General features: G+C 47.7%; 60 protein-coding genes (1 of these 60 cut by a window edge). 33 read left to right on the forward strand and 27 right to left on the reverse strand.

What is annotated here, in order from left to right:
* Nucleotides 1-254 precede the first annotated feature (254 nt).
* Both FTU50_RS00680 and FTU50_RS00685 read left to right on the forward strand, forming a co-directional pair.
* Nucleotides 255-626 (forward strand): hypothetical protein, encoded by a 372-nt coding sequence (locus FTU50_RS00680; RefSeq protein WP_180048356.1) that lies wholly within the window; start codon nt 255-257, stop codon nt 624-626.
* 232 nt (nt 627-858) lie between these two features.
* Nucleotides 859-2,088, forward strand: a complete 1,230-nt coding sequence (locus tag FTU50_RS00685; RefSeq protein WP_104500020.1) for an MFS transporter — start codon at nt 859-861, stop codon at nt 2,086-2,088.
* Nucleotides 2,089-2,200: 112 nt separating this feature from the next.
* Here FTU50_RS00685 and FTU50_RS00690 read toward each other — a convergent pair whose 3' ends face one another.
* The 4 genes from FTU50_RS00690 to FTU50_RS00705 all read right to left on the reverse strand — a co-directional run bounded on the left by FTU50_RS00690 (nt 2,201) and on the right by FTU50_RS00705 (nt 5,347).
* Complete coding sequence (locus FTU50_RS00690) at nt 2,201-2,500, reverse strand: DUF3817 domain-containing protein (protein ID WP_045795347.1); 300 nt, start codon at nt 2,498-2,500, stop codon at nt 2,201-2,203.
* A 287-nt stretch (nt 2,501-2,787) separates the two neighbouring features.
* Complete coding sequence (gene sodC, locus FTU50_RS00695) at nt 2,788-3,333, reverse strand: superoxide dismutase family protein (protein ID WP_075168261.1); 546 nt, start codon at nt 3,331-3,333, stop codon at nt 2,788-2,790.
* Nucleotides 3,334-3,438: 105 nt separating this feature from the next.
* A complete protein-coding gene (locus tag FTU50_RS00700; protein ID WP_162182848.1) occupies nt 3,439-4,566 on the reverse strand; it encodes an AI-2E family transporter in 1,128 nt (375 codons plus the stop codon).
* Between the two features lie 136 nt (nt 4,567-4,702).
* A complete protein-coding gene (locus tag FTU50_RS00705) occupies nt 4,703-5,347 on the reverse strand; it encodes a ParA family protein (RefSeq protein WP_005180385.1) in 645 nt (214 codons plus the stop codon).
* Nucleotides 5,348-5,466: 119 nt separating this feature from the next.
* Here FTU50_RS00705 and FTU50_RS00710 point away from each other — a divergent pair, with 119 nt between their 5' ends.
* Both FTU50_RS00710 and FTU50_RS00715 read left to right on the forward strand, forming a co-directional pair.
* The gene (locus FTU50_RS00710) at nt 5,467-5,934 is read left to right on the forward strand and encodes a Holliday junction resolvase-like protein (RefSeq protein ID WP_180069266.1); all 468 of its coding nucleotides are present in this window, start codon (nt 5,467-5,469) and stop codon (nt 5,932-5,934) included.
* A 25-nt stretch (nt 5,935-5,959) separates the two neighbouring features.
* Complete coding sequence (locus FTU50_RS00715) at nt 5,960-6,550, forward strand: hypothetical protein (RefSeq protein ID WP_286422212.1); 591 nt, start codon at nt 5,960-5,962, stop codon at nt 6,548-6,550.
* A gap of 6 nt (nt 6,551-6,556) precedes the next feature.
* Here FTU50_RS00715 and FTU50_RS00720 read toward each other — a convergent pair whose 3' ends face one another.
* Nucleotides 6,557-7,183: a class I SAM-dependent methyltransferase gene (locus tag FTU50_RS00720; protein ID WP_168384184.1), complete on the reverse strand. Its 627-nt coding sequence runs from the start codon at nt 7,181-7,183 to the stop codon at nt 6,557-6,559.
* Nucleotides 7,184-7,383: 200 nt separating this feature from the next.
* On the opposite strand from FTU50_RS00720, the gene FTU50_RS00725 reads away from it, so the two are divergent.
* The gene (locus FTU50_RS00725; RefSeq protein ID WP_373366849.1) at nt 7,384-7,917 is read left to right on the forward strand and encodes a hypothetical protein; all 534 of its coding nucleotides are present in this window, start codon (nt 7,384-7,386) and stop codon (nt 7,915-7,917) included.
* 40 nt (nt 7,918-7,957) lie between these two features.
* Nucleotides 7,958-8,392: a protease inhibitor I42 family protein gene (locus FTU50_RS00730; protein WP_160232296.1), complete on the forward strand. Its 435-nt coding sequence runs from the start codon at nt 7,958-7,960 to the stop codon at nt 8,390-8,392.
* A 58-nt stretch (nt 8,393-8,450) separates the two neighbouring features.
* Here FTU50_RS00730 and FTU50_RS00735 read toward each other — a convergent pair whose 3' ends face one another.
* Nucleotides 8,451-8,783, reverse strand: coding sequence for a HopJ type III effector protein (locus tag FTU50_RS00735; protein ID WP_180069291.1), 333 nt, complete (start codon nt 8,781-8,783; stop codon nt 8,451-8,453).
* A gap of 173 nt (nt 8,784-8,956) precedes the next feature.
* Between FTU50_RS00735 and crcB the strand changes: the two genes are divergently transcribed.
* Nucleotides 8,957-9,337 carry a fluoride efflux transporter CrcB gene (crcB, locus tag FTU50_RS00740; RefSeq protein WP_160240928.1) on the forward strand — a complete coding sequence of 127 codons (381 nt, stop codon included), beginning with the start codon at nt 8,957-8,959 and terminating at the stop codon, nt 9,335-9,337.
* Between the two features lie 105 nt (nt 9,338-9,442).
* On the opposite strand, the gene FTU50_RS00745 is transcribed toward crcB, so the two are convergent.
* The 4 genes from FTU50_RS00745 to FTU50_RS00760 form a co-directional block, all read right to left on the reverse strand.
* Nucleotides 9,443-9,700 (reverse strand): type B 50S ribosomal protein L31, encoded by a 258-nt coding sequence (locus FTU50_RS00745; protein ID WP_005180368.1) that lies wholly within the window; start codon nt 9,698-9,700, stop codon nt 9,443-9,445.
* Between the two features lie 108 nt (nt 9,701-9,808).
* The gene (locus FTU50_RS00750) at nt 9,809-11,107 is read right to left on the reverse strand and encodes an AarF/ABC1/UbiB kinase family protein (protein WP_016658508.1); all 1,299 of its coding nucleotides are present in this window, start codon (nt 11,105-11,107) and stop codon (nt 9,809-9,811) included.
* A gap of 156 nt (nt 11,108-11,263) precedes the next feature.
* Nucleotides 11,264-12,562: an MATE family efflux transporter gene (locus FTU50_RS00755; protein ID WP_160232597.1), complete on the reverse strand. Its 1,299-nt coding sequence runs from the start codon at nt 12,560-12,562 to the stop codon at nt 11,264-11,266.
* A 91-nt stretch (nt 12,563-12,653) separates the two neighbouring features.
* Complete coding sequence (locus FTU50_RS00760) at nt 12,654-13,112, reverse strand: DMT family transporter (RefSeq protein ID WP_016658510.1); 459 nt, start codon at nt 13,110-13,112, stop codon at nt 12,654-12,656.
* 127 nt (nt 13,113-13,239) lie between these two features.
* Here FTU50_RS00760 and hemW point away from each other — a divergent pair, with 127 nt between their 5' ends.
* On the forward strand, nt 13,240-14,394 hold the full coding sequence (gene hemW / locus FTU50_RS00765; protein ID WP_180069281.1) for a radical SAM family heme chaperone HemW: 1,155 nt from the start codon (nt 13,240-13,242) through the stop codon (nt 14,392-14,394).
* A 90-nt stretch (nt 14,395-14,484) separates the two neighbouring features.
* Here the strand turns inward: hemW and FTU50_RS00770 are convergent, their stop codons facing one another.
* The 4 genes from FTU50_RS00770 to hemF form a co-directional block, all read right to left on the reverse strand.
* Entirely contained in the window at nt 14,485-16,308 is a 1,824-nt protein-coding gene (locus FTU50_RS00770; RefSeq protein WP_016658512.1) for an acyl-CoA dehydrogenase C-terminal domain-containing protein, read from the reverse strand.
* A gap of 409 nt (nt 16,309-16,717) precedes the next feature.
* Complete coding sequence (gene aroE / locus FTU50_RS00775) at nt 16,718-17,506, reverse strand: shikimate dehydrogenase (protein WP_075168246.1); 789 nt, start codon at nt 17,504-17,506, stop codon at nt 16,718-16,720.
* 216 nt (nt 17,507-17,722) lie between these two features.
* Complete coding sequence (locus FTU50_RS00780) at nt 17,723-17,932, reverse strand: hypothetical protein (protein ID WP_016658513.1); 210 nt, start codon at nt 17,930-17,932, stop codon at nt 17,723-17,725.
* Between the two features lie 204 nt (nt 17,933-18,136).
* The gene (gene hemF, locus FTU50_RS00785; protein ID WP_005180340.1) at nt 18,137-19,078 is read right to left on the reverse strand and encodes an oxygen-dependent coproporphyrinogen oxidase; all 942 of its coding nucleotides are present in this window, start codon (nt 19,076-19,078) and stop codon (nt 18,137-18,139) included.
* Between the two features lie 235 nt (nt 19,079-19,313).
* Here hemF and hemN point away from each other — a divergent pair, with 235 nt between their 5' ends.
* On the forward strand, nt 19,314-20,687 hold the full coding sequence (gene hemN / locus FTU50_RS00790; RefSeq protein WP_180054361.1) for an oxygen-independent coproporphyrinogen III oxidase: 1,374 nt from the start codon (nt 19,314-19,316) through the stop codon (nt 20,685-20,687).
* A gap of 315 nt (nt 20,688-21,002) precedes the next feature.
* Here hemN and ribA read toward each other — a convergent pair whose 3' ends face one another.
* Nucleotides 21,003-21,605 (reverse strand): GTP cyclohydrolase II, encoded by a 603-nt coding sequence (ribA, locus tag FTU50_RS00795; RefSeq protein WP_034598236.1) that lies wholly within the window; start codon nt 21,603-21,605, stop codon nt 21,003-21,005.
* A 310-nt stretch (nt 21,606-21,915) separates the two neighbouring features.
* Between ribA and dxs the strand changes: the two genes are divergently transcribed.
* The 8 genes from dxs (at nt 21,916) to FTU50_RS00835 (ending at nt 30,620) form a co-directional block, all read left to right on the forward strand.
* On the forward strand, nt 21,916-23,826 hold the full coding sequence (dxs, locus tag FTU50_RS00800) for a 1-deoxy-D-xylulose-5-phosphate synthase (RefSeq protein ID WP_005180334.1): 1,911 nt from the start codon (nt 21,916-21,918) through the stop codon (nt 23,824-23,826).
* Nucleotides 23,827-23,938: 112 nt separating this feature from the next.
* The gene (locus FTU50_RS00805) at nt 23,939-24,769 is read left to right on the forward strand and encodes an inositol monophosphatase family protein (RefSeq protein WP_034597976.1); all 831 of its coding nucleotides are present in this window, start codon (nt 23,939-23,941) and stop codon (nt 24,767-24,769) included.
* Nucleotides 24,770-25,226: 457 nt separating this feature from the next.
* Nucleotides 25,227-27,011 carry a DEAD/DEAH box helicase gene (locus tag FTU50_RS00810; protein ID WP_005180331.1) on the forward strand — a complete coding sequence of 595 codons (1,785 nt, stop codon included), beginning with the start codon at nt 25,227-25,229 and terminating at the stop codon, nt 27,009-27,011.
* A gap of 390 nt (nt 27,012-27,401) precedes the next feature.
* Nucleotides 27,402-28,223 (forward strand): ABC transporter ATP-binding protein, encoded by an 822-nt coding sequence (locus FTU50_RS00815; RefSeq protein WP_005180329.1) that lies wholly within the window; start codon nt 27,402-27,404, stop codon nt 28,221-28,223.
* Entirely contained in the window at nt 28,220-28,999 is a 780-nt protein-coding gene (gene mlaE, locus FTU50_RS00820; protein WP_005180328.1) for a lipid asymmetry maintenance ABC transporter permease subunit MlaE, read from the forward strand. Before FTU50_RS00815 ends, mlaE begins: the two co-directional genes overlap by 4 nt.
* A complete protein-coding gene (locus FTU50_RS00825; RefSeq protein WP_005180325.1) occupies nt 28,999-29,670 on the forward strand; it encodes an outer membrane lipid asymmetry maintenance protein MlaD in 672 nt (223 codons plus the stop codon). The genes mlaE and FTU50_RS00825 overlap by 1 nt, the downstream gene beginning before the upstream one ends.
* 18 nt (nt 29,671-29,688) lie before the next feature.
* Nucleotides 29,689-30,321 carry a phospholipid-binding protein MlaC gene (locus FTU50_RS00830; RefSeq protein ID WP_005180322.1) on the forward strand — a complete coding sequence of 211 codons (633 nt, stop codon included), beginning with the start codon at nt 29,689-29,691 and terminating at the stop codon, nt 30,319-30,321.
* An 11-nt stretch (nt 30,322-30,332) separates the two neighbouring features.
* Nucleotides 30,333-30,620 carry an STAS domain-containing protein gene (locus FTU50_RS00835; RefSeq protein ID WP_045795311.1) on the forward strand — a complete coding sequence of 96 codons (288 nt, stop codon included), beginning with the start codon at nt 30,333-30,335 and terminating at the stop codon, nt 30,618-30,620.
* Between the two features lie 139 nt (nt 30,621-30,759).
* Here FTU50_RS00835 and FTU50_RS00840 read toward each other — a convergent pair whose 3' ends face one another.
* Complete coding sequence (locus tag FTU50_RS00840; RefSeq protein ID WP_005180320.1) at nt 30,760-31,773, reverse strand: CorA family divalent cation transporter; 1,014 nt, start codon at nt 31,771-31,773, stop codon at nt 30,760-30,762.
* A gap of 152 nt (nt 31,774-31,925) precedes the next feature.
* Here FTU50_RS00840 and FTU50_RS00845 point away from each other — a divergent pair, with 152 nt between their 5' ends.
* Nucleotides 31,926-32,519 carry a TIGR00730 family Rossman fold protein gene (locus FTU50_RS00845; RefSeq protein WP_005180318.1) on the forward strand — a complete coding sequence of 198 codons (594 nt, stop codon included), beginning with the start codon at nt 31,926-31,928 and terminating at the stop codon, nt 32,517-32,519.
* 2 nt (nt 32,520-32,521) lie between these two features.
* Nucleotides 32,522-32,923, forward strand: a complete 402-nt coding sequence (locus FTU50_RS00850) for an NUDIX domain-containing protein (RefSeq protein ID WP_168399737.1) — start codon at nt 32,522-32,524, stop codon at nt 32,921-32,923.
* Between the two features lie 22 nt (nt 32,924-32,945).
* Here FTU50_RS00850 and FTU50_RS00855 read toward each other — a convergent pair whose 3' ends face one another.
* Together FTU50_RS00855 and recG are read right to left on the reverse strand one after the other, a co-directional pair.
* A complete protein-coding gene (locus tag FTU50_RS00855) occupies nt 32,946-33,581 on the reverse strand; it encodes a ComF family protein (protein ID WP_180054364.1) in 636 nt (211 codons plus the stop codon).
* Nucleotides 33,568-35,613, reverse strand: coding sequence for an ATP-dependent DNA helicase RecG (gene recG, locus FTU50_RS00860; RefSeq protein ID WP_168383357.1), 2,046 nt, complete (start codon nt 35,611-35,613; stop codon nt 33,568-33,570). Before recG ends, FTU50_RS00855 begins: the two co-directional genes overlap by 14 nt.
* 33 nt (nt 35,614-35,646) lie before the next feature.
* Between recG and FTU50_RS00865 the strand changes: the two genes are divergently transcribed.
* Nucleotides 35,647-36,462, forward strand: coding sequence for an NAD(P)H-binding protein (locus FTU50_RS00865; RefSeq protein ID WP_168383356.1), 816 nt, complete (start codon nt 35,647-35,649; stop codon nt 36,460-36,462).
* Nucleotides 36,463-36,543: 81 nt separating this feature from the next.
* Here FTU50_RS00865 and plsB read toward each other — a convergent pair whose 3' ends face one another.
* Nucleotides 36,544-39,108, reverse strand: a complete 2,565-nt coding sequence (gene plsB, locus FTU50_RS00870; protein ID WP_180054368.1) for a glycerol-3-phosphate 1-O-acyltransferase PlsB — start codon at nt 39,106-39,108, stop codon at nt 36,544-36,546.
* Nucleotides 39,109-39,395: 287 nt separating this feature from the next.
* On the opposite strand from plsB, the gene FTU50_RS00875 reads away from it, so the two are divergent.
* Complete coding sequence (locus tag FTU50_RS00875; protein WP_005180310.1) at nt 39,396-40,268, forward strand: acyl-CoA thioesterase II; 873 nt, start codon at nt 39,396-39,398, stop codon at nt 40,266-40,268.
* A gap of 54 nt (nt 40,269-40,322) precedes the next feature.
* On the opposite strand, the gene FTU50_RS15460 is transcribed toward FTU50_RS00875, so the two are convergent.
* The gene (locus FTU50_RS15460) at nt 40,323-40,451 is read right to left on the reverse strand and encodes a YHYH domain-containing protein (protein ID WP_194087061.1); all 129 of its coding nucleotides are present in this window, start codon (nt 40,449-40,451) and stop codon (nt 40,323-40,325) included.
* Nucleotides 40,452-40,630: 179 nt separating this feature from the next.
* Between FTU50_RS15460 and FTU50_RS00880 the strand changes: the two genes are divergently transcribed.
* Entirely contained in the window at nt 40,631-41,875 is a 1,245-nt protein-coding gene (locus FTU50_RS00880) for a dicarboxylate/amino acid:cation symporter (RefSeq protein ID WP_218949197.1), read from the forward strand.
* Here the strand turns inward: FTU50_RS00880 and FTU50_RS00885 are convergent.
* The 6 genes from FTU50_RS00885 to FTU50_RS00910 all read right to left on the reverse strand — a co-directional run bounded on the left by FTU50_RS00885 (nt 41,866) and on the right by FTU50_RS00910 (nt 47,918).
* Entirely contained in the window at nt 41,866-42,291 is a 426-nt protein-coding gene (locus FTU50_RS00885) for a VOC family protein (RefSeq protein ID WP_180047016.1), read from the reverse strand. The genes FTU50_RS00880 and FTU50_RS00885 overlap by 10 nt on opposite strands.
* A gap of 113 nt (nt 42,292-42,404) precedes the next feature.
* Nucleotides 42,405-43,352: a metal-dependent hydrolase gene (locus FTU50_RS00890; RefSeq protein ID WP_127801050.1), complete on the reverse strand. Its 948-nt coding sequence runs from the start codon at nt 43,350-43,352 to the stop codon at nt 42,405-42,407.
* A 149-nt stretch (nt 43,353-43,501) separates the two neighbouring features.
* Entirely contained in the window at nt 43,502-44,341 is an 840-nt protein-coding gene (gene yihA, locus FTU50_RS00895) for a ribosome biogenesis GTP-binding protein YihA/YsxC (protein ID WP_005180304.1), read from the reverse strand.
* 96 nt (nt 44,342-44,437) lie between these two features.
* Nucleotides 44,438-44,881 carry an Rrf2 family transcriptional regulator gene (locus tag FTU50_RS00900; protein WP_180047014.1) on the reverse strand — a complete coding sequence of 148 codons (444 nt, stop codon included), beginning with the start codon at nt 44,879-44,881 and terminating at the stop codon, nt 44,438-44,440.
* Nucleotides 44,882-44,973: 92 nt separating this feature from the next.
* Nucleotides 44,974-46,185, reverse strand: coding sequence for an NO-inducible flavohemoprotein (hmpA, locus tag FTU50_RS00905; protein WP_005180299.1), 1,212 nt, complete (start codon nt 46,183-46,185; stop codon nt 44,974-44,976).
* Nucleotides 46,186-46,334: 149 nt separating this feature from the next.
* Nucleotides 46,335-47,918 (reverse strand): helicase HerA-like domain-containing protein, encoded by a 1,584-nt coding sequence (locus FTU50_RS00910; RefSeq protein ID WP_180062600.1) that lies wholly within the window; start codon nt 47,916-47,918, stop codon nt 46,335-46,337.
* A 238-nt stretch (nt 47,919-48,156) separates the two neighbouring features.
* On the opposite strand from FTU50_RS00910, the gene FTU50_RS15465 reads away from it, so the two are divergent.
* On the forward strand, nt 48,157-49,863 hold the full coding sequence (locus tag FTU50_RS15465) for a vWA domain-containing protein (RefSeq protein WP_257222765.1): 1,707 nt from the start codon (nt 48,157-48,159) through the stop codon (nt 49,861-49,863).
* Between the two features lie 55 nt (nt 49,864-49,918).
* Here FTU50_RS15465 and FTU50_RS00920 read toward each other — a convergent pair whose 3' ends face one another.
* Nucleotides 49,919-51,106 carry a PLP-dependent transferase gene (locus FTU50_RS00920; protein WP_180047010.1) on the reverse strand — a complete coding sequence of 396 codons (1,188 nt, stop codon included), beginning with the start codon at nt 51,104-51,106 and terminating at the stop codon, nt 49,919-49,921.
* 161 nt (nt 51,107-51,267) lie between these two features.
* On the opposite strand from FTU50_RS00920, the gene FTU50_RS00925 reads away from it, so the two are divergent.
* The 10 genes from FTU50_RS00925 to rplP all read left to right on the forward strand — a co-directional run.
* Nucleotides 51,268-52,020, forward strand: a complete 753-nt coding sequence (locus tag FTU50_RS00925; protein WP_168397467.1) for a type 1 glutamine amidotransferase — start codon at nt 51,268-51,270, stop codon at nt 52,018-52,020.
* Nucleotides 52,021-52,286: 266 nt separating this feature from the next.
* Entirely contained in the window at nt 52,287-52,598 is a 312-nt protein-coding gene (gene rpsJ / locus FTU50_RS00930; protein WP_005180291.1) for a 30S ribosomal protein S10, read from the forward strand.
* A gap of 59 nt (nt 52,599-52,657) precedes the next feature.
* Nucleotides 52,658-53,296 (forward strand): 50S ribosomal protein L3, encoded by a 639-nt coding sequence (rplC, locus tag FTU50_RS00935; RefSeq protein ID WP_005180289.1) that lies wholly within the window; start codon nt 52,658-52,660, stop codon nt 53,294-53,296.
* Between the two features lie 11 nt (nt 53,297-53,307).
* Entirely contained in the window at nt 53,308-53,910 is a 603-nt protein-coding gene (gene rplD / locus FTU50_RS00940) for a 50S ribosomal protein L4 (RefSeq protein WP_005180287.1), read from the forward strand.
* Nucleotides 53,907-54,227, forward strand: a complete 321-nt coding sequence (gene rplW / locus FTU50_RS00945; RefSeq protein WP_005180285.1) for a 50S ribosomal protein L23 — start codon at nt 53,907-53,909, stop codon at nt 54,225-54,227. Before rplD ends, rplW begins: the two co-directional genes overlap by 4 nt.
* Nucleotides 54,228-54,238: 11 nt before the next feature.
* On the forward strand, nt 54,239-55,063 hold the full coding sequence (gene rplB / locus FTU50_RS00950; RefSeq protein WP_180047007.1) for a 50S ribosomal protein L2: 825 nt from the start codon (nt 54,239-54,241) through the stop codon (nt 55,061-55,063).
* Between the two features lie 20 nt (nt 55,064-55,083).
* On the forward strand, nt 55,084-55,359 hold the full coding sequence (gene rpsS / locus FTU50_RS00955) for a 30S ribosomal protein S19 (protein ID WP_001138119.1): 276 nt from the start codon (nt 55,084-55,086) through the stop codon (nt 55,357-55,359).
* Nucleotides 55,360-55,370: 11 nt separating this feature from the next.
* Nucleotides 55,371-55,700, forward strand: coding sequence for a 50S ribosomal protein L22 (rplV, locus tag FTU50_RS00960; protein ID WP_180047005.1), 330 nt, complete (start codon nt 55,371-55,373; stop codon nt 55,698-55,700).
* A gap of 1 nt (nt 55,701) precedes the next feature.
* The gene (gene rpsC / locus FTU50_RS00965) at nt 55,702-56,454 is read left to right on the forward strand and encodes a 30S ribosomal protein S3 (RefSeq protein ID WP_005180281.1); all 753 of its coding nucleotides are present in this window, start codon (nt 55,702-55,704) and stop codon (nt 56,452-56,454) included.
* 3 nt (nt 56,455-56,457) lie between these two features.
* A protein-coding gene (rplP, locus tag FTU50_RS00970; RefSeq protein WP_005180280.1) for a 50S ribosomal protein L16 crosses the window boundary here: on the forward strand, nt 56,458-56,596 show its 5' portion. Its footprint extends 275 nt past the window's final position; only the first 139 of its 414 coding nucleotides appear in the window; it begins with the start codon at nt 56,458-56,460; its stop codon lies beyond the right edge, outside the window.

Consider the following 56,596-nt stretch of genomic DNA (forward strand, 5'->3'; position numbering starts at 1 on the left):
GAATAATTCAAGTGAATTTGTTTGAAAGAAGAACTTTAAAAGCTTTATTTTCACCCGATAAAATACCCATAAAACAAGAGGAAGCTCAAATGAGCTTCCTCTTGTGAAAAATTGTGGGACAGCAATGATCTCCGGATGCGCTTTTTTTATGGCACTTATCATGTGCACTCTCGCTCAAATTACATTCTGTGCATAGTGTTAAGCGCAAAAAGCCGGCATCATTTTTACAGTGTTGAATCAGTTTGGATAGAGTTATGTTTCGTTTCGCTGCAATGGCAGGACTGGCGATTGCTGTTACAGGATGTACCACCACCCAGAATATTGTGTCTAAAGTGACACCATCTGCCGAAACACCGTTGGCACAGGTGTTAAAAGAGCGTCCGGATTTACGTAAACAGCTGGCGACAGTCGAGCTGCGTCAATTCTTTAATAATGTCGAATCACCGACTGCGGCCCAGGTTAAAGTGACTGAAACCGGTTTAATGGATGATTCGGTACGCTCGATTCGCACCATTTACAGTTTTAAACTGGTCGATGGCGACTGGGAAAAAGTGAAAACTGAAAAGAGCTATCAATGTCTGCGCGGCAAAAATACCAAGACTTTCCAGAAGGCTGTATGTCCTTAATTCGCTTGAATCTTTTAATGATTTTGATTGAAAAGCGTAGCTAAACCCTACGCTTTTCTGTTTTTAAAACCGGGGATTTATACTGGTTTCGTTCAGCTGCTTTAGCTAAGTGTTGCTGCCGGAAGTTCAGCATTTCCCCATCAGAAAAGTCACAGATTTTAAAAATAAACTCTGCTACACTGCGCCCATTGTTATGATTGCAGCCTGCTAATCTTGCAGGCTTTTGAGCGCTATGCAAACCACTCCAACTACAACGCTCTCCCGCGCCACCTTAATGTTTCCGCTGGCTTTGGTGCTGTTCGAATTTTCCGTCTATATCGGCAATGATCTGGTACAGCCGGCCATGCTCGCCATTACCCAGGATTTTGGCGTCAGCAGTTCCTGGGCAGCCTCCTCGATGTCGTTTTATCTGCTCGGCGGTGCCTGTGTCGCGGCCATTTTAGGCCCTTTGTCAGACCGTTTAGGCCGTAAAAAAGTCCTGCTGGGTGGGGTACTGTTTTTTGTGGTGACCTGCCTGCTGATTTTATTGACCCAGAATATCGAAAGCTTTTTATTGCTGCGCTTTTTGCAGGGCTTTGGCCTGTCGGTGATTACCGCAGTGGGTTATGCCGCCATTCAGGAAAGTTTTGCCGAACGCGATGCAATTAAAGTCATGGCACTCATGGCCAATGTATCGCTGCTGGCGCCGCTACTGGGGCCGGTGTTGGGTGCGTTTATGATCGAGCATGTGTCCTGGCATTGGGGTTTTATCGGGATTGCGGCCTTGGCGGCTGTAAGCTGGCTCGGACTGAAAGCCAAAATGCCGGAGCAGCAGCTCAGTATTCCGAAACAGCCAATTGGCTATATCTGGGATGACTTTAAACAGGTACTGAAAAACCGCCGTTTTCTGACCATGACCTTTGCCTTGCCGCTCTTAAGCATGCCGCTGATGTTATGGATTGCCTTGTCGCCGGTGATGCTGGTGGAACAGCTCGGTCTGAGCAGTCTGCAATATGGTCTGGCCCAATTTCCGGTCTTGGGCGGTCTGATTGCCGGGAATTTATTGTTGCTGAAAATCATTGACCGTTTTGCTTTGGGACAGACTGTGCTGATGGGCTTGCCACTCATGTTGGTCGGTACCTTGCTGTTAATTCTTGGTCTGCTCATACCGGATTATTTGATCTGGTGTCTGATTCTGGGTATGACTTTAATCAGCTTTGGCGAGGGTATCAGTTTTTCAATTATTTACCGTTTTGCCCTGATGTCGTCCGAAGTGTCTAAAGGGACGGTGGCCGCAACTGCTTCTGTGCTAATGATGCTGAGCTTTTTTGTGGTGATTGAACTGGTGCGCATGCTCTACAGTCATTTTGAACTGTGGGCTTATAGCCTGTCCTGTTTTGCCCTAATTGCCTTGTGGTTTGCTTATCCGCGGCTGAGTCTGAAACAGATTATGCGTGAACGTGCCGAAAGCGGTCAGTTTTAAGTGGGCTGATCATCTGGCATCTTAAATAAGATAACGTGGCTAAAAGGCCAAAATAAAAGGCATCCAGCAGACAGTGGTCTGGTGGATGCCTGATTCACAGATCCGTCAGAAGTTACACTTCGACCTGCGGTTGTGCCATTTTCTTCAGTTTGGCATCAAAAATAAACGGGCCAAACGGTAAAATCGAGGCAATCACACCCATTAAAAATACCTGAATTGACCATTTCTGTTTTTCACAGACCACGAACAGCACCACCAGAAAGGCAATAAACAGCACACCGTGGCCCATGCCGACGTATTTCACCAGAATTGGGTTACCCCATATATATTTCAGTGGCATGGCAATAAACAGCAAGGCCAGAAAAGATAAACCTTCTAAAAAACCCACCACGCGCAAGCTTTGGATGTTCATACTCTGCAATTTCCCCATAAATCTAGCTGCAGTGTAGCGAATATTGGCGCAGAGGACCATGCTTTTTAGTACCCAGCCTGGTTTTAAGTTTTTGTTTTTTAATATAAATCAGACTATCGTGCTTGGTTTTAGCTAAGCTGTTGATGTTCAAATAAAAGCCTGATAATCAACCGTGTAGCCTCAGATTGCTATTTAATCTAGGCATAGAAAAAGGCACTCATCGCTATGGATAAGTGCCTTAAAAATCAGAAAACTGTGGATAAGTCGGGATTTATCCGCATCAAGGTTTAGATCACGCCACAGGCAATCCGGTCACCACCACCGCCTAACGGTTTTGGCGTATCGGCATAGTTATCGCCACCGGCATGAATCATGAGCGCCAGACCTTGTACATCCTGTAATTTCAGACGCGGCGCCAGTAGGGTGACACGTGCCGTGCCATCGGCTGCCACATTCAGAACCGGTAAATCACCAAGATGGCCGCTTAATGGATTGCCATGGTTGGGGGCCTGATTCGGGTTAAAGTGGCCACCTGCGGCCAGTGCAGCCTGCATTTTGCCATCTTTCTCTGCTGGTGCGCAGGAACCATTTTCATGAATATGGAAACCATGTGGACCCGGCGGTAACTGGGTCAGATTGGTACGGATGACCAGACCCGCAGCACTATCGGTCAGTTGGACTTCACCGAGCTGGGCGCCAATGCCTTGGGCAGAGACAGCATTAACGGCAACGTTTTTACTGGCGCCAATCACGGTATCGGGCGTGGTGGTACAGCCGACTCCGACCAGCGCGGTAAATGCACATAAAGCACCGAGTTTAAAAAGTGGGGTCATGGTTTGCATCCTGTCTTATTCGAATATGTGGCTTCATTCAAACAAGGCTCAGGAGGCAACACAATGCAGTTTGCGTACAGGCGTGTATAAGTTTCTTAATGAAATTTAGCCTTTTGGTGCAGCCGGTCCCTGATCATCGGGCAGGTCATAGGCCATGGTGGTTTTTGGCATCATCATAGCTTCGGCTTCATTGGTTTCATGCAGCCATTCACGCCAGATTGCCAGCAAGACCGCCAGAATCACCGGACCAATAAACAGGCCAATCAGACCAAAGCTGGCAATACCGCCCAGAACCCCGAACATGATCAGCAGGAATGGAATCTGGGTGGCGCCGGAAATCACCAGCGGACGAATCACGTTATCTGCGGTACTAACCACACACACGCCCCAGGCCATCACCCCAATTGCTTCAATGGTTTGCCCCTGCGAGAACAGCCACAGTGCCACCGAGCCATAGGCCAGCGGTGGGCCAAACGGAATCAGGGCAAACAGGAAAGTGACAATGGTCAATACCATCGGGTTTGGCACCCCGGCCACAAAGTAGCTGACCCCGGCCAAAAGTGCCTGGGCAATTGCAGTCAAGCCAACCCCGTAAACCACCGCACGGGTGGTTTCAGAAATGGTATCTAAATAATGGTGTACACGTGGTCCGATCACCATTTCCAGCGCTTTACTGACCTGATTTAAAATGGTCTGGCCATCACGATAGAAGAAGAACAGCGACAGCATGGCAAAGCCGAGTTTAATTAAATTGCGGCTAATTTCACTGAGCAGGAAACGGCCATAATTCAGATGGCCCTGAATCCAGACTGAAATCGAATTAATGATGCTGTTCGGATCTTCATTAATTTCACGTAAGGAACGGCTAATTTCTTTACCAACAAAGGGCAGATCGCGGATAAAATCCGGCACATTCAAATGCCCGGAAAAGACCTGCTTCTGTAATTCGTAATACAGGTTGCGCCCTTCGTGCTGCAAGATAAAAATCGCAAAGGTCAACGGAATACCGACCACCAGTGTCACCAGAATCATCATAATTGTGGCACTTAAGGTCGGCCGTGGACCGCACATACGTTGTACCGACTGATACAGCGGCCAGGTCATATAGGCAATAATGGTGGCCCAAACTACAGGAACAATAAAGTATTTGAGGACATGAAAGCTCAAAAAAATCAGGACAAAAAATAGTCCAAATAGCAAGACTTTTTGTAAAGTGGGCGCGTATTGTTGCACTGAGTTCACTGGCTCATTCCTAAGGTCTTGAAGCATATTAACTGAAAACCCAGCGCTCGCAAATGAACGCTGCGTAAGTTCTGTTAAATATTGAAGCGGGAGTGGAAAGGCAAAAGCCGTTTAATCGCTTAGGCGCTTAGAACCATTGGGCCGGATCATCAATAATCGCATTCAGGACAGGTTGCCACTGATTTTGAATGGTCAGGTAATTTTTCTGGGTTTTATCAAATACGCTTAAACCCTGCATCGCCAGTTGACCATAGGCAGCACGTTCAGAAATCCAGGCCACCGGTTCCTGTTCAATTTTTTCAAAGAAATCACGAATTTCTTTGGAGCTGGCACTGTTGGCCTTGACCCGGTTGGCTAGCAGTAAAATCTGAACCTTGCCTTTACGAATCCGTTTAATTTCCTGCAAATGCTTTAAAAAGCGGCGGGTCGAATCAATATCGAAGAAAGAGGGCTGTAGCGGGGTAATAATCGCATGCGCTTCACTAATCAGCTGCTCGGCCTGATCACCAGATAATGCCCCCGGTGCATCAATAATCAGGTATTCGATATTTTTAGGCGCGTCACCGACCGATTTTTCATGACGCCAGTCCAGACTTTGAATGGGAGCGGCGCTTTCTGGACGCTGTTTTAACCATTGTCGTGCAGATTTCTGGTTATCGGCATCGGCCAGGGCGACTTTATATCCTTTTTGGGCTAAGGCGGAAGCTAAACTGATGGCGGTAATGGTTTTTCCACATCCACCTTTTTGATTGGCGACTAAGATTGTTTTCATGACCCTACTAAAGATTTTATTCTGCTCATCCCTAGCATATCATTGTTTGATGTGCTGGAGATGACCGTTGACAAAAGTCGTAGCGCTGCTTGCAAATTTTAAAAAATCAGGAAAACCCCATGTCGATATGGATGGCAATGCTTATAGGCGCTGCAATAGGAGTGGTGCTGACCACCATCATTTTAAGTCATAGCCGCAATGGCCGGATTAAGGCCGAATATGCACAGTATATTGCCGAGCTGGAGCTGGAACATCAGCAGGCACTGGCGCAGGCCCAAAAGCGCAGCGTCAATACCAGCCGCGCGGTGCTCAAAGGGAAAATGGCCGAGCAGATGGCACCGATTATGCCGCAATTTGAATACTTGCCCAGCGATGCCAAATTTCTGGGCGATCCGGTCGATTATATCGTATTTGATGGCTATACCGACTTTCGGGATGGCGATGGTCGGGCTGAGGATATTCAGGTGGTGTTAATTGATATTAAAAGTGGCGGCGCACGTCTGACCAAAGGCCAGCAGGCCATTGCCGAAGCCATTCAGCAGGGGCGACTGCGCTTTGAAACCATCCGTATTGATTTCGAGGATTAACCTTTTTTGATGACTGAACTTTCTCGTGAATAAAATACTGCTCAGCCTGACGGGACTGGCTCTGATGATCTGGCTGTGGTCGGAATATTTTCGTGCCATCCCGCATCTACAGCAGTCGGGGGTGTTAAAGAACTTTGCGCTGGAAACTGAAGGGGATTTTTCCGGGCAGTATCAGGTCGTGGCAAAACGCTACTACAGTCCGGACCGGCGGGTGATTCATCCGGCTGCACCGGTGGTGGGACATTTTAATGATCTGGCCTATGTCAGCAATATTGATCTGCTGCTGGCCAAAGACGTGTTTAGTTCATCAGAACAGGCCAAAACAGTTGATTTTGAACAGACCCAGCGCTGCTATCAGTTTCAGTTGGCGTCCACTAGCCCGCTTGCAGCACAACAGGTGATTGCCAACACGCTCAATATTAGCGCCATTGCTGCCAGTGAACAGATTGCCCAGCGCTTACGCCGTGTTAAAGCCGGGCAGCGTATAGTGCTGCGTGGTGAGTGGGTCAAGGTGCGTTCAGTCAGCACGGGGCAGTATTTTCAGATCAACCATTACCCGCTACCAGCGAACAATTGCCGGATAGTACGGGTGCAGCAGCTTCAAGTACTCGATTAACCGCGTTTAAGCCGGTTTACGCACACGGGCCAGCAGCATCCGCTGGCCAATTTTCGGAATACCGGCCGCATCTATCTCGTATTTTTCCTGAAATTCAAAACCGGCCTGCTGTAACAGCAGCGCCAGATCGCGGTTGAGATGACAGCCATCCGCCAGCCGTTTTTGCAGCGGCGTCAGCAGATGTTGCAAGCGTTGAATATATAAATTTTCAGGATGCAGTACATGCTCGACCAGATGCAGGCAACCACCCGGTTTCAGTACCCGATAAATTTCGGCCAGACACTGTTCAATCTGTTGCACGCTGCATAAGGTCCAGGTTGATACTACATGCTCCAGACGATTATCGGCAAAATCCAGCTGCTCAGCTTTGCCAGCCAGATGCTCCACCAGAATGGCACTGTCACGAATCCGTGTTTCGGCCAGCTGGAAAATCTCCAGGTTTGGCTCCAGCGCATAGACTACATCGACATTTTGGTAAAAGGGTAAATTCAGCCCGGTGCCAAAGCCAATCTCCAGTACCTCACCCTCAATTGGCAGCAGCAATTCACGGCGTAAATCCATCAGGCTCGGCGTCTGCATCACCTGATTCAGCAGGTGTGGGAAAATATGCTGTTGATAGAATTTATAAAGCATTGAAATCACATATTTTTAATTAATCTATGTTTATTTTAACTGAGCCGCGCAGGCAAAGACAAAAATGAGACCAAAGATAACCATTTTCTTACCATTTCTTTATTTTCTGCTGATCAACATCAATTAATATCAAAGATATATCTGTTCTGACTGAAGGATCTGAGACTCTCATGAAGCTGCGCTTTGGACTTATTTCGTTTATGACGGCCGCCTTGTTACAGACCAGTGCCATGGCATCGGTCGACTATAATATTGCCAAAGGGTTAGCGCCGGCATCTGCCGATCAGTCGATTTCGGTCTTGCAGTCCTTTCGTGGCGATTTCCGGATTTTAGGTTCAAAAACCTATACCGATGATGAGCAGGCCAAGTTTTCTCCGATTGATTATGCGGTGAGCTGGGGCCTGTTTGCAGAGCCGGAAATTGCCCGGCATATTACGGTAAATCAGTATGACCGCTATTTAAACTGGAAGATGGATCGTTTGCCGGTGCCAGCAGAGCAGGCCATGCAGATGGTTTCCAATATGCACATCATTCCGGCTAATCCAAAAATTGCCAAACAGATTAAACAGGTCAAACGTGGTGATCTGGTGCGTTTAAGCGGGGAGTTGGTCGAAGTTAAAGACAAAGATATGGTTTGGACGTCGTCACTCACCCCGACCGATACAGGTGATGGTGCCTGTGAAGTGTTTCGGGTCAGTTCAATCCAGTGGATTGAAAAAGTAAAACGCAGTTAATGTGGCCTGACCGGTAAAATGTAGCACCAGGGGAATGTTGATGAATCATAGGTGGATGAATCATAGCAAGACACTCATTCTCTGTAGCTGGCTGGGGCTGTTGACCCTCAGCGGTTGTGGTAGCGTCAGTACCCCGGTCGATGGTACTCATGTTTATCATGCCGATCAGCAATGTCCGGCACTGTTAAATTTAAAGATCGGGGAAACCCTGGAATTGCGTCTGGCAGAAAATCCAGCCACCGGCTATCACTGGTCGGTGATGCAACATCCGTCCATCTTTAAGCTGGAAACCTTGTATCTACACGCGGATACAGAAAATGCTCAGCATGACTCCGCGCAGTTAAATGCCGCTGGAGAAAAAACCTTCCGTTTTCGTGCGGTTCAGGTGGGTGAAGGACTGATTCATTTAAAACAGGCTAGGGCGGGAGAACCGCTTCCCTTGGCAGAATGGAAATGCCGGGTGCGCGTAGCTTAAGATCTGAACATCAGACATAAAAAAAACCTCTGTTTTAGAGGTTTTTCGTTTTAAAGGCTTATTTGGCCGTCAGCGCTTCGCCTTCAAACTGTACACCAGCCCAACCTTGCTGCATAAACTGGCGGATATTCTGGTGATCGGTGGCTTCAGGCGTGGCCAGTACCGCCGCATAGTGTTCAGCAAACAGGCTTAAGGTTTGCGCATGATCTAAACCATTTAATTTGGCAAAACTCAGCACTTTGGCGCTGCCCTGGTTTTCAGTGGCAGCATTGTGTTGCTGGCCATTGCTAAACGCAGTTGGCGTGTGGGTATAACGTGCATCAATATAGGCAATTACATCGGCAAAGTTCACTTTGCCTGCATGCAGCTGGGCCAATAAATCTTGAGCCATCATGTTCTCAATCCATAGAAAAAATTGGTAAAAGCCCTGCGACAATAGCATGTTTTTTCACAGGGGTTTAGCCTATTTCGGCCTCAATTTTTGCATCCGGCAGATGAAAAAATCTGCGCTTTGGCCCAACTTGTGGATAAAATGGCAGTTATACACATGGGAATCAACACGACATGAATTGGCTTTGGGTGGCATTGGGTGGAGCAATTGGGGCGAGTCTGCGCTATGGCCTGAGTCTGTGGCTATTTAAGCCCGGTGTGTTATTTCCCTGGCCGACCTGGTCGGTGAATCTGCTTGGCTGTTTTGCTGCAGGAATATTTTTTGCCTTCAGCCAAAAGTTCCCGGTACTACAACAGGAGCTGCGACTGTTTCTAATGGTCGGGATTTTAGGTGGCTTTACTACCTTTTCCAGTTTTGGACTGGAAACCTTTCAATTGCTGAAACAGGGACACACCAGTGTGGCATTAATGTATGTGATCTCAAGTGTGATTTTGGGTGTGCTTTGCCTGGTGGTGGGTTTTTATCTGTTTCAGGCGCTATTAAATACGAAATAAAAAACAGGGAAATCAATTGTATAAAATAAAAAATGAAGCCTAGCTGGAGATAAAGGTCTAGACTTCATAAAAGATGTGTATGCCAATTTTTTTCTACTGCGTGGCTTAGTCCTTACTGCGTTTAAAACGGGCAAAGCGTTTATTGAAGCTGGCAACACGGCCTTCATTGCTGGCCTGACGCTGCTCGCCGGTATAAAACGGATGCGAAGCACTGGAAATATCTAAGGTCATATAGGGATAGATTCTGCCCTGATATTCCTTGGTCTGCTGCGGTTTCAGGGTGCTGCCAATAATAAAATAGGCATCGGCATTGGTGTCGTGAAACAGCACTTCCTGATATTCGGGATGGATCTCTGGACGCATAACAATTCCTCATGTTTGCTGAATAATGTAATGTTATAACGTAACAAATAGAAAGTAAAGTCAGCCCGAATGGGTCATTCGGGCTCAGTGTGGTTTTTAATATATTGTTTAAGCGTGTGGTGGAACCAGTTCTTCAAACAGATCATTTAAATTGTCATGCACTTTTAAATGAATCAGGTTCCAGTAATGACCCGACACCGTGCGGTTGACCATTAAGGTATCGGGTGATGGCTTGAATACATCCCAATATTTTAACGAGGGTTTCATCAGTTCCATACCATCATGATGGGCCGAGTTTTCGGCAAAATCATAATCGGTGGTCAAAGGGCGCATCAGCACTTCCAGCCAGGCCTGATACAGTTCTGGTGGGAATTTGCCTTGCTCGGACAGGGAGTGCAGCGCGGTCAGTTCCTGTTCCATTAAGGCAATATTCTGGGCACGGCCGGCCTGAATCAGCGCTTTAAAATGCTGCACAATGTCATTGGACAAGGTCTTCACACCGCCGTAATCATAAATAATCACGCTGCCATCTTCACGGAAGGCAAAGTTACCCGGATGCGGGTCACAGTGGAAACGCTTGAGATAGAAAATTTCCTGACCAATAGCGCGAAACAGCCGGCGTCCCAGTTCATTCCGGGTCGCCAGTGGCCACTGGCTGGCGGTTTCAATACTGTCACCCTGTTCCAGACTTAACGTTAAAATATGCCGGGTCGAATAGTCCTTAAAGACCTGCGGAATAATAATTTTACTGTCCAGCGCCTGATGGAAGGTACGCGCCACTTCCAGGTTTTGTGCTTCAATCTGGTAGTTCAGCTCATTGTCCAGACTGTCCTGAATTTCCTGGAACAGTTTGTCCTGCAATTTGCGGTCAATTTTTAACACACCCATTAAACGCAAGGCCAGACGCACCTGTTTCAGGTCACTTTCACAGGCTTCATCGACACCCGGATACTGGATTTTCACTACCACCTGTTCACCCGTCGGCAAAATTGCCTTATGTACCTGGCCAATGGACGCGGCGGCAAATGGGGTTTCATCAAAATGCTGGAAAATCTGCGCAAGGGGCTTGCCCAGTTCTTTTTCGATTTGTGCCTGAATTTCGGCAAAAGGCATGGGCGGTGCCTGACGTTGTAATTTGCTGATGGCCCGCGCCACTTCTGGTGGGAAAATATCTTTATATTGCGAGGCAATTTGCCCCACTTTCATGACCGCACCTTTCATTTCTCCCAAGGTATCGGCAATCTGGATACCAATATCCTGAAACAGTTTGCTGCGTGCGGCATTCTTCTGCTCGTCATCGGCAGAAAAGTTTTTAATTGAATTGGAAACGGTTTTGGTGGCGATACTGGCGGTCATACTGGCCAGTTTCATAAAGCGACGACCCGGTGTACTAGCCGTTTTTGCCATGCGAGGTTCCTTAAGATCATCTTGACTATCTGCCTTGAGCATACCGGCAGTTGGGTGAAAAGCCTACTTTAAATTGTTAATAAGCAATTTCACTGCATGCTACAAATAAAAAAGCCGGCGGTAATGGCCGGCTAGAGATGATGAGAGGCGAATCGCTTAGCTGCTTTGACTCAGACGCTGGTTGTTTATATACAACCGGATCAGCAACAGTACACAGGCCACGCTCAAGCCGACAATCAGGCCGACCCAGACCCCGGCGGCGCCCATACTGCCAAAGCGGGAAAAATACACCCCGACCGGAAAGGCAATGACCCAGTAGGCCAGCATGGTAATCCACATTGGGCCTTTGGTGTCCTGCATGCCACGTAAACAGCCGGCTGCACTAATTTGCCAGGCATCCATCAGCTGGTAGGCAATTGCAAACAGCAGCAGATACATCGCCACCTGTGCCACATCCACATCTGAGGTATAAATCGAAATAATTTCCGGACGGAACAGCCACATAAAACTCATGGTCATAAAGGCCAGCAGGGTTGCGGTAATCAGCCCCAAATACTGCACGCGGCGCATGGCAGCCCAGTTTTTTTCACCATAATAGGTGCCAATGCGGATGGTCAGTGCAATGGCTAGAGACATCGGAATCATAAACAGCTGTGAGGTCACCGACATGGCAATCTGGTGTGCTGCTACCAGCGTTTCCCCTAAGGGGCTAATCACGATGGCTGCGGTACTGAAAATACTGACTTCAAAGAAAATTGCCAAACCAATCGGCAGGCCGAGCATTAAAATCCGTTTCATCCAGTAACGGTCGATGGGTTCCCAGCGGGTGAAAATCTGGGTGCTTTGGTAGGCGCTGCTTTTGGAAATGTACAGCGCCAGGGTAATAAACATCAGCCACTGTAAAATGGCCGTGGCAAAGCCGCAGCCGGCACTGCCCAGTTCAGGCAGCGGCCCTAAACCATACATAAAGATCAGGTTCAGTGGCACCAGTACCACCAGCGCTAGCAGACTGATAACCGTCACCGGCCGTGGATAACCCAGCGCCTCGGAATAGCCACGTAGCGCAGCATACATGGTCACCGCCGGCATACCAAACCCAATGGCATGCAGAAACAGTCCAGCTTTCGGTTGCAGGCTTTCTGGTACTCCAAGCAGCGGCAATAACAGCGGTGCCAGCTGTAAAATCAGGCAGGCAATCCAGCCCAAAATAAACGCCACCCATAACGATTGCCGGGCAATGGTGGCAATTTTTTCCGGTGTACGCGCACCATTGGCCTCGGCCACCAGCGGCGTGGTGGCAATCATGATGCCGCTAAACAGCAGCATCACCGGAAGCCACAGCCCCACACCGACTGCAATTGCGGCTAAATCGGTCGGTGAAAACTGACCGGCCATAATGGTATCAATTAGCCCCAGACCGGCCTGGGCAAATTGCGTCACCAGAATCGGAATCATTAAACGGAACAGTTGTTTTAATTCAAAACGTGTGCTGCCAAGCGTAGCCACAGTTATTACCCATATTCATCATGTGCTTAGAACAGAGCGATTAGCGTTGTAAAGTGAGAAGCACACCTATAAAAATCACCACGCCACCCAGAAGACGTTGCCAGTTGATGGGTGCTTTTTCTGTGCCCAGGACACCAAAATGATCGACCAGCATCGACATGGCAATCTGGCCAAACAGGATTAAACCGGTCAGGGTGAGATAGCCGAGTTTCGGTGCTGCATAAATACTTAAACTGATGGCATAGACCCCTAACACGCCGCCCAGCCACATATACCAGGGCAAATGGACGATCTCGTGCAGATTGGGTTTGGGAACCTGTTGAAAAAACACCAAAATAGCCAGCACTATTGTACCAACCAAAAACGAGAAAAGGGCAGCCTGCAAAGGAGAATATAAATATTCGCGTAGCTGGGTATTGATGGCGGTTTGCAGGGTCATGGCAATCCCGATCCCCATGGCCAGTGGCATTAAAAGCAGTAATTGCGAAGATATTTTCATCATTCTAACACGCTAATTCTTCTGTAATTTTTTCTAGTGTAGCGGTATTCGCTGTGAGATTTTATCGGTGTCCTGATGCAGTCATGTTAAAATATGCATCTTCCTTTGCTGTTTTTGAGCTTGTTCCTTGGCTGAATTGAATCCTGCGTCTGTGCCCTTGTCCCTCTATATTCACATGCCGTGGTGCGTGCGCAAGTGTCCATATTGTGACTTTAACTCGCATGCCGTTCCGGATGGCAAACTGTCACTGGATTTGGAGCAGCAATATTTACAGGCTTTGGTCGCCGATTTTAATACGCAGCTGGAATTTGCCCAGGGCCGTGAAATTCACAGTGTGTTTATTGGCGGTGGGACGCCATCGTTAATTTCTGCTCAAGGTTATACTTGGTTATTTGATCAGCTCAAAGCCTTGCTGCCATTTGAACACAATTGTGAAATCACTTTAGAAGCTAATCCAGGCACGGTTGAACATGACCCTTTTGCGGGTTACTTAGCGGCAGGTATTAATCGTTTGTCGATTGGCGTACAAAGTTTTAACACTGAGCATTTGCAAAAATTAGGTCGTATTCATAGTAATCAAGATGCAATTTCTGCCATTCAACATGCTGCAGAAGCAGGTTTCCAGCGTATTAATGTCGACTTAATGCATGGTCTACCGGAACAAAGCTTAGAGCAGGCTTTGCTTGATTTAAAACTGGCAGTCGAAAGTGGTGCAACGCATGTGTCGTGGTATCAATTGACCATTGAACCCAATACGGTATTTTTCCGAACCCAACCTTTGCTGCCAAATGATGAAGTACTCGAAGCGATTCAAGAACAAGGTGAAGCCTATCTAAAAGCCCAAGGCTTTATCAATTATGAAGTGTCGGCATGGCGTAAAGAACAGCCTTCGGCACATAACTTAAATTATTGGCAGTTTGGTGATTATTTAGCGATTGGGGCAGGAGCGCATGGCAAAGTAATGCGACCTGATGGCGTATATCGTTATCAAAAAACCCGTCAGCCGAAAGACTATTTAGCCAAAGTACCTGCCGAGCATTTGCAGTTTAAACGCATCGAAGCTGAAGACATGCCGTTTGAATTTATGATGAATGCACTGCGCCTGAATGCCGGCGTCGATGCGAAACTTTATGCAGAACGTACCGGTTTAAGTCTGGATGATTTGGCACCGGTATTAACCTCACTACGTCAGCGCAAGTTGCTGGTGGAAGATGCCAGCCGGCTGGCCTGTACTGAACAGGGGCATGTGTTTTTAAATTCGGTGCTGGAAGAGTTTTTATAACAATCCAAAACCTTCGCTTAGGATATTCACTGTTTTTACAGCATCCATAAAAAAGACCGCTTGCGCGGTCTTTTCTTTTTTGGCTTTGACTTAGTAGTCGAAGCTGAAATGTTCAGGTGCTAATGCTGTCATGGTTTTAGATGGATTGACCATCGCTTCGGCATGACCTTGGGTACGTGGCAATAAGCGTTCAAAGTAGAAATCTGCCACTTTGATTTTCGCTTTGTAGAACTCTGGGGTTTCTGCGCCATCATTCGATGCCAGTTTGGCCGATGCAACGGCCGCCTGCTGTGCCCAGAAGTAAGCCATCATCACATAACCCGAGAACATCAGGAAGTCGACAGAGGCACTTGAGACGATGTCGCGGTCTTTACGTGCCGCCAGCATGATGCGTACCGTCAGGGCATTCCACTGCGCGCATAGCTTGGTTAAGTCCCAGGCAAAACGGCGCATGTATTTATTACGGGCGTGCTGACCACAGAATTTCAGAATTTCTGCGGTATAGTCACGAATCACTTTACCTTTTGAGGTCAGCAGTACTTTACGGCCAATCAGGTCAAGCGCCTGTACACCGGTGGTGCCTTCATATAGGGTCGAGATACGCGAGTCACGTACAATCTGTTCCATGCCCCATTCTTTGATATAGCCATGACCGCCATAAACCTGCATGCCATGGTTGGCGGCTTCATAGCCCATTTCAGTCAGGAAGCCTTTTAGAATTGGAGTATAGAAACCGAGGTGATCATCATGCTGTTCAAAGGCAGCGGTATCGCCACGCTCCAGTGCATCGGTCATTTTGTCGGCAATTTGTGCGGCATGATAAATCATGGCACGACCACCTTCAGCAATAGCTTTTTGCGTCAGCAGCATACGGCGCACATCGGCATGGTGAATAATGGCATCGGCCACTTTTTCCGGATCTTTTTTACCGGACAGGGCACGCATTGACATCCGTTCTTTGGCATACGGTAAAGCACCCTGGAAGGCCAGTTCCGCATGACAGATCCCCTGAATCGCGGTACCAATACGGGCAGTATTCATAAAGGTGAACATGGCATGCAGGCCTTTGTTTGGTTCGCCAATTAAATAACCCACCGCATTGTCAAAGTTCAGCACCGCGGTTGCCGACGCGCGAATCCCCATTTTGTGTTCAATTGAACCACAGGTCACCGGGTTACGCTCACCCACGCCACCGTCTGCAGATGGCAGGAATTTCGGTACGATAAACAGGGAAATACCTTTGGTACCGGCCGGAGCATCCGGTAAACGTGCCAGTACAATATGGACAATATTTTCGGTCAGGTCATGTTCGCCGGCAGAAATAAAGATTTTGGTGCCTGAAATGGCATAAGTGCCATCGGCTTGCGGTTCTGCTTTGGTTTTTACCTGACCTAAGTCAGTACCACATTGTGGCTCGGTCAAACACATGGTTCCTGACCAGGTGCCTGCCACCAGATGCGGCAGATAGGTATCTTTTTGTTCGTCTGTACCGTACTGGATAATGGTGTTGATACAGCCCACACTTAAACCCGGATACATCTGGAATGACCAGTTGGCGGTGCCCATCATTTCAGATTTAATCAGGTTTAACGACATTGGCAGGTTTTGACCGCCGTACTGTTCAGGATAAGATAGACCTTGCCAGCCGCTTTGCACAAACTGGTCATAAGCCTCTTTAAAGCCTTTTGGCGTTTTCACTTCGCCATTTTCAAAATGACAGCCTTCTTGGTCGCCGGTCTGGTTCAAAGGAGAGAGGACATTTTCACAAAAATCAGCCGCCCCTTCGAGAATCATGTCGACTGTTTCTGGATCTGCTGCTTCACCGTTAGACAAAGTTTGATAATGTGCTGGATAGTCAAACACTTCATTCATTAAGAAACGAATGTCGTGTAAAGGCGCTTTATATGCTGGCATAACATTAATCCTGATTTAAAAATAGTTTTGGATTATCTGATCGGATAGTTTGATTATTCACATTGCGCATCAAAATACATTGATGTTGAATTCAGTTAAAAATGTCAGAAAAGCGAATCAATAGAATCTTATAGACGTGGGATCAGTTCTAATTTAGGAGAAAATCCTGCCCTTGTCACCACTGTTTTTTGTATTCTATTTATTTAAATTATAACAAAATAAAACATAAGTGAGCATGATCTAGGACCAAAGCCTAATAGCGGCAAAGACGTTTAAATCTGGGCAAATCGGTTGCCATATTTGTGTCATTAAATCCACTCATAATACGGATTAATTGTGCAGCCCAAAGGCTAGGCATAAAAAAAGAACCGTGCAAGATCGGTTCTTTTTCTGGGCAAAATCGCAGATTTTAAAGAAAATCTTTTAAATCGGGTTTGACCCCATTCCAGATTGAAAACGATTCAATTGCCTGTCCGACCAGCATGCCAAAGCCTTCCGAGGTTGGAATCTGACGGGCCTTGGCCTGTTCCAGAAAACTGGAGGGCTTGCCATAGGCCATTTCATAGGCATGTTGAAATTGCAGCGCGTCCGGCAGAATTAAAGCATCGCCACTCAAGCTGGCCGATGTCGCATTAATGACAATGTCAAACTCGCCCGCTAGTGCATCCAGACCAATGGCGGACAGTTCGGCCTGTGGTACGGCTTGCTGCAAATCAGCCACCAGCTGTTCGGCGCGCGCCAGAGTACGGTTGGCAATCACCACTTTTTTCACGCCGGCCTGAACCAGCGGATAAATCACGCCACGGGTGGCGCCGCCGGCACCAATAATCAGAATTTCGGTATTGTCCAAATTCCAGTTCAGCGCACGAATGGCATCGACCAGCCCTTGACCATCGGTATTGTCCCCATGCAGCTGGCCATCTTGCATCCACAAGGTATTTACAGCTTTGGCGGTTTTCGCCCGTTCGCTGAGTACATCACACAAGGCAAAGGCCTGTTCTTTAAACGGCACGGTGACATTCATGCCCACCCCACCTTCGGCAAAGAATTCACGAATATTGGCTTCAAAACCATCCAGCGGTGCCAGGCGTTTGCGATAGACCAGATCAACCCCGGTTTTTTCGGCAAAGGCATGATGCAGTTCTGGAGAGCGGGACTGTTCAATCGGGTTGCCCACAACGGCAAATTGTTTGCGCATTTTCACATGATCCATGTGCTGAAATGCCCATCAATATACGCCAAATCGGGCAGAGGCTAAAGTCTGCAAATGATGAACAATTGGAATAAATCCGATAAGCAAAACGACACAATCGGGTGTCGGGCAGGGAAGAGAGGGATAAGGTAAAAGGAGAGAAAATCGAATAGAGAAAAATAAAAAGATGAAAAACAGTCTGATCTGTAAACCTGTGATGACTTAAGGATTACAGATATCTAAAATAGTGTCTAAAACCAGTAAGACCGAAGTAAAAACCAGAGCAATCAGGGCAAAAACACTGGCCACAATCGACAGGCTGTCACTTAAAGGATGTTCGAAAATAAAGGTAATACTGAGAGAGCAGACTAGAAGACTGAGAATCAGCCAGAACAGCAGGCCTTTGTGTTGAGCAATAAAATTTTGCAGCATGGGAGCGTTCCTTAAATCGATACTGGCTTAATTCCATCTTTCGCCAGACGCATTAAACCAAGACTATAGAGTCTACTCGCTTTAAATGAAAGTCTTGTGAAGAGTTGGCGAAAAAGTGTATGCAAATATATTCAAACGTATGCGACTTGCAAGCGTATGTTGCAGGAAAAAAGCTACCGGTATTTGCGGTAGCTTTTTAGAAACTTATTGTAGTTCGCGTAGCCAGTCATGCGGCTTTAAATAATAGTCGGTGAGTTTTTTCTCTGCGGAATCGGCATCCCATTCCGGGCGATAACTCCAGCCGGCCAGGTTGGGCAAGCTGACCAGAATGGATTCAATTCGGCCGCCAGTTTGCAGGCCAAACAGGGTACCGCGGTCATAAACCAGGTTATATTCCACATAGCGGCCACGACGATAGAGCTGGAATTCACGCTGCGCTTCGGTATAAGGTTTATCCTGATTGCGTTTAAAAATCGGCAAAATCGCTTCCAGATAGCCATTGCCCACCGCCTGAATATATTCAAAGCAGGTGTCAAAATCCCACTGGTTTAAATCATCAAAAAACAGACCGCCCACCCCGCGCTGTTCATCGCGATGTTTCAGATAGAAATAGTCATCACACCACTGTTTGTGTTCGGCATAGACCTGCTCGCCAAAGGGTGCACATAAATCATGTGCAATCTGATGCCAGGACAGGACATCTTCATCATTCGGATAAAACGGGGTCAGGTCAAAACCGCCGCCAAACCACCAGATCGGGTCCTGGCCTTCCGGTTCGGCCACAAATAAACGCACATTGGCATGTGAGGTCGGGACATTTGGATTTTTCGGGTGAATCACCAGGGATACACCCATCGCCTGCGCTTTGGCACCGGCAATACCGGGGTGACGTTCAGTTGCCGAGGCAGGCAGTTTGGAGATGTTAATATGCGAGAACATCACCCCGCCTTTTTCAATCACGCTGCCATTTTGTAAGACCCGGGAACGGCCACCGCCCCCTTCAGGGCGCTGCCAGTCATCAATCACAAATTCAGCCGTACCGCCGCCGGCCCGTTCCTGTTGTTCTAACGCGGCACAGATGCGCGCCTGTAAATCGAGAAGAAATTCACGTACGCGTTGAATATCAGCGGAGGTTGGATGCTGCATGATGACACTCATGAATAAAAAACAATAAGCACATCAAAGCACAGATTGGTAAAAAAATTAAGAGGGGAAGGGCTGCTGTACGCTGCGCATGGCTGATCTAAGTAAAAAGGCAACAGCATGAGCTTCCCGATTCCCGACCAAAAGGCTAGGTTGAATTCCTGTTTTAAGCTCCGCACAATAGTGAATACGGGCCTTGTGCCCACCTCATAGGGTCAATTGCAGTGGAGCAATGTAGATGTTGAAACCGGCCAGTTCTCTCGTACAAAAATACAATGTTCCGGGACCCCGCTATACCAGTTATCCGACCGTACCGTATTGGGAAGAGGCCAGTTTTTCTCGCGAGGCCTGGCAGCAAAGTCTGCAACGGGCGTTTGCTGAATCCAATGCCAGCGAAGGCATCAGCCTGTATATTCATCTGCCCTTCTGCGAAAGTTTATGTACCTTTTGCGGTTGCCATAAGCGTGTCACCAAGCGCCACGAAATGGAGCAACCCTACATTCAGGCAGTGCTGAAAGAGTGGGATTTATATTGCCAGTTACTGCCAGACCGGCCGATGATTAAAGAAATCCATTTGGGTGGCGGCACGCCGACTTTCTTTTCTGTAGCCCATTTACAGCAGCTGATTCAGGGCATTCTGGCCAAAGCCACAGTCGCGCCCGAGCATGAATTCAGTTTTGAAGGCCATCCGAACAATACCACTCGTGAACATTTGCAAGCGCTGTATGATCTGGGCTTTCGCCGGGTCAGCTATGGCGTGCAGGACTATAATGAAAAGGTCCAGAAAGCCATCCACCGGATTCAGCCTTATGAACATGTGCAGCGTGTGACCGAATGGGCGCGTGATATTGGCTACACGTCAATTTCGCATGATCTGGTTTTTGGTCTGCCTTTTCAGAATCTGGAGGATGTTTTACATACCATTCAGCAGACCACCCAGTTAAATCCGGACCGTCTGGCCTTTTATAGTTATGCGCATGTACCGTGGATTAAAGGCAATGGCCAGCGCGGTTTTAAAGATGATGATGTGCCAAAAGATGAACTGAAACGTACCCTGTATGAAGAGGGCAAGAAGAAATTGCTGGCGCATGGTTATCATGAAATTGGCATGGATCATTTTGCCCTGAAAAGCGATGCCATGTATCAGGCTTTTCAGCAGGGCAGTCTGCACCGTAACTTTATGGGCTATACCGCTTCCAAAACCCAGCTGATGATTGGGCTTGGGTTATCTTCCATCAGTGATAGCTGGTACAGCTTTGCGCAAAATGAAAAGACCCTGGAAGATTATTATGCGCGACTGGAACAGAACGAAATTCCGGTATTTCGCGGGCATGTACTGACTGCCGAAGACCTGATGATTCGCCGGCATATTCTGAATTTGATGTGCAGTTTCCAGACCTCTTGGGCCGAACCAGAGATGCAGTTCCCGGAATTGCCTGAGGTGCTCAAGCAGCTGGAAGAAATGCAGGAAGATGGCTTGTTAACGCTGTTTGAGGATCATTTACAGGTTACGGAGCAGGGCAAACCGTTTGTACGTAATATCTGTATGGCGTTTGATTTGCGTTTAAAACGTAAAGTACCGAGTACCCGTATTTTCTCAATGACGATTTAATTTTTATCTTATCCAATTCAGCATTCAATCACATGACCCGGCGACAGGGAGGTCGCCATTTCACTGTATGGCAGGGATGCCATATCAGTGAAATAAAGGGGTTTGGTTACTTTGCCCCGTCAAAGTAACAAAGAAAAAGCCTTCATGCAGAGTGAAATGTTATTGATACAGGTAGTCTGCCAATTTGAAATAGTTTAAAAAGAAGCCATTTAATCGAGATAAGCGGAAAGGCGACATTCCTGTCGCCGGTCATTTGATTAAAAGGTGTTTTGACTTTAAAAGAGGGAAAGCTGTTTTTGGAAAACTTAAAATGACTTAGAAGTCATCTTTTTGGTACATATGTGCCATACGCTCATGTTTGGTCTTTAAATACTGCTCATTAAACGGGTTTAAACCCACCGTTAACGGCACGCGATCCACCACATTAATTCCTTGTTCACGCAATGCTTCAATCTTTAGCGGGTTATTGGTAATTAACCGCACCGCTTTGACTTGCAGATGATCCAGCATAATGCTGCACATATCATATTGACGGGCATCGGCTGGCAGATTCAGCATTAAATTGGCATCTACCGTGTCATGTCCCTGATCTTGCAGGGCATAGGCGCGAATCTTGTTGGTCAGGCCAATGCCGCGTCCCTCCTGACGTAAATATAAAATCACCCCTTGTCCGGCTTCATTAATCAGGCGTTGGGTGGCCTGTAATTGCGGGCCGCAGTCACATTTTAATGAAGCAAAGGCATCCCCGGTTAAACACTCGGAATGGACACGAACCAGTACCGGTTCGGTCGGGGCCTGTTCCAGACCTTTAGACAGTGCAACATGCTCTTCGCCAGTTTTCGGATCTTGAAATACAGTAATTTTAAATTCACCAAAAGCGGTTGGTAGTCTTGACGTTGCGACAAATTCTATAGGCACAGTTTTACCCGTTAAATTGTTCATGAATGCGTTAAAGTATAGCCTAATGCTCAGACATTAGTAGAATAGGATTGCTGAATTTCTGCAGAAGATTTTCTTTTTTGTAGAAAGCGAACGATAATAGTTGATAAATAGCAAGGTTATTCAGGATAATCTACGCCACCTAAACACTGCCCGACTGAAATCATTGCTCAAAACTACATCGCTAGAAATGTGGCTGATTGAAGATGGTACAATTCGACTATATGATCGAGTAACTCCCCCTTGACCTAGCTTAGGTTTTGCCAGGCTTTAGAAGGCTTTGCCACATATGTTGTATACAGAAATACCGACTCAACGCCCTGTAACACCGTTGCTGGATAGCATAGATCATCCACAACAATTACGTTTACTCGCGCAAAGCCAGTTAGCACAAGTGGCAGATGAGTTACGTCAATTCATTTTGTATGCAGCAGGGCAAAGTGGCGGGCATTTCGGTGCCAATTTAGGGGTCATCGAACTGACTGTGGCCTTGCATTATGCGTTTAATACGCCACATGACCGCCTGATCTGGGATGTCGGTCATCAGGCTTATCCGCATAAAGCCTTAACTGGACGCCGTGAACAGCTGACCACCATTCGAGCCAAAGATGGTCTGGCCGCGTTTCCGGCCCGTGAAGAATCTGAATTTGATACCTTTGGCGTCGGACATTCATCCACCGCGATTTCTGCCGGTTTGGGCATGGCGCTGGCTAGCCGTTATCAGCAGCAGCAGCGTGAAGTGGTGGCAATTATTGGTGATGGTGCCATGACTGCCGGCATGGCCTTTGAAGCCATGAATGATGCGGTGGCGCATCAGGCCGATTTAATGGTCATTTTAAACGACAATGATATGTCAATTTCCTGCAGCACCGGTGGTTTTGCCAAACATCTGGCGGCGCTGTGGCAGCGCGGCGAAAGCGTGCATATTGATGCTGCTGGCGAGGCCTATATCCAGCCACATCCCGAGTGGAACTACACCTCACGTTTGCATTGTGCTGCAACCGATGCGGCTGATAATTTATTTAAAGCGATTGGTTTTGATTATTTTGGTCCTTTTGATGGCCATGATGTTGATCAGCTGGTCAATGTATTCCAGGCGCTGAAAAAGCGTAAAGGCCCGCGTTTAATCCACGTTTATACCAAAAAGGGCAAAGGCTTTGCCCCGGCAGAAGCGGACCAGATTAAATATCACGCAATTAGTAAAATCAACAGCAGCGCGTCTGCAGCAGCGGCACCTAAATATTCCGATGTTTTTGGCCAATGGCTATCCGATGAAGCTGCACAAGATTCACGCCTGCTGGCGATTACTCCGGCCATGTGCGAAGGTTCGGGCATGGTGCAGTTTGCCAAGCAATATCCGGAGCGTTTCTTTGACGTAGCCATTGCTGAACAGCATGCCGTGACCTTGGCGGCCGGAATGGCCTGTGAAGGTTTAAAACCGGTGGTCGCGATTTATTCGACTTTCCTGCAACGTGGTTATGATCAGCTGATTCATGATGTGGCGCTGCAAAATCTGGATGTCACCTTCGGTATCGACCGGGCCGGTCTGGTCGGTGAAGATGGTCCAACCCATGCCGGAGCCTATGACTATGCCTACATGCGCACCGTACCGAATATGGTGATCATGGCGCCGAAAGATGAAAATGAATGCCGCCAGATGCTACACACGGCTTATCATTATCCGGGGCCGGCAGCGGTGCGTTATCCACGTGGTAATGGCGTTGGAGTCGAAATTCAGCAGCAATTGAACCTGATGGAGATTGGTCAGGCAGAAATTGTGGCGCGTTTTAATGAACAGTCGGATGAGCAGATTGCCATTTTGGCCTTTGGTAGCCGGGTCTATCCGGCCATTGAAGCAGCACAGGCATTTGCAGCCCGGCATGACATTGCCGTGCAAGTGGTGAACATGCGTTTTGTGAAACCGCTGGATGAAGCCATGATTGAACGCCTGGCTGAAAACACCCAGCTGTTTGTAACCGTAGAAGAACATGCAGTGATGGGCGGCGCCGGTAGTGCCGTCAGTGAATATCTGGCCAAGGCTCAGCTGGTCAAGCCTATTATCCATTTAGGTCTGGATGACAGCTTTATGCAACAGGCCACACATAGCCAGATGTTGCAGCAGGCCGGTCTTGATGCCGCCGGTATCGAGCAGGCCATGACCCAGGCCTGGAACAAGCTGACCGAGAGCGTTTCATCCTGAAGCAATAAATTTTAGAAACATTTATTCCCCAAAAGCCCCAATATTTGCTAAAATGTTGGGGCTTTTATGCATTATTCTTTATCAGTATCTTCAAATTTGTAGTGGGTGTTCAATGGAACCTATGGTGGTGATGGCTGCGCGTGCGGCTCAAACAGTTGGTCAAGAGCTTTTAAAAGCGCATCAGAATCGTCATAAACTCGATTTACAAGTCGAAGAAAAAGGAATTGATGGTCCAGTAACGCGTGTTGACCGTTACCTGGAACAGTTGACCATCGATACCCTACGTAAAAGCTATAAAAATCACAGTTTCTTGGGTGAAGAGTTCGGTCTGCAAGAAGGTAAAGGTCATGACGCCGATTGGTGCTGGGTGATCGATCCTTTAGACGGTACGCTTAACTTCATCAACGGTTTTCCGCATTTCTGTATCTCTATTGCTGTTCAGCACAAAGGCGTGACTCAGCACGGCGTGATCTATGATCCAGTCAAAGACGAATTGTTCTCTGCCAGCCGTGGTCGTGGTGCCATGCTTAATCAGCGCCGTATCCGCGTGAATGTTAAAGACAGCCTGGAGAATACGTTCCTGGCAGTGGGTCATGCTTACCGCGCCAAACGTAATGGTGAAGTGGTGTCGTATGCCAAAAACCATTTCGAATCATTATTGAACGTGACTGAAGCTGGTGCGCAATATCGCCGTGCAGGTTCTGCTGCGCTGGATCTGGCTTATGTGGCAGCTGGCCGTTTAGATGGCTATTTCGAGCTGGGCCTAAAACCGTGGGATATCGCAGCGGGCGAGTTAATCGTCAAAGAAGCTGGTGGTACTGTAGTGGATGCACGTGGTGGCAGCGATTCTATGGACAATGGTCAGGTACTTGCGTGTTCTATGAAAATGCTGAAGCCTTTAATGAAGGCAGTAGTACCTGCCTGGGGCGACGCGGCAAAATAATAGACGCATTGAGTGAAATGACAAGGCTTGCTCCCAAGCCTTAAAAAACAGCCCGCCCAGTCGGGCTGTTTTTTTTGCCTGTTATTTGTGCTTGATTTAATTCAAGTTTAACGACTGGTACAGAAATTAACGCAAAAGTTGATTAAATTAGATGACTTTTAAAATAATCCTGCTATAATCCGCCCACGCACTTAATTTCCGTTCATTACCTGAACATTTCTCTTCTAATCATTGTGTATGCGCGTGCGGTCCAAAGAGAGGACGATATCTCGCGCCCCAATCGCTAAAGCGATTCCTTCAGGTTAAGCCGTAATCATGCGTGCGTTATATCAACATCGTCGTTACTCGGATCGCCGCTGAATTCTTAAATTTTCAGCGTTCAATGCTGTGCCGCTTTTTGCCGATGTCCATTTGACTTTATTATTATGGAGCACCCAATTCTCGGGTGAAATACTCTATGAGCAAAACTTTTGCTGATTTTCCTCTACACGAAACTTTACAACAAGCGTTAGACGCTCTTGGCTTTACTGCGCCTACGCCTGTACAGGAACAGTCAATTCCTGCGGCATTAGAAGGTAAAGATCTTCTTGTATCAAGCCAAACCGGTTCGGGTAAAACTGCAGCGTTCCTTCTCCCAACGCTGAACGCACTTGCAAACCAGGACACATTCGTTCCGTTTAAAGAACGTATGAAAGCCATTACTCAGCCATCTATTCTGGTACTTTGCCCAACACGTGAACTTGCTCAACAGGTGAGCCAGGACGCGATTGCATTTGTACGTCACATGAAAGGTGTTCGTATTGCTGCGATCATGGGTGGTATGCCTTTTGGTAAACAAATTCAACAGTTAAAAGGTGCACAAGTGGTTGTAGCGACGCCAGGTCGTCTACTTGACCTTGTGAACCGTCGTCAAATCAAACTCGACAAAGTTAATGCGTTAATCGTTGACGAAGCTGACCGTATGCTGGACCTGGGTTTCTCTGAAGATCTGGAAGCAATCAGTGATTTGGCTGCAAACCGCGAACAGACTTTAATGTTCTCTGCGACATTTGCACCACGTATCATCACGCTTGCTGAACGTATGATGAATGAGCCAGAACGTATTGCGATCGAAACCGGTCACTCTACCAATACGGACATTACTCAGACTTTACACTGGACTGATGGCTTCGAGCACAAGAAAAAACTGTTGACGCACTGGTTGAGCGAACAGGATCTTGATCAGGCCGTTGTATTCGCTTCTACCCAAGAAGATACCGATATGCTGGCTGAAGAACTGGCTGAAGCAGGTCACTCAGTTGTTGCGCTGCATGGTGCAATGCCACAAACCGTTCGTAACCGCCGTTTACGCAGCATTCGTGAAGGTCGTGCCAAGATTTTAGTTGCAACTGACGTTGCAGCGCGTGGTCTGGACGTACCGACTATTTCTCACGTGATTAACTTCGGTCTGCCAATGAAGAACGAAGACTATGTACACCGTATTGGCCGTACTGGTCGTGCCGGTCGTACTGGTAAAGCGATTACTTTGGCGACTTACCGTGAACGCGGTAAAATTCGTGCGCTTGAAGATTACTTAGATGCACGTTTAGAAGTATCTGAAATTGAAGGTTTAGAGCCATCTCCACCTCCAGCACGTCCACGTCGTGACGGCGGTCGTGGTGGTAAACGTGACGGTGGTCGCGGTGGCCGTGGTGGTTTCGGCGGTGGCCGTCGTTTTGAAGGCGAAAGCAACTTCAAACGTCGTGAAGGCGGTGATGACCGTCCACGTCGCAGCTTCGACGACAAACCACGTGGCGAGCGTCCATTTGGTGAAGACCGTCCACGTCGTGAATTCAACAGCGATCGTCCGCGTCGTGAAGGTGGTTTTGGCGACCGTCCACAGCGTTCTTTCGATGACCGTCCACGTCGCGAATTCAACAGCGATCGTCCACGTCGTGAAGGTGGCTTTGGTGACCGTCCACAACGTTCTTTCGATGACCGTCCACGCCGTGAATTCAACAGTGACCGTCCGCGTCGCGAAGGTGGTTTCAATGAGCGTCCACGTTTTGACAGCAATGATGACAACCGTGGCAACCGCGTAGACTACAAACCACGTCGTGAAGGTGCTTTCGGTGACCGTCCTAAGCGTGATTTTGGCGACCGTCCAGCGCGTTCATTCGGTGAAGACCGTCCACGTCGCGAATTCAACAGCGACCGTCCACGCCGTGAAGGTGGTGACCGCCGTCGTAAATTCAACGACTAAGTTGAACTGAGCGAATTCAGAAAACCGGTGCTTGCACCGGTTTTTTTATGCGAGAAAATTTGAATTTTGATGAGGAAAATGTATACTGGTTCAAGTTTATTTAAGAATATATTAAGCGATGTCTCATTATCATTCGCACAAACTGCCCGGTGTGTCATCTATGAAAGAGGTGCTTATGCCATATATTTTTTTGGTTTTGCTGCTCTGTAACCTCATCTTTTTTATTTACAGAACTTTTGCCTAAGCTGCATCTCTTTGTTTCTACGCTCAAATTAGACCATAATAAAATCGTACAACTTGTACACAGTTTAAAAGAATTTCATAGATAACAATTTGTTCTCCAATCCTTTATAGTATGCATGCTGAAAAAATGCAGGAAAATCCTCAGCTATGAATAATCAGACACCTCTACAGGCGCCAGCACTGATTGAAGTCAATCACCTGAGCTTTAAACGAGGGGAGCGGGTCATTTACGACAATGTCAGCTTAAAAATTCGACGTGGGCAGATTACTGCAATTATGGGACCGTCAGGCACGGGTAAAACCACCTTGCTGCGTTTAATTGGCGGGCAGCTCACTCCGGATCAGGGTGAAGTGCTGCTCGATGGCAAGAATATCGGGAAAATGTCACGTCAGGAGCTGTTTGCAGCACGGGCGCGAATGGGCATGCTGTTTCAAAGCGGTGCCTTGTTTACCGATATGACGGTTTATGAAAACGTGGCCTTCCCGATTCGTGCACATACCCGTTTACCCGAACATCTTATTGCCGAACTGGTGGCTTTAAAGCTGGAATCGGTGGGTTTGCGTGGTGCCGAGCAGCTCATGCCGTCTGAACTGTCTGGCGGGATGAACCGTCGTGTGGCTTTGGCGCGTGCCATTGCGCTGGACCCGGAACTGATTATGTACGATGAACCTTTTGCCGGTCAGGACCCGATTGTGATGGGTGTATTGACCCGTTTAATCCGTTCATTGCGTGAAGCGCTGGATTTAACCACCATTATTGTGTCGCATGATGTGGCTGAAACCCTCTCCATTGCCGACTATATTTATGTGGTGGCGGAAGGGAAAGTGCAGGGTGAAGGCACCCCAGAACAATTAAAACAGCATGCCTCGCCTTTTGTACGTCAGTTCTTAACCGGTTCAGTTGAAGGCCCGGTCGACTATCAGTTTAGCCATCAACCCTATTTAAGTCATGAGGTGCATTCAGCATGAATGCGATTGCTGCATTAGGACGCCGTGTGATTGAGCGGGTACGTGGTATAGGCGTTGCCACATTAATGCTGCTCCAGATTTTATTTTCCATGCCAACCTGGATTGGCGTGAAACTGTTTATTTACCAGATGTACCGCGTCGGGGTGATGTCACTGCTGATTATTGTGGTCTCGGGCTTATTTATTGGTGCGGTGCTGGGCCTGCAAATGTACAGCATTCTGGTGACCTTTGGCAGTGAAGCCATGCTGGGCACCGCGGTGGCCTTAACCTTGCTGCGTGAACTGGCACCAGTGGTTGCGGCCCTGTTATTTGCTGGCCGTGCCGGTTCTGCCTTAACTGCTGAAATTGGCCTGATGAAAGCCACCGAACAATTGTCCAGTATGGAAATGATCGGGGTCGATCCTTTAAAACGGGTCATCTCGCCGCGTTTATGGGCCGGTATTTTCAGCTTGCCAATGCTATCCGTGATTTTTGCGGCAGTCGGCATTATGGGTGGTAAATTCGTTGGGGTAGATTTTTTAGGCGCCGATGAAGGCTCTTACTGGAGCGGTATGGAAAGCACCGTACAGTTCTATAAAGATATCTTTAACGGCACCATTATTAAAAGTTTTGTTTTTGCATTAATTTGTACCTGGATTGCGGTCTACCAAGGCTATGCCTGCGAGCCTACGTCTGAAGGTATCGCGACATCTACCACGCGTACCGTGGTGTATTCATCGCTTTGTGTTTTAGGTTTTGATTTCGTATTGACTGCGGTCATGTTCGGAGGTGTTTAATGAAATCACGTACTAGTGAGCTGGCCGTCGGTGTTTTTGTCATTCTGTTTGGTATTGCTTTATTCTTCCTGGCGATGCGGGTCAGTGGTCTGGTGGGCACCACCATTCAGGACAGTTATTCCATGACCGCAACGTTTGACAATATTAACGGGATCAAGCCGCGTGCCAAAGTGGCCTTAAGCGGGGTTAAAGTCGGGCAGGTCGAATCCATTACTTTAGACCCGGTGACGCGTCTGGCCACTGTGACCATGATTCTGGATGGTGAGTTGACCACCTTTAATCAGGAACAGTTACAACAGGTGCAACAATATGCCTTGGAAGAGTTGCGTTACAGCAGCGAATACACGGAAGCCGATCCTGCGCAACAAAAAGCAATGGAAAAGCAACTGTTGGATAACATGACCTCCATCACCAATATCGATGAAGATGCTTACATAATGGTAGCAACCAATGGTCTTTTGGGTGAGAAGTACCTGAAGATTGTACCGGGTGGTGGTCTGAATTATTTAAAACGTGGTGATCAAATCAGTAATACCCAAAGCACCATGGAAATTGAAGACCTTGTGACCAAGTTTGTGACCGGTGGCGCAGGCAACAAGTCATCATCCGATAACCCGGCAGATGAGACATCCGCTGAAACAACAGATGCAGAAGTGTCATTTGTTGAGTAATTGAGAGGAGAAATTTTAGTGAAGACATTGTTCAAACAAACCTTGACCGCAAGTGTTTTGGCCACGCTGGTGGCAGGTAGTGCATTTGCTGCACCAACCGAAACTCCTCCCGCATTTATCAAGAAAGTGGCGGATGGCCTGATTTCGCGTTTAAAAGCCGATCATGCCAAACTGCAAAATAATCCGGCCTTGGTGAAAACCATTGTGCGCCAGAACCTTGATCCGTATATCGATTCGCAAGCCTTTACCCGTATTGTGATGGGAACCTATGCGACCAATCAGTACAGTTCGGCTGCCCAGCGTGCCCAGTTTGAAAAGAATTTCCGTGAAACCCTGATTGAAAACTACGGTTCAGCCTTTGCGAAATTCAGCAACCAGACTTATACCTTACGTCCGTATAAAGCCAGCAACAGCAAGAACCCGGTAGTGACCATCGACTTTAACAACAAAGGCGAGAAAATTCCGGTATCGTTCCAGCTGGTCGATAAAGGCAATCAGTGGAAAATCCGTAACATCAACGTATCCGGGATTGATTTAGGCCTGCAGTTCCGTAACCAGTTTGCAGCCAACGTCAAACGTAATGGCGGCAATATTGATAAAGCGATTGCGACCTTTAAACCAGATGCAGAAGCTGCGGTTGATAAAAAATAATAGGACGTGCTGTGATTGAATATGTAAATCAGGAACTGCGGGTTTCCGGGAAAATTGACTTTAACAATGCCGAGCAGTATTACCAGCAGGGGCTGCAGCTGATTCAACAGCAGCCCGCCCCGGTGGTGGTGAATCTGGCCGAACTTGAGCAGGGCAGTACCCTGGCTTTGGCTGTGCTGGTGCGCTGGTTAAGACAGACCCCGGATGCGCAAGGGCTGGTCTTTAAAGCCGTCCCGGAAAAAATGATGAAGATTATTCAATCCTGTCATTTGCAGGATGATTTACAGCTCAGCGCTTAAACAAAAAGCACCTCAACCGAGGTGCTTTTTTATGGCATTAAGTTTCTCGCTTGACTCAAGGGAGGTGAGGAGGGATAGAAGATTAGCGAAACCAGCCCTCTCTCTAACTCTCTCCCTCAGGGAGAGAGGACATGTCGCATTAAATCCATTTCTTCCATCTGAAGTAAATCAGCGGCCCGATAAAGAAGCCAATCAGGATAATACTGACAATAATAAAACTGGTGGTGCCTTTGGCAAAAGGCAGTACATCGGTGTTCATGCCATAGACACTGGCCACCAGCATCGGTGGTGCCAGCATACTTGGTAAAATCGAGAAGCGACGGATGGTGTCATTCTGTTCGGTATTAATGAAGCCCGAAGTAGTATCGAGTAGGAAGCGCACTTTCTGGAACAGGAAGGCGTCGTGTTCGACCAGCGAGCGTACATCTTCACTCAGTTCACGGATATCGGCATCATAAATATGACTGCCCAAGGCACGTGGACGCGCTAAAAAGGTCAGCACACGGCGTAAATCAATCAGACAGAGCTGAGCTTTTCCAAGCATATCTTCCAGTTGAGCCAGCCGGGTAATCATGTCATCAAGGTCTAAAATCATTTCCCGGTGGCGGTTATTCAGCACTTCGGTAGAGTATTTTTCCAGGTCCTTGTGGATATCTTCCAAGATATCCGCAAGTTCATCCAGCTTGGCTTCTAGCAGACCGAGCAGCACCCAGGTCGGGTCTTTATAATCAATTTCATAATCATTGCGTCGTGCACGGGCCCGAAAAGCACGAAAGGCCACCAGTTTTTCACCGCGCAGGGTTAGCAGACGGTCCCGGTTTAAAATAAAGGCAACAGTTTGTACCGTGGCGAGAATACTGGAATTTTCTTCCGATTCATCATCGACCTGATAGTTTTTATTTTTCGTTAAAAAATAGGTGCTGATGTGTAAAACCCCATCATCATCACGGTAAAATCGGGCAGATGAGGAAATATCTTCCAGAGACTTTAAGGTGGGTAAATCCTGCCGGTAGGCGTCCATGACCCACTGTTGTTCTTCTTGTGAAGGGGCGATCAGGTCAATCCAGACCAGTTCTGGATGCAGGTCGAAGCCGCCGTTGATGGTGGCATCTTCCAGACTACCGCGCTCTGTGGCGTAAAAGGCTTCAAGCATTAGTCTTTTCTCCCTTGCGCAGTATGGGTTTTATTGATGGGTGTATTTTAGACAAGGATTTGATTAAAAACACTGTTTGAAGTGCTAATTTATTTAAAAAACCAGCTCAAGGGTATATTTGCGGCATCATAGCCGCTGAACATGGTGAAAAAATGACAAATTCAATTGCAGTCTTCTGTGGCTCGGCTTTAGGTTCCGATGCGGTTTTTGTGGACACGGCGCAGCTGGTCGGGCAAACGATTGCAAAACAGGGCAAAACCCTGGTCTATGGTGGTGGTCGCTCCGGGTTAATGGGTGTGGTCGCAGACAGTGCCTTGCAGGCCGGTGGTGCCGTAATTGGCGTGATTCCGGAGCCACTGGTTGATCGCGAGCTGGCCCATCCCGGTTTAACCGAGCTGCATGTGGTGAAGAATATGCATGAGCGTAAAACCAAAATGTCAGAACTGTCCGATGCCTTTATTGCCATGCCGGGCGGTGCCGGCACACTGGAAGAAATTTTTGAGCAGTGGACCTGGGCCCAGCTGGGAATTCATTTAAAACCAAATGCCTTTTTAAATGTCGAAGGTTTTTATGATGATCTGCTGCGCTTTATTCGCATGACCACTGACAAGGGCTTTACCCATGCACGTTTTACCGAGGCATTAATTGTGTCCGATTCTATGGATGAGATTTTAAGCCAGTTTGAACGCTTTCAGGCACCTGAACCGAAATGGGGTATGGCCGACCGTCAGGCCTTGGTGAAATAAATATGAACACCATTACCGTAGCTGCGGCCATTATTCTGAACGAGCAGCAGCAATTGCTGCTGGTACGCAAACAGCACACCCAATGTTTTATGCAGGTTGGCGGCAAGCTGGAAAGCGCTGAGCCACCGGAGCAGACCATCTGCCGGGAAATTGCGGAGGAAATTGGCTGTCAGGCCCAGATTAAACAGTTTGTTGGCCGTTTTGAAACCGCTACAGCCAATGAGCCGGATCATCGTCTGGTCAGTTATGTTTATTATGTGCAGCTCGATCAGGACCCGCAGGTTCAGGCGGAAATTGCGGAAATGAAATGGATTGAACTGGAGGATAAGACGACACGTCTGGCACCGTTAACCACAGAAGTGGTGATTCCCTGGGTGAAACAGCATCTGTTACAGTCGGCTTAAGGCTGGCTGTTTTTCAGATGATTTAACCATCGGCACTGGCAATACACACCGCATAGACCTTGTGACAGCCAAGTTGCTCCAGCTGCTGTTTCAGTGCACGAATTGAGCTGCCGGTGGTGACCACATCATCAACAATTAATACCCGGCGATAAGGCCGGCCGGTATCGGGCCGTAGCTGGAATTGCTGGTCCAGATTTTCCAGTCGTTCCAGCCGGCTTAAGCCTTTTTGCCTGTGTTGATGGCGCCGTACAACCGGTTGCCAGATTGGTAGCTGTAAATGGCGTGCCAGCACCTGAGCCAGCAGCAGGGTATGATGATAACCACGCTCTGCCAGTCGCTCGGTTGCCACCGGCATCGGGACAATGGCCTGTACCCGTGGATAGGTCAATTCACACAGGCTGCCCGCCAGTAAAGACTGATAATGCAGTTGCTGCTCATATTTGAATTGCTGAATCATCCGGTCGACTGGATAACGATAATGACAGGCCACCTGAATCTCGGTTTCCTGCCGGTAGACGTTTGCTTTTAACCATGGCAGTTGCTGCAAGCAATCTGCACAGACCCGGTACTGCTGCTGGGCCGCACTGCCACAGAGCTGGCAGGGCAGTAATTTTTGTAATAGCGTACGGCTATGCGCCAGCAGCTTAAACATAGGCATAACGTGGTGCTTCCGGCAGCCAGCGTTTGAGCAGGGCCTCGGCCTGCTCGGGATAATCTTTCAGCATCTGCTGGGCCACATAATGTGCCTGATTCAGCAGATGATCATCGCGTTCCAGCTTGGCCACCCGAAAGCCCATATCGCCGGTTTGTTTGGTGCCCAGCAACTCCCCGGGGCCGCGCAGTTCCAGATCTTTTTCGGCAATCACAAAGCCATCATTGCTTTCTCTTAAAATTCGCAGCCGTTCCTGCCCGTTTTGCGACAATGGATGCTTATACAGCAGGGCACAGAAACTGGCTTTGGCGCCCCGACCGACCCGGCCACGCAGCTGATGCAATTGCGACAGCCCTAAACGCTCGGCATTTTCAATCACCATGATTGAAGCATTCGGGACATCGACGCCGACTTCAATCACGGTGGTGGCAATCAGCAATTGCAGCTGGTTGTCTTTAAACTGCTGCATCACCGCCTGTTTGTCATCAGCCTTCATTTTGCCATGCACCAGACCAATATTCAGTTCCGGAAAGCGTTCCTTGATTTCAGCAAAAGTCGCTTCGGCAGCTTGCGCATCCAACGTTTCTGACTGTTCTACCAGGGTGCACACCCAATAGGCCTGTTTGCCTTCGGCACAGTTGCTGGCAATACGCTGTAGTACCTGTTCGCGCCGGTCCAGTGGAATGGTCACGGTCTGAATCGGGGTACGGCCCGGCGGCAGCTCATCAATAATGGAAGTGTCCAGATCGCCATAGGCGGACATCGCCAGCGTACGTGGAATCGGGGTGGCGGTCATCACCAGCTGATGCGGAGTCATGTGATTCAGGCCCTTGTTTCTTAAGGCCAGCCGCTGATCGACCCCAAAGCGGTGCTGCTCATCAATAATCACCAGTCCCAGCTTGGCAAATTCGACATTGTCCTGAAACAGCGCATGGGTACCGACCACCAGCTGGGCGCTGCCATCCTGAATAATCTGTTCGGCGCTGGCGCGGGCCTTGCCTTTCTGTTTTCCGGATAGCCAGGATACGGTCAGTCCCAAAGGTTCAAACCAGCGTTTAAAGTTTAAATAATGCTGCTCAGCCAGAATTTCAGTCGGTGCCATCAGCGCCACCTGCCAGCCTTCTTCCAGCGCATGACAGGCCGCCACCGCCGCCACCAGTGTTTTGCCGGCGCCGACATCACCTTGTACCAGCCGCAGCATCGGCTTGTTTTGTTTTAGGTCCTGGATAATTTCCTTCGACACCCGTTTTTGTGCGCCGGTCATGCTAAACGGTAAGCCGGCCAGTAACTGCTTGGCCAGATATTGGCTGGGTGCAAAAGCTGGCGCTTCAATCTGCTGAATATAAGCGCGGCGGGTCAATAAACTGACCTGATGTGCCACCAGTTCCTCAAAAATCAGCCGCTGCTGGGCCGGATGCGAACCCTGACCGAGCTGCAGCATATTGGCACTGGTTGGCGGCTCATGGATATATTCTAGCGCCTGTTTCAGTGCATAGCCGTTGGTAAATTTTTCCGGCAACAGTTCCGGCAGATCATCACTGTGCTGTTTCAGCGCCTGTTTGACATATTCGCGCAGTTTGGACTGGGTCAGCCCTTCGGTGCTTGGATAAATCGCCGTGAGCTGGGTTTTCGGTAGCGGAGTATGCTCGCTGATCAGCTGGATTTCCGGATGATACATTTCCAAACCACGCGCGCCGACCCGGACTTCACCAAACACGCGCAGGCGGTTGCCGACTTTGGCGCGGTCAGTCAGGCCTTTATAAATATGATAAAAACGTAAGGTGACTTTGGCGCTGTCATCATCCAGCAGAATTGCCATCGACTTGCGTTTGCCGGGTGGGAAATCGACCCCTTTGACAATGCCTTCCAGTAAATAACTGCGGCCGACGTTCAATTGGTTCATCGGAATGATCGTGCTACGATCTTCATAATCACGCGGCAGATGAAACAGTAGGTCATCTGTGGTGAAAATATTCAGTTTTTCCAGTAACGCGGCAGCAGCAGCGCCAACGCCTTGTAATTGATGGACTGCGGCCATGTCCCCTCAACAATGGTAATGAGCAAGTGGGTTATGCATATTTTATTTATCGGTTATGGTAAAACATCTGCACGTGTGGCTAAACAACTATTTCAAGCCGGCCACCAAATTACCACAATTAGCCGCAGCCGGAAAAGTGATGTGCATGCAACGCATCTGATTCAGGATGTGCAGCAGCTGGATTTAAGCCGGCTGACGCCCATTGACTGGGTCTATGTGCTGCTCAGTCCGGGGCAGAGCACGCCGGAGGCCTATCAGCAGACCTATCTGGATTCGGTGCAACCAATTGTAACGGCGCTGGCAGCGCATCCGGTGCGTCGTATGGTGGTGGTGTCATCGACCCGGGTGTATGGACAAAATGCCGGGGAATGGATTGAGGATACCACACTGCTTCAGCCGCCAGATGCACAGGCAGACATTCTGCTCAAGATGGAGCAGGCCTATTTAAGCGCTTATCCGGAGCGTTGCACCATTATCCGGCCCAGCGGTATTTATGGCAGCTCAATCGCAAGGATGGTCAAGCTGGCGCACACGCTCACTGAATATCCAAACCGGCACTGGTCTAACCGGATTCATATTGATGATCTGGCGCGTTTTCTGGCACAGATGATTCACGTGGAACATCTGCAGGAGAGTTATATTGTCAGTAATGGTCAGCCGCAACTGCTGCATGAAGTGGTGCAATGGTTTCAGCAGCAGCTACATCGGCCGTTATTAACCCTGACCAGTCCGCACGAAACCGGCAAGCGGATTCGACCGAAACGGATGCAGGACAGTGGTTTTAAGTTACAGCATGATGACTGTTTTCAGGATTATCTGGCCCTGTTACAGCAAGCGGATGTGAACTAAGAATTTTTAATTTTATTGAGGATGGCTTATATTTCCCGCACCTTTGCACGAAGGCAAAGATACAGGTTATGGACGGTTTTTTTATTTCTTTTTACGTTTTAAGCGACGTTTGGCTTGCTGTGCGGCTAGTGCATCTAGTGCATCTTTCAGTTCTTCATCGCTAAAGGTGGTGATGTGTTGCAGCATTTGCAGGGTTACATCATCCAGCACCAGATTGGCATACTGCGCCACATTGCTAAAGTTCTCATCAAAGACAATGGCATTGTCGCTGTTGGTGCTGATATAGCCTTGCTGGGTCAGCACTTTAATAAAGCTCTGGAACAGGGCCTTATCGAAGAATTCCGGTGAGTTGAACTCATACAGCACCGATAAACGCTGACCCACCAGATGGCTCAGTTCTTCAACCTGACGGGCGGAAATATTGCCCGAACCACGCTGGGTAATCAGCGCCAGGGTCATGTAGTAGCGTTCCAGACTTTGCATTACCGGCGCAGCCAATACTACCAACTGGTTATGATCTTCACTGTTCGGTGCCGGAGAAAGCAGATTCCCTTCAGCATCTTCACTAATCAGCTTGGCCTGAATTAGCCCATCAGCATAGGCACAGATTTGCTGTTTCAGTTCTGCTTCATTCCATTTCAGGAACAGCTCGGCTTTCAGGAACGGATACAGCGTGCGAATTACATTAATTAAATCGCCACGCTTGATTGAACCATTGTGCTCAACCAGTGCCGCTACCAGAGATGGCAGGACAAAGGCATGCAGAATATTGTTGCGGAAGTAGGTCAGCAACACCGCCTGATTGTCTTCAATGGCAATAATATCGCCCAGAACGTGCTGCACACGTTTAATCAGTTTCAGCTTCAGACCGTAGGCAATAATTTCCTTGCCTGAAAGTGGGGTGATGTGGGTGCGCTCATCGTAAGGCAGGGCAGTAAGCAGGTCACGATAGGTATCCAGCTGCTTGATACAGATCGCTTCATCTAAGGTATGTTTTGGCGTGGCCAGCAAAATCAGCGATAACAGCGATACCGGGTTAATTACCACGGCGCGGTTAATGTTTTCCAGAATCGCATAGGCCGAGCTGTTTACCGCATCGGACACTTCCTGCGGAATCGGATCGTCATTTTTTTCGATACTGATCTGCTCGGCACCATGCTGTTTTAGCATGTCATCTAAAAACACTGGCTCGCCAAAATTCACATGCACCTTGCCAAAAATACGCTCGATTTTTCTCAAGGTTTTCAGAATACCGACAATGGATTCGGCCTCTTTCGGTTTACCTTGCATTTCACCGACATAGGTCGAACCTTCCATCAGGCGTTCATAGCCAATATAGGTTGGCACAAAGGCAATTGGTTTGGCGCGGCCACGTAAATGTCCATGTACGGTCATGGCCAGCATACCGGTTTTTGGTGGCAACAAGCGGCCGGTACGCGAACGGCCGCCTTCAATAAAGTATTCCAGCGGCGTGTTGCGCGACAGAATGCTGTACAGATATTCCTTAAATACGGTGGTGTACAGGCCATTGCCACGGAAAGTCCGGCGAATAAAGAAAGCCCCGCCACCGCGTAATAACTGACCGATAAACGGCATGTTCAGGTTATCGCCAGCCGCAATATACGGCACCATCATGCCGCGTTTATAAATCACATAAGACAGCAATAAATAGTCGATATGACTGCGATGGCACGGGGTATAAATAATTTCGTAGTCTTTGGCCAGTTCACGCACGGTACTGAAATTATGCACCTCGACGCCATCATAGAGTTGGGTCCATAAACGGGTTAGCGCCGTTTCAGCAAAGCGGATGGCGGCATAGGAATAGTCCGACACGATTTCATTTAAATAGCCAATGGCACGGCGCTCGGCTTCAATCATGCTGATTTTACTGCGGATGCTTTCGCGGCGAATGGCTTCCTGTACATCCGGCGCTTTAATCAGGCTATGCATCACATTACGGCGATCCGATAAATCGGGGCCTAACACCACTTCGCGCTGGCTGTCTAAATAATTATTTAAGGTATTAATAATACAGGTCGCTGGCGACAGGTTCGGGGCCTGCATCTTGGCGGTCTGCACCATGGCTCTTAAAGACTGTGCCTCATGAAATTCCAGATAGGATTGGCGACCATGCAGGCCAATATTGACCAGCTGCTTGACGGTGCCTGGTGTAGCCCAGGTATCGGTCAGTAGCAGTTTGAGCCAGGAATCTTCTTTATCTGGTGCGCGGCCCCAGAGAACGGTGACCGGAATCAGCTCAATATCCAGTTCAGGGTGCTGTTCCAGCAGTTCAATCAGGCGTAGTAAACGCGGCGGAAAGGCGTGCGGCGGCGGATTCAGCAGATTGTTTTCATCATAGTGCTGTAAAAACAGAATCGAAGCTTTTTCCTTATGCTGGCCAATCTGCATAGGGTCTAATGCGGGCGGCAGCTTTAAGCGGCGTGTTTCACCATCAAGGACCAAGGCATTGCTGCGGGAATGGTTCTGCAGCACATAGCAGACAATTTTCTGGGTCGGCTGTTCTGAATGGTCTGTCGCTGCTGCTTCGGCAGGAACCTCGCCCAGTACATGCGGGGTTACCACCAGATCAAGCAGTTTGCTTGAAAGCTGACGATAAATTTGACCAAAACCACTCTTGGACATACCAACTCCTAAATCAATGACCAGTACCGCAGATTATCTGAGGGAAAAAATAATAAATCTAATTGTAGCGAAAAATAGCCTGACATTTTCTGACAAATTCTATCTTTAGTGCTCAATTTTATCGTTAAAAATCGTATTTTTAGTGCGGCGCATTATACGGGAGTCGTGACAGGGCGGTCAGTTAAACTTTAGTGTTTTGGTCAACAAATATGGCAAAATAGGCAAGATTGAGCTGTTTCTATTTTGCTTGTTTTGATTTTTAAATATCCCGACATAGGTTTCCCCGCATGAATGCACTGACTCAGGAACTGGTTGAACTGCTTAGCCTGGAAAAACTTGAAGAAAATATCTACCGAGGCATCAGCCGCAATCTGGTCGGTAAGCGCGTGTTCGGTGGACAGGTGCTGGGCCAGGCACTGCGCGCGGCTTCGTATACCACCGACCGTCCGGCGCATTCCTTACATGCCTACTTCCTGTTTGGTGGCGATGTCAACGCACCGATTATTTATGAAGTGGACCGGATTCGTGAAGGCAAGAGCTTTGTTAGCCGTCAGGTGCGAGCCATCCAGCATGGCCGGACCATCTTTATGTGTATGGTATCGTTTGCTGCGCCAGAAGAAGGGCTGAATTACCAGATTTCCGAGCCTGAATATCCGGCACCGGAACAGTTAAAAAATGAAGCAGAACTGGTACAGAGCATTGTCGAGTTTATTCCGAAAAACGTTCGTGCCAGCTTTACCCGTGACCGGCATGTGGAAATCCGTCCGGTGAATCCAAGTAATCCGTTTCAGCCGCAGCCGGAAGCACCGTCTTATGCGCACTATATCCGTACGCATAGTCCGATTGCAGCGGAGCAGGATGAAATTGCCCTGCATCAGGCCATTGCTGCCTTTTATTCAGACTTTACCCTGATGACCACCGCGCTGCGTCCGCATGGCTTGAGTTATCTGTCGCCAAGTTTGCAATGTGCCAGTATCGACCATGCCATGTATTTCCATAAGCCATTCCGGGTCGATGACTGGATGCTGTATGACATGGAAGCCACCATCAGTAACAGTTCGCGTGGCCTGAACTTTGGCCGTATGTGGCAAAACGGCGAGCTGGTCTGTAGCACCACGCAGGAAGGTTTAATTCGCTTACGCGAAATTGAAACCCAGTAAGCTCACCTCAATAAAAAAGCCGAATCAACTGATTCGGCTTTTTTTATCCCACCTTCAATGGCAATGCGGCAGATCACTTGGTGCATGTTTATGGCAGCCTTGTGCCTTGCTGTTGCCCGAAGAATGGGCAAAAACCTGCGTAGTGCTACAAATGAGTGCAAGAATAAGGGCGAGTTTTTTCATGAGGTTACTCTTTTAGTCTTAAAAACAAGGTAATGCACTGATAAAGCACATCTTATGCCAGTTTTTCTGGCACCGGGCTTTTTTCCTGAGCTGGATTTGCTTTTGACAAAATAATGCTCGATTCAGCGCAGCTCGCATGGCATAGTGCCAAGCAAGATGACATCACAATATATGCACCCATGAGCTTAAATACACAAATTCTGGTGGCCGCAATTTTAGGGGTTCTATTCGGGTTTTTGTTGAACCTGTTGCCGGGCAGCGCATTTTATGACGGCAGCTTATATGGCCTGAGTATTGCCAGCAGTATTTTTATCGGCCTGCTGAAAATGCTGCTGATTCCCCTGATTTTCAGTTCGATTGTGGTCGGGGTATCCAACCTGCAGGCTTCTGGCCAGCTGAGCCGGGTCTGGAAAATTACCTTGCTGTGCTGTGTGACCACCACCACATTGGCGCTCATTTTAGGTCTGGCCTGTGCGCATCTGTTTGAAGTCGGTAAAGGCGTAGATGTGCGTTTATTCCAGGACGCGATGAGCCAGCATCAGACGCCGGATACCTTAACACCGTCGTCCTTCTTCACCAATTTTATTCAAAACACCCTGATTAATCCGTTTAAGGCCTTTGCCGAGGGCAATGTACTGGCGGTGGTGGTGTTTGCCTTATTTGTCGGGGTGGCGCTGGTCAAAGGCGGTGAGCAGTTCCGGACCGTGCGCCGGCTCAGCCATCAGTTTTTTGACATCATGATGCTGATGATTGGCTGGGTAATGAAACTGGCACCGCTGGGGATTTTTGCCCTGCTGGCCAAGCTGATTGCCACCGAAGATGTGACCGTGCTCAGCCGTCTGGCTGAGTTTACCGTAGTGGTAACCGGCACCACCATTTTTCATGGTCTGGTGGTACTGCCGCTACTGCTATGGCTGTTTGGAAAAATGAATCCGGTGACCTTCTTTAAAGGAACGCGCGCTGCTTTAATTACTGCATTTGCCACCAGTTCTAGTTCGGCCACCATGCCACTTTCGATGAAATGTGCCCAGGAAAACCTGAAGGTGCGCCCGCAAACAGCTGGCTTTGTAATTCCGCTGGGGACACAGCTGAATATGGATGGCACAGCCTTATATGAAGCCGCTGCGGCGCTGTTTATTGCCAATTTAATGGGGCTGGATTTGACCTTGGGCCAGCAGCTGGTGGTTTGCGCCACCGCCATGATTGCCTCCTTGGGCGCGCCGGGTATTCCAAGTGCCGGCATGGTCACCATGATTATGGTGTTGCAATCGGTTGGTCTGCCGGCAGAAGCAATTGCCATTTTACTGCCGATTGACCGTTTGCTGGATACCGTACGTACCGTGGTCAATGTCCAGGGCGATATGATGATTAGTGTGGTGGTTGACCGTTATACCCGCGACGATGAGATCACCACTCAATCCTGAGCATCTTCCCAGCACGGATTCCAGACCACTTCCCAGAGATGGCCATCGGGGTCCTGAAAATAACCGGCAAAACCGCCATAAAAGGTGGCTTGTGCCGGTTTGATAATGGTGGCACCGGCACGCTCGGCCTGCTGCATCACCTGATCTACGTCCAGCGGACTATGCACATTATGCCCTAGACTGATTTGGGTCGGGCAAAAACGGCTCAGGGGCAGGCCTGAATCTTGCGCCAAGGCAGCCTGCGGCCACAGTGCCAGTGTCAGGCCTGAATCCAGCGTGATAAACGCCACTGCGCCCTGTTCAAATTCCTGCCCGACGATACCTTCACTCTGCCAGCCCAAACCTTGCTGATAAAAGCGCAAAGCTGCGTCTAAATCCTGCACAGCCAGCGTGATCACACTCAAAGATGCGCGCATTGTTCCTGCCTTTTCATTCAAGTCTGATTTTTATCTTAGCGGAAATCTGGCTCGACACAGTGCTGCCTGTGTCGGGCAATTGTATCTCTGCAATTCTGCACCAGGTGGATGCTTTACGCGACTTTAAGCTGGGCGCGCTGTGCCGCCGGGGAGGCTTGCAGATAGGCCAGCGCATCTTCGGTTTTGGCTTCATGCAGCGGGTCATACCACGGCATTAAATAACCCAGTTGCTGTGATACCAGCCAGAATGGTGAGGGCAATAAGCCGTTATTGGCCTGTGCAGTGCGGTACCATTCCCGCCAGATCCACGGTTTATACAGGGCCGGCCGGATTGATGCATAACGCGGGTCCTGACGCATAATATGCGCCGCACCATCGACCCAGAGACCAATTACTCCAGCAATCACCAGCAGGCTCAGATAATAACGGGCCAGATAACTGCCACCCAAATGCCGATACAGGTCAAAGGCCACGGTGCGATGCTCGATTTCTTCTGCGCCGTGCCATTTGACCAGATCCAGCATGGCCGGGTCGGCACCCTGACGCTGCCATTCGCGGTTATACAGCGCATATTTACCCAGCACGCAGGTCATGTGTTCTACCGTGGCAACAATGCCTAAACGGAACAGATCCCAGTGCCGTTCGCTCCATTGCGGCAATTGCAGACCTAAAGGCCGATCGGCCAGTAACTGGTTAAACAGTCCGTTCATCAGGCTGATGTTGCGCTGAATATCAATCTGGCGTTCGCTTAAATAATCCTTGTTGGCCGAGTTATGCGCCTGGGCGTGCATGGCTTCCTGGCGGATAAAGGCCTGCACATCCTGTTTCAGTTTTTCATCCTGAATCTGCGGCAAAACCTTGTTGTACAGCCGGCAAAACCAGAACTCGCCGGCCGGCAGAATCATGTTAATTTCATTAATAAAATAACTGGCAAAAGGCTGCTGCGGAATCCAGTCGATGGGGGTGTCCTGCCATTCAAAGCGGACTTTACGCGGTTGAATAAAGTAGCCAATGGATGAGCCACGGGCAGCACGGCGAAAACGTGCGAGGAGTTTTTTCATGCTGTATTGCACCTCTAAAATGTGATGCGGTTTAAATTATGCTCAGCATGAGTATGAAAAAAATATCCCCCATTGAAACTAGCAATAGGGGACATTCCAATATCAATAGATGTAAATTATTGTCAGACAGTTTTGAGTTGTTGCAAAGCTTATGGCTCTTTGGCGGCCGTTTCAGTCAGCTGTTCAACAGCTTCTGTATCCGGCAGCTCTTCTGCTTCCAGTTCATCTGCCGTGGCTTCCGGAATGCTGGCCAGATCAAACTGCTGCGATTGTTCCAGGGTAAAGTTCAGACGACCGGCCATTACACTGGCCAGTTCTTCCAGACCCTGACGATTGAGCGAGGAGAACAGTTGAATCGAGAAATCCAGCTTCATCTTTTTCAGCTGCTGTTTCACTTCCAGCAGGACTTTATTGGCCGGGCCACGATTCAGCTTGTCGGATTTGGTCAGCAAAACATGCACAAACAGATGACGGGAATAAGCCCATTCCAGCATCATCACATCAAAATGTTGCAGTGGATGGCGAATATCCATTAGCAAGACCAGACCCTGTAAGCTCTTGCGATGAATCAGGTAGTTTTCCAGTTCTTTTTGCCAGACAATTTTCATTGATTCAGGTACTGCGGCATAACCATAACCCGGTAAATCGACCAGACGCTGCTCCGGATTGCCCAGACTAAAGAAGTTGATCATCTGGGTACGGCCCGGTTTTTTCGAGGCACGTGCCAGCTGTTTCTGGTTGGTTAGAGCATTAATCGCACTGGATTTGCCGGCATTGGAACGTCCGGCAAAGGCCACTTCATAGCCGCTATCTTCTACACAGAGATTCAGCTTTGGCGCACTCATCAGGAATTCGGCTTTACGTAGCCAGTTCAGGGCACGAACGGCATATTCGGTAATCGCAGGATCAGCCTTTTTCTCATAGCTAATCTTTTGCTTCGGCGCATTAGCGGCCTTAGTGTTTTTCGATTTTCCTCTGCTATGGTGCATAACTTAACTTCATCACTGCTTTTACAAAGCGGTATTATAGATCAACTCGCGCAGACACGCGAACTTTGCTGTAGCCGTGTGCAAAAGTTATCTAACTCAGAGATTGATCAGCTGAATTGGCGATTGTGTGCTCCACTGTGCCGGTGCAGGAGTATTTAACACGTCGGACAGGGTGTACTGGTCCAGACTCTGATAAAACTGTTCCAGCGCCTGATCTAAAATGCCTTTTAAGCCACAGCGGCTGCGCAGCACGCACGGCGGGGTATTACATTCCACAATCTGGGTTTCACGTTGCAAAATACGCACGATCTGGCCCAGCTTCAGTGCCCGTGCATCCGGATTTAAACGCAGGCCGCCCCCTTTACCGCGGGTGGTAATCAGCCATTCCTGTTTGCCCATGAAATGCACAATTTTAACCAGATGGTTTTGGGAAACATGCAAATCCTGCGCAATTTCCGCAATCGTATACGGCAGATCTCGCGGTGGGGAGATATACAGCAGAATACGTAATGCATAGTCGGTGAATTTATTTAATTGCATGATCGCACAAATATTTTTTTCAAAGTTGAAATACAAGAAGGCTAGTCTACCATAAGCAGACTAGCCCTCCTATGTTTTACACGTGTGGGGTTTTAGTGACGTACACCACCCGTACCAAATGCTTCACTGTGAATCTGTTCGGCTTTAATACCACGTGCCAGTAAGGCTTTTTGCTGCTCGGCCATGAATGGCATTGGGCCACACAGATAGTAATCAGCATTTTCCGGTAATAAGGCAGCATCCATGGTGCTCAGGTCCAGACGACCGGCCACATCATAATCCTGACCTAACACATCTTCGGTATTCGGGAATTCATAGGCTGTAAAGGTATGAATACGTGGATACTTCGCCTTGATGTCCTGAATATGCTGTTTCATGGCATGTACCTGTTTGCTGCGGCAGGCATGAATGAAGGTCACCGGTTGTGGCACATCTAAAGTGACCAGCTGGTTCAGCATCGCAATCATTGGGGTTAAGCCAACACCACCACTGATGAACACATTACGTTTGTTGCTGTCGATCAGGTAGAAGTTTCCGGTTGGCGCTGAAATTTCAAGTTCTGCACCTTCTGGCAGCTGATGCAGCGCATTAGATACCCAGCCTGCAATCTTGTCGGCGCCATTACCCGGTTCGCGTTTCACTGAAATACGTAAGTAGTCTTGCTGCGGGCTGGTTGACAGCGTGTATTGACGTGGTTGTTTCAGGTCCAGTTCAGGGACAAAAACACGTACTGAAATGTATTGGCCGGCTTCATATTTTGGTAAGGCACCACCATCGACCGGTTCAAAGTAGAACGAGGTAATTTCGTCGCTTTCTACCACTTTCTTGGCGATTTTGAAATTACGCCAGCCTAACCAGCTGCCTTGAGTTTGCTGATGCTGCTCGTAAATGGCACGTTCGGTATTAATGAACACTTCTGCAAGCTGGCCATACGCGGCGGCCCAGGCATCAATCAGTGGATCATCCATGGAAATGTTCAGCACTTCGCTGATGGAGTGCAGCAGGTTTTCACCGACAATATTATAGTCCGGGGCCTGAATATTCAGACTGACATGCTTGTGTGCGACCAGTTCAATTACTGGCGCCAGTACTGATGGATCTTCAATATTTTCTGCATAGGCCAGTACCGCACCTGCCAGTGCCTGCGCCTGCGCACCACTGCGTTGATGACCCAGGTTAAAGGTTTCTTTAAGGTCCGGATTATTCCCCAACATGCGGTTATAGAAATAGCTGGTCAGGGCCACACCATTTTCACGTAGAACAGGAACAGTTGCTTTTACAAGGTCAATTTGCTGGGGAGTCATGGCTGATCTCTCATGGCTGGTTATTTATAAGATGTATTTAAAATACATTTTATAAAACGCCAGTGCAAGCACTGTTTTTAAAAAACCATAAAAAAATTATGGGATATAAAAATATCCCATAATGAAAGCGGTTCCTATCGGTTTTTTGATTATTTTCGGCCAAACAGGGAGCCTAATAATCCGCGGACAATTTTCTGTCCGGTGCTGCCGCCTAAGGTGCGGGCCGCGCTCTTGGCAAAGGTACCGACAATGTCCTGAGTCAGCTTTTCACGCTGCCGTGCAGTGCGTTCAGCTTCTTTTTGCTGTTCGCGGGCCAGACGTTCCTGCTCACGCGCCTGCTGTTTGGCTAAAGCAGCCTGCTCTTTAGCTTGCTGCTTGGCTAGGGCTTCCTGTTCCTTGGCGCGTTGCTGTTCTAGCGCGGCCTGTTCAGCCTGTTGCTGGCGTTCCGCTACTTTCTGTTGCAGCATTTCATAGGCACTGTCCCGGTCCAGACTCTGCTCATATACACCGGCGACAATACTCTGGCTCATCAGTGCCTTGCGCTGTTCAGGGCTAATCGGGCTAAACGAGGAGTAGGGTGGCATCACCCAGCCGCGCTCTACAATCTGCGGCGTGCCTTGTTCATCCAGACAGCTAATTAAAGCTTCACCGACGGCCAGTTCGGTAATGGCCTGTTCCACCTGAAATTCCGGATTGGCACGGAAAGTTGCTGCCGCGGTTTTGACCGCTTTCTGATCTTTGGGGGTAAAGGCGCGTAAGGCGTGTTGCACCCGGTTGCCGAGCTGTCCCAGTACACTTTCAGGCAAATCCAGCGGATTCTGGGTGACAAAATAAATTCCAACGCCTTTGGAGCGAATCAGGCGGACCACCTGCTCAATTTTCGCCTGTAGGGCCGGGCTGGCATTGTCAAACAGTAAATGCGCTTCATCAAAGAAGAACACCAGTTTGGGTTTGTCCATATCACCGACCTCCGGCAACTGTTCAAACAGCTCTGATAGCATCCACAATAAAAAGGTCGCATACAGTTTCGGGGTGTGCATCAACTTGTCTGCAGCCAGCAGGTTGATGTTGCCGCGGCCTTGGCTATCCGTTTGCAGGAAATCTATCAGGTCTAGTGCTGGCTCGCCAAAGAACTTATCCCCGCCCTGATCTGCAAGTGCCAATAGGTTACGTTGAATCGCACCAAGGCTAGCTGGCGAGAGATTACCGTATTCAGCTTTAAAGTCTGCAGCATGTTCGCTGACATAACTCAGCATGGCTTTCAGGTCTTTAAAGTCGATCAGCAACAAGCCCTGATCATCAGCAATTCGGAAGACTGCTGAGAGAACACCTTCTTGCGTGTCATTCAGGTTTAGGATGCGGGCAAGCAAGAGTGGCCCAATTTCAGAAATCGTAGTACGGATCGGATGGCCTTGTTCGCCAAACAGATCCCAGAATACAACCGGCGAAGCTTCAAAAGGAATCGAGTCAATATTCAGGCTTTTAATGCGTTCATCAAACTTAGGATTGCTTTCGCCTGGCTGGGCCAGGCTGGAAACATCTCCCTTAGCATCGGCTAAAAATACAGGTACACCAATGCGGGAAAAGCTTTCTGCCAACACTTTCAAAGTCACCGTTTTGCCAGTTCCGGTCGCACCGGCAATCAGCCCGTGACGGTTGGCAAGCTGTGAATGCAGCACAATATCTTGCGTGGTATCACTGGTTTTTTTAGCAATAATGATTGGTGTATTCATTAACCTGAAATTCCTGTATAAATTTTTATATTTTTCAGTAGTTTACATGTTACTGTAAAAAATGTGAAATTAATCATTTTTTTAATATTTTGCATATTTTGGAAATATTTTAACTTGTTTGTTGAAATATTGCTCATTTTTTGTAATATTTAGAACTCATTTTGTTTTAAATAACATTATGGAAAATAAAATATTAATAAGTTTTTTTAAATAATTTGGAAACGGTTAGAGGGTATCAATGAAATTCAATAAACAATTATTAGCTATGTTAGTTGGAACATCTGTATTTTTAACTGCCTGTGGTGGCGATTCAGATGGCTCAACATCTACAAAACCTGCTGATCCAGTTCAACCAGAACAGCCAAGTGAAACGGTTACTACGATTCAAGATGTTGCAACTGTAGTAAGTGAAAAAGCGAATATTGCAGTTTTTGGTGAAGTAAATTCCGAATATTTTACAGATATCACATTAACATCCGGTCAGACGGTTTTATTGTTAGATGATAATGATAATGAGGCACAAGCAACAGGTTTTGCTTCGCAGGTTGCTTTAAATACTTCCTCTGCTCAGACGCAAGCTAGATCAAATTCTGTTGTATCAAACCAAGACTTAGATCAATTTAGTAAATTCTATTTAGGTTTGTTTACTGAAAGCCTTGTTAAACAAAATGCAAAAGTCAATATTTTAACAAACCGTGTATCCATGAATGCTCAAGGGGAGGTTGTTAATGTAATTTTGGATATTGATTTTTCTAATGCCAATGAACTGACTAAAGTTCGTGATCTGTTGTTATCTGTATTAAATTCAAATTCATCTGTTACTACTCCTGTAGTCGTACAAGCAAGTGATAAAAAATTACGTCTCAATCTATCTTTTTGGCTTGCAAACCAATCAGGTTATATTTGGGCAAATACTTATGTCGCGAGTAATAGTGAGAAAGTTAACCAAAAATATGGTGATTTGAATATTGCTAGTGCTTTAAGTAGCAATGCTGTTATTGAAGTGGCTACAGCAAAAGAAACTTTTACTCAAACAACACAATCTGCAAATGCGGTTGACATTTTATGGAATATTGATTCTTCAGGTTCAATGTCTGAAGAACAGCGTAACTTGGCAAATGGTGCTGCACAGTTCTTTAAATCATTGAATCAGGCAGGTGTGGATTATCGCTTAGCAGTGAATACGCAGGATGCGTACGCATGTAAGTCACTTAGAACTTTAAAAGATAAAACGACTAATTTTATTGATAGAAATACACCAGATGCAGAGCAAGAATGGGCTACCTTGGCTCAACCTGGAACTTATGGTTCAGCTACTGAAACAGGTTTTTACTGCGTTCGTGAAGCAGATTTGACTGGTTTTGACCGTCCAAACGTGAAGAATTTAGTGGTGTTTGTTTCAGATGAGGCTGAAAATGAAACATATTGGCAGTCCAGTCCAGTATATAGTAACTATACACGACGAGATTTTAATGATTATAAAAATTATTTCTTGTCTACAAACACTACCTACTTTTCGATTGTAGGTACATCTGATCATATTCGTCCAACTTTTGCAGATCCTACAATTTCTTGGAGTACACCAGGATTTGAATGTAATGGTCAAGGTGGATCTGCTGAAGGAGGAGGGCACTTTAAAGAGATTGCACGTTTGACTGGTGGGGCTTCTGCTTCAATTTGTGCTGATGCTACAAGCTGGAATGTGGTATTTGATGACATTATCCGTGTGGCAACCGGTCTTGCAAGTCAGTTTAGTTTAAAACAGGTACCAATACCTTCAACTGTTAAAGTGACAGTAAATGGTCAAAATGTTGCGCGTGATACAACACATCGACAAGGCTTTGATCTAGTTTATAGTAATTCTGGCGTAAGTTTAGTGTTCTATGGAACAGCTTTACCAAAAGCAGGTGAGACTGTTTCTGTAAGCTATGATTACTTTAAGTAAAGCGAAACGATAATGTAAAAAATTGGGCAAATTGCCCAATTTTTTATGTCGATATTTAAGCTAAGACTTTTAAAGCCTGTTTAATATCCTGAAGCAGATCTTCCGGATGTTCTAGTCCAATACAGAAACGAACCAGGAAACCCTCTTTTAAATGTGAATGTTCCAGCACACGCATTTCTTTTAAGTTATATAGCATGACCAGGCTGACCGGTCCCCCCCAGCTAAAGCCCAGCTTGAACAGGGTTAATGCATCACAGAATGCTCGAATATCGTTTAAATTGTATTGCGCATCAAAAATCACACTAACCAGTCCGGCGCTGTGACCCTCCTTGCAGATGTCTTTCCAGTATGCATGACCGGCACTGTCCGGATCAGCCGGATGCAGGACCTGAACCAGCTCTTTTTGCTGTTTTAGCCAGTTCAGCAAGGTCAGTGCTGATTGTGACTGTTGCTGGTAACGCAGCTGCATGGAGGCCAGACTGCGCTGGATTTGCGCCGTATCATCCCCGCTGACACAAATCCCCTGAATGGCATGCATCCCGAATAATTGATGATGGAGTGTCTGGTCGCGCGTCACCACCGAGCCCATTAAAATATCGCCACCCCCGCTTGGATATTTGGTCAGGGCATGCACGGTCAGATCTACGCTTAAGTGGTCCTCGCCAAAATCAAAGGCATTAAAGGCCAGTCCTGCGCCCCAGGTATTGTCCAGCGCAGTCAGAATGTTATGAGCCTGGGCTTTTTTTACCAGACCGCTTAAGTCCGGAAACTCCAGTGTCACCGAGCCAGCCGCTTCCAGCCATAACAGTTTGGCTTTATCGCTTGGGTTAAAGCTTTCTACCTCCACCGGGTTGTAAACTTTGACGGCAATGCCATAACGCTGCTGCAGATTACGCAGATGCTCCATATTCGGGCCATAAATATTATCCGGAACCCAGACTTCATCGCCCTGACTTAACAAGCAGGAATTGACCAGATTAATCGCAGAAAGGCCGCTCGGCGCCAGCAGGTGATAGAGGCCGCCTTCGATCTGCGCGATGTTGTCACCTAAAGTAAAGGTCGTCGGCGTGCCATGCGTGCCATAACTATAGTCATAGGCATCGGTCCAGTGGCGATTAAACAGTGCATCGGTGTTGTTAAAAATAATCGTCGATGCACGATAGAGGGGAGGTTGAACCGTAGAAATCAGTTGAGGGGCTTTTCGTGGTGCATGAATCAGTTCGGTTTGCGGATTTTTTTTCACGACTTCGCTCAAATCAGGACAATCAATTGAATTTAGCTTAAGAGAAAAGGATCAGTTGTGCCATATCTGGCTGTATTTATTTGACTTTGAACACTCGGCGCTAAAGTTGGCTTCATTTTTGCAAAACCTAAAAGCATAGCTACAACAACAGGTTTCAGCGCATGGCGTCGCATTTAAAAGTACATTATTTTCAGCATATTGCTGGTGAAGGATTTGGAAGTTGTTATACGCATTTAAAACGGTTAAATGCAGAGATCAGTGCCACAGAATTTTTTGCCTTGCCGGTTGATTCAGCACTGGATATTGAAGCGCTGCCGCAGATCGAGGAGGTCGATTTGTTAATTGTCATGGGCGGCACCATGAGCGTTAATGATGAAGCCAATTTCCCCTGGTTAAAAATGGAAAAACGCTGGCTCAGGCGTTATTTGGCCATGGGAAAACCGGCCATTGGTCTGTGTCTGGGTGGGCAACTGATCGCCAATGCGCTGGGCGCGGCCGTCAGTCGCAATCCTGTACAGGAGCTGGGCTGGCACGAGGTACGCAAGGTTAGTCATGTGCCACCAGACTATTTTCAGTTGCCGGAGCAGTTTAATGTCATGCAGTGGCATAGCGAAAGCTTCGAGATTCCCAAAGGGGCTGTGCATCTGGCCGAAAATGATGCCTGTCGCAATCAGATGTATCAGATTGGCAAAAATGTACTGGGCTTTCAGTTTCACCCGGAAACCACGCCAGAAAGCCTGCAATTATTCCTGGAAGATGAAGAAGAGCTGGCCCTGTTTCAGGGACCTTATGTGCAATCGCTAGAGCAGCTGCAGCGCGCCAATAAAAATAAATTTATTCAAGGAAATCAGATATTAAATCAGGCGATAGATTATGTGTTACAGCAAACTGCAGCGCAGCGGCGGGCTGTATAATTATTAAACAATTGATTTGTCGAAATATTTGAAAAATGATGTAAAAAGCCACAAAAGGATTTGCTTATGCATTAAACAATCGTTATAATGGGCGACCCTTTGATATTAAGGGGGTTAACCGCGAAGAAAGTGGTTAACTATCGTTACAGTCGTGGCATCGATCACGACCTTAGTGATATTTCACTGCTCTTGACACTTGCCTTTATTAGTGGGGTGAGATGCGTCAAGAGTGATTCTTTATATATTTTGGCTTGGAGTTAACTGGTATGTCTAACCAGAGAATTCGTATCCGTCTTAAGTCTTTTGATCACCGTTTAATTGATCAATCTGCTCAAGAGATCGTAGAAACCGCTAAGCGTACTGGCGCACAAGTGTGTGGTCCAATCCCGATGCCTACTCGCATCGAACGCTTCAACGTTCTTACATCACCGCACGTTTACAAAGATGCGCGTGACCAATATGAGATCCGCACTTACAAACGTTTGATCGATATCGTTCAACCTACAGACAAAACTGTAGATGCATTGATGAAATTAGATCTTGCAGCTGGTGTTGATGTTCAGATCGCATTGGGTTAAGGCTTTCGGTTAATTAACGCTCTAAGTTAATTAAGCCGCTTTTTTAGAGGTTTATGCACATGGCTATTGGTTTAGTCGGTCGCAAGTGCGGTATGACCCGTATCTTTACAGATGCTGGTGTTTCTGTACCTGTTACAGTGATTGAGGTTGATCCTAACCGCATCACACAAATCAAAACGCTTGAAACTGATGGTTATCAAGCGATTCAAATCACTACTGGTGAACGTCGCGAATCTCGTGTAACTAACGCTCAGAAAGGTCACTTTGCGAAAGCGGGTGTTGCTGCTGGTCGTCTGGTTCAAGAATTCCGCGTTACAGAAGCTGAGCTTGAAGGTCGTGAAGTTGGTGGTACGCTTACTGTAGATTTGTTCACAGTTGGTCAAATCGTTGACGTAACTGGCACATCTAAAGGTAAAGGTTTCCAAGGTGGTGTTAAGCGTTGGAACTTCCGTACTCAAGACGCTACTCACGGTAACTCTGTTTCTCACCGTGTTCTAGGTTCTACAGGTCAAAACCAGACTCCTGGTCGCGTATTCAAAGGCAAAAAAATGGCTGGCCATTTAGGTGCTGAGCGCGTAACTACACAGGGTCTTGAAATCGTTGCAATCGACACAGAGCGTTCAGTTCTAGTTGTTAAAGGCGCGGTTCCTGGTGCTACTGGTGGCGACGTAACTGTTCGTCCTACTATCAAGGCCTGAGGGGAAATAACGTGAATTTAAAAACTGTTTCCGGCTCTGCTGTTGAATTGTCTGAAGTAGCTTTCGGCCGTGAATTTAACGAAGCGCTTGTACACCAAGTTGTTACAGCTTACTTAGCTGGTGGTCGTCAAGGTTCTAAAGCTCAGAAGTCACGTGCAGACGTTTCTGGCGGTGGTAAAAAACCATTCCGTCAAAAAGGTACTGGCCGCGCTCGTGCTGGTTCTATTCGTAGCCCAATCTGGGTTGGCGGTGGTAAAACTTTTGCTGCTCGTCCACAAGACTGGTCTCAAAAAGTGAACCGTAAGATGTACCGCGGTGCAATGCAATGTATCTTAGCTGAACTTGTTCGCCAAGATCGTCTTGTATTAGTTGAAGAGTTTGCTGTTGAAGCGCCTAAAACTAAAGCATTGCTTGCAAAACTGAACGACTTGAATGCAACTCGCGCATTGATCGTTACTGAAGCTGTAGATGAGAATCTATACCTTGCAGCTCGCAACCTTCCACACGTTGATGTGGTTGACGCTACTGCAATCGATCCTGTTAGCTTGATCGCGTTCGATAAAGTTGTAATGTCTGTTGCTGCTGCTAAGAAAATTGAGGTAGAACTCGGATGAACAACGAACGTTTATATCAAGTCCTACAAGGACCTGTATTCTCAGAAAAAGCACAAGTTTTAGGTGAAACTGCTGGTGTTCAAGTGTTCAAGGTTGCATTAAATGCAAACAAGCTTGAAATCAAAAAAGCAGTGGAACAATTATTTGGTGTAGAAGTTGTTAAAGTTAACACGACTATCACTAAAGGTAAGACTAAACGCTTTGGTAAAACTATCGGACGTCGTTCTGATGTTAAAAAAGCATACGTCACCCTGAAAGCTGGCCAAGATGTTGAAATGGCTGACTTGGGCGATACCGCTGAAACCGCAGCGGAATAAGGACGAAAATTATGCCTATTCAAAAATGTAAGCCAACGTCTCCAGGACGTCGCTTTGTAGAGAGAGTGGTTCATGATCACCTTCACAAAGGCGCGCCATATGCTCCGTTGGTAGAAGCTAAAAAACGTACTGGTGGTCGTAACAATAACGGTCACATTACGACTCGTCACGTTGGTGGTGGCCACAAACAGCACTACCGTATCGTTGACTTCAAACGTAACAAAGACGGCATTCCTGCTGTAGTTGAGCGTATTGAATACGATCCTAACCGTACTGCACACATCGCACTGCTGAAGTATGCTGACGGTGAGCGTCGTTATATTATTGCGCCTAAAGGCTTACGTGCTGGTGATAAAGTACAGTCTGGTAACGATGCTCCAATTCGTCCAGGTAACTGCTTGCCACTTCGCAACATGCCTATCGGTTCTACACTTCATAACATCGAACTTAAAATCGGTAAAGGCGCGCAGTTAGCTCGTTCAGCTGGTACATCAGTTCAGTTGTTGGGTCGTGACGGTTCTTACGCTATCGTTCGTTTACGTTCTGGTGAAATGCGTAAAGTACACGTTGAATGTCGTGCTGTATTGGGTGAAGTTTCTAACTCAGAAAGCAACTTGCGTTCACTTGGTAAAGCAGGTGCTTCACGCTGGCGTGGCGTTCGTCCTACCGTACGTGGTATGGCGATGAACCCGGTTGACCACCCACACGGTGGTGGTGAAGGGCGTAACAAAGGTATTCAACCTGTAAGCCCATGGGGTCAAAAAGCTAAAGGGTACAAGACACGTACCAACAAGCGTACGACTAAGATGATTATTCGCGACCGTCGCGTTAAGTAACAAGTAAAGGAATCTGACTAATGCCTCGTTCATTGAAAAAAGGCCCATTCGTCGATGCGCACTTGTTCGCTAAGGTTGAAGCGGCTGTTGCGAGCAACTCTCGTAAGCCGATCAAAACTTGGTCGCGTCGTTCGATGATTCTTCCGGATTTTGTTGGTCTAACAATTTCTGTACACAATGGTCGTAACCACGTTCCAGTAATCGTTACTGAACACATGGTTGGCCATAAACTAGGTGAATTCGCGCCAACTCGTACCTATCGTGGTCACGGTGTTGACAAGAAGTCTAAACGTTAATAGGTGCTATGATGGAAGTAACTGCTAAATTACGCGGTGCCGCTATCTCGGCACAAAAGGCACGTTTGGTTGCAGACCTTATTCGCGGCAAATCTGTTGCGCATGCGCTTAACATCCTGAACTACAGCAACAAAAAAGCTGCTGTACTGGTTAAAAAAGCGTTGGAATCTGCAATTGCAAATGCTGAACACAATAACAGTTTAGATGTAGACGATCTTAAAGTTTCTACGATCTACGTTGATGAAGGCATGAGCCTGAAACGTATTATGCCACGTGCTAAAGGCCGTGCAGATCGTATTACTAAGCGTACTTGTCACATCACCGTTAAGGTAGGGGTTTGATATGGGTCAGAAGGTTCATCCAATCGGTATCCGCCTAGGTGTTGTGAAACGTCATAACGCTAACTGGTATGCGAATCCGAAACAATACGCTGAATACTTGCTTAAAGACCTTCAAGTTCGTGAGTTTTTAACTAAAAAACTTAAGAACGCAATGGTAAGCAATATTCTTATCGAACGTCCGACAGGCGCTGCTAAAGTAACTATTAGCACTGCTCGTCCTGGTATCGTTATCGGTAAAAAAGGCGAAGACATTGAGAAATTACAGCGCGAACTTACCAACATTATGGGCGTTCCAGCGCAAGTAAGCATCAACGAAATCGATCGTCCAGACTTAGACGCACGTCTGGTTGCTGAAGCAATCGCTTCTCAATTAGAAAAGCGTGTAATGTTCCGTCGTGCTATGAAGCGTGCGGTTCAAAACACTATGCGTGCTGGTGCCAAAGGTATCAAAGTTGAAGTTTCTGGCCGTTTAGGCGGTGCTGAGATCGCTCGTACAGAATGGTATCGTGAAGGTCGTGTACCTCTACATACACTTCGTGCGGACATCGACTACGCGACTATGCGTGCTGAAACGACTTACGGTACGATTGGTGTTAAAGTTTGGATCTTCCGTGGTGAGATCTTGGGCGGCATGAAACAAGTCATGAACCCAGCTCCAGCTGAAGAACGTCCAGCTAAACGCGGTCGCGGTCGTGGTGAAGGTCAAGAGCGTCGTGGTCGTCGCAATGATCGTTCTGCTGAAAAAGGAGAATAATCCATGTTGCAACCTAAACGTACTAAGTTCCGTAAGGTTCAAAAAGGCCGTAACACTGGTCTAGCGCACCGTGGTAGCACTGTATCTTTCGGTTCTATCGCACTTAAAGCGACTGAACGTGGTCGTATGACTGCGCGTCAGA

The organism is Acinetobacter sp. YH12112 (assembly GCF_013418945.1).
Lineage (GTDB): Bacteria > Pseudomonadota > Gammaproteobacteria > Pseudomonadales > Moraxellaceae > Acinetobacter > Acinetobacter indicus.

Bases quoted from the DNA above. Each gene is read 5' to 3' on its own strand.
- FTU50_RS00815 (WP_005180329.1), top strand. From the start codon at position 27,402: ATGAATAATCAGACACCTCTACAGGCGCCAGCACTGATTGAAGTCAAT.
- hmpA (WP_005180299.1), bottom strand. From the start codon at position 46,185: ATGACTCCCCAGCAAATTGACCTTGTAAAAGCAACTGTTCCTGTTCTA.
- aroE (WP_075168246.1), bottom strand. From the start codon at position 17,506: ATGCGCAAACAATTTGCCGTTGTGGGCAACCCGATTGAACAGTCCCGC.
- FTU50_RS00745 (WP_005180368.1), bottom strand. From the start codon at position 9,700: ATGCGTCCAGAGATCCATCCCGAATATCAGGAAGTGCTGTTTCACGAC.
- mlaE (WP_005180328.1), top strand. From the start codon at position 28,220: ATGAATGCGATTGCTGCATTAGGACGCCGTGTGATTGAGCGGGTACGT.
- FTU50_RS15465 (WP_257222765.1), top strand. From the start codon at position 48,157: ATGAAATTCAATAAACAATTATTAGCTATGTTAGTTGGAACATCTGTA.
- FTU50_RS00685 (WP_104500020.1), top strand. From the start codon at position 859: ATGCAAACCACTCCAACTACAACGCTCTCCCGCGCCACCTTAATGTTT.
- FTU50_RS00880 (WP_218949197.1), top strand. From the start codon at position 40,631: ATGAGCTTAAATACACAAATTCTGGTGGCCGCAATTTTAGGGGTTCTA.
- rpsJ (WP_005180291.1), top strand. From the start codon at position 52,287: ATGTCTAACCAGAGAATTCGTATCCGTCTTAAGTCTTTTGATCACCGT.
- dxs (WP_005180334.1), top strand. From the start codon at position 21,916: ATGTTGTATACAGAAATACCGACTCAACGCCCTGTAACACCGTTGCTG.
- FTU50_RS00810 (WP_005180331.1), top strand. From the start codon at position 25,227: ATGAGCAAAACTTTTGCTGATTTTCCTCTACACGAAACTTTACAACAA.
- FTU50_RS00850 (WP_168399737.1), top strand. From the start codon at position 32,522: ATGAACACCATTACCGTAGCTGCGGCCATTATTCTGAACGAGCAGCAG.
- FTU50_RS00910 (WP_180062600.1), bottom strand. From the start codon at position 47,918: ATGAATACACCAATCATTATTGCTAAAAAAACCAGTGATACCACGCAA.
- FTU50_RS00735 (WP_180069291.1), bottom strand. From the start codon at position 8,783: ATGGCTCAAGATTTATTGGCCCAGCTGCATGCAGGCAAAGTGAACTTT.
- plsB (WP_180054368.1), bottom strand. From the start codon at position 39,108: ATGTCCAAGAGTGGTTTTGGTCAAATTTATCGTCAGCTTTCAAGCAAA.
- rplB (WP_180047007.1), top strand. From the start codon at position 54,239: ATGCCTATTCAAAAATGTAAGCCAACGTCTCCAGGACGTCGCTTTGTA.
- FTU50_RS00925 (WP_168397467.1), top strand. From the start codon at position 51,268: ATGGCGTCGCATTTAAAAGTACATTATTTTCAGCATATTGCTGGTGAA.
- FTU50_RS00680 (WP_180048356.1), top strand. From the start codon at position 255: ATGTTTCGTTTCGCTGCAATGGCAGGACTGGCGATTGCTGTTACAGGA.
- FTU50_RS15460 (WP_194087061.1), bottom strand. From the start codon at position 40,451: ATGAAAAAACTCGCCCTTATTCTTGCACTCATTTGTAGCACTACGCAG.
- FTU50_RS00760 (WP_016658510.1), bottom strand. From the start codon at position 13,112: ATGAAAATATCTTCGCAATTACTGCTTTTAATGCCACTGGCCATGGGG.
- FTU50_RS00720 (WP_168384184.1), bottom strand. From the start codon at position 7,183: ATGCTTTATAAATTCTATCAACAGCATATTTTCCCACACCTGCTGAAT.
- hemN (WP_180054361.1), top strand. From the start codon at position 19,314: ATGTTGAAACCGGCCAGTTCTCTCGTACAAAAATACAATGTTCCGGGA.
- FTU50_RS00855 (WP_180054364.1), bottom strand. From the start codon at position 33,581: ATGCCTATGTTTAAGCTGCTGGCGCATAGCCGTACGCTATTACAAAAA.
- sodC (WP_075168261.1), bottom strand. From the start codon at position 3,333: ATGACCCCACTTTTTAAACTCGGTGCTTTATGTGCATTTACCGCGCTG.
- FTU50_RS00825 (WP_005180325.1), top strand. From the start codon at position 28,999: ATGAAATCACGTACTAGTGAGCTGGCCGTCGGTGTTTTTGTCATTCTG.
- FTU50_RS00840 (WP_005180320.1), bottom strand. From the start codon at position 31,773: ATGCTTGAAGCCTTTTACGCCACAGAGCGCGGTAGTCTGGAAGATGCC.
- FTU50_RS00690 (WP_045795347.1), bottom strand. From the start codon at position 2,500: ATGAACATCCAAAGCTTGCGCGTGGTGGGTTTTTTAGAAGGTTTATCT.
- recG (WP_168383357.1), bottom strand. From the start codon at position 35,613: ATGGCCGCAGTCCATCAATTACAAGGCGTTGGCGCTGCTGCTGCCGCG.
- FTU50_RS00755 (WP_160232597.1), bottom strand. From the start codon at position 12,562: ATGATTCCGATTCTGGTGACGCAATTTGCCCAGGCCGGTCTGGGGCTA.
- FTU50_RS00710 (WP_180069266.1), top strand. From the start codon at position 5,467: ATGTCGATATGGATGGCAATGCTTATAGGCGCTGCAATAGGAGTGGTG.
- hemF (WP_005180340.1), bottom strand. From the start codon at position 19,078: ATGCAGCATCCAACCTCCGCTGATATTCAACGCGTACGTGAATTTCTT.
- FTU50_RS00885 (WP_180047016.1), bottom strand. From the start codon at position 42,291: ATGCGCGCATCTTTGAGTGTGATCACGCTGGCTGTGCAGGATTTAGAC.
- rpsS (WP_001138119.1), top strand. From the start codon at position 55,084: ATGCCTCGTTCATTGAAAAAAGGCCCATTCGTCGATGCGCACTTGTTC.
- rplW (WP_005180285.1), top strand. From the start codon at position 53,907: ATGAACAACGAACGTTTATATCAAGTCCTACAAGGACCTGTATTCTCA.
- rplC (WP_005180289.1), top strand. From the start codon at position 52,658: ATGGCTATTGGTTTAGTCGGTCGCAAGTGCGGTATGACCCGTATCTTT.
- FTU50_RS00805 (WP_034597976.1), top strand. From the start codon at position 23,939: ATGGAACCTATGGTGGTGATGGCTGCGCGTGCGGCTCAAACAGTTGGT.
- FTU50_RS00750 (WP_016658508.1), bottom strand. From the start codon at position 11,107: ATGGCAAAAACGGCTAGTACACCGGGTCGTCGCTTTATGAAACTGGCC.
- FTU50_RS00770 (WP_016658512.1), bottom strand. From the start codon at position 16,308: ATGCCAGCATATAAAGCGCCTTTACACGACATTCGTTTCTTAATGAAT.
- rplV (WP_180047005.1), top strand. From the start codon at position 55,371: ATGGAAGTAACTGCTAAATTACGCGGTGCCGCTATCTCGGCACAAAAG.
- FTU50_RS00725 (WP_373366849.1), top strand. From the start codon at position 7,384: ATGACGGCCGCCTTGTTACAGACCAGTGCCATGGCATCGGTCGACTAT.
- FTU50_RS00865 (WP_168383356.1), top strand. From the start codon at position 35,647: ATGCATATTTTATTTATCGGTTATGGTAAAACATCTGCACGTGTGGCT.
- rpsC (WP_005180281.1), top strand. From the start codon at position 55,702: ATGGGTCAGAAGGTTCATCCAATCGGTATCCGCCTAGGTGTTGTGAAA.
- FTU50_RS00705 (WP_005180385.1), bottom strand. From the start codon at position 5,347: ATGAAAACAATCTTAGTCGCCAATCAAAAAGGTGGATGTGGAAAAACC.
- FTU50_RS00730 (WP_160232296.1), top strand. From the start codon at position 7,958: ATGAATCATAGGTGGATGAATCATAGCAAGACACTCATTCTCTGTAGC.
- FTU50_RS00890 (WP_127801050.1), bottom strand. From the start codon at position 43,352: ATGAAAAAACTCCTCGCACGTTTTCGCCGTGCTGCCCGTGGCTCATCC.
- FTU50_RS00875 (WP_005180310.1), top strand. From the start codon at position 39,396: ATGAATGCACTGACTCAGGAACTGGTTGAACTGCTTAGCCTGGAAAAA.
- FTU50_RS00900 (WP_180047014.1), bottom strand. From the start codon at position 44,881: ATGCAATTAAATAAATTCACCGACTATGCATTACGTATTCTGCTGTAT.
- FTU50_RS00845 (WP_005180318.1), top strand. From the start codon at position 31,926: ATGACAAATTCAATTGCAGTCTTCTGTGGCTCGGCTTTAGGTTCCGAT.
- FTU50_RS00780 (WP_016658513.1), bottom strand. From the start codon at position 17,932: ATGCTGCAAAATTTTATTGCTCAACACAAAGGCCTGCTGTTCTGGCTG.
- crcB (WP_160240928.1), top strand. From the start codon at position 8,957: ATGAATTGGCTTTGGGTGGCATTGGGTGGAGCAATTGGGGCGAGTCTG.
- yihA (WP_005180304.1), bottom strand. From the start codon at position 44,341: ATGCACCATAGCAGAGGAAAATCGAAAAACACTAAGGCCGCTAATGCG.